This window comes from Nocardioides currus, assembly GCF_003057875.1.
GTDB lineage: Bacteria > Actinomycetota > Actinomycetes > Propionibacteriales > Nocardioidaceae > Nocardioides > Nocardioides currus.
Genome location: NZ_PYXZ01000003.1, coordinates 222,937 through 280,607 on the forward strand (window position 1 = coordinate 222,937; position 57,671 = coordinate 280,607).

Below are 57,671 nucleotides of genomic sequence, written 5' to 3' on the forward strand. Positions count from 1 at the left end.
GCCGCACCGACTCGATCGCGGTGGTCGTGCCCGAGCCGGACGACCGGGTCTTCTCCGACCCGTTCTTCGCGGGCACCCTGCGCGGCGTCACCCGCGTGCTGAGCGAGCGCGACATCCAGCTCGTGCTCCTGCTGGCGCGACCGGGGGCCTCGACGGCCCGCACCCTGCGCTACCTCACCAACCGCCACGTCGACGGCGCCCTCGTCGTCTCGCACCACCGCGACGACGGCCTCGCCGAGCACATGTCGCGCCTCGACCTGCCCTGCGTCTTCGGCGGCCGGCCGTGGTCGGCGGGCGACCGGGTGGCGTACGTCGACGTCGACAACACCGCCGGAGAGCGGATCGCCACCGAGGTGCTGGTCGAGCGCGGCTGCCGCCGGATCGGCACCATCGCCGGCCCCTCCGACATGACCGCCGCCGAGGACCGGCTCGCCGGCTGGCGCCAGGCCATGGCCGCGGCCGGCCTGGCCGACGACGCGGTCGAGCACGGGGACTTCACCGAGCTCGGCGGCCAGCGCGCCGCCGACGCACTGCTGGCCCGGCACCCCGACCTCGACGGCATCGTCGTCGCTTCCGACCTGATGGCCGCCGGTGCGCTCAAGGTGCTGGCCTCGCTCGGGCGCAGCGTCCCCGACGACGTCGCGGTCGTGGGCTACGACGACCTCGGGGTCGCCGAGCGCACGACGCCAGCGCTGACGACCGTGCGCCAGCCGGTCGAGGAGATGGCCGAGCGCGCGACCCGCCTGCTGCTCGAACAGGTCGACGGCCACAGCCCCAGCCACCCGATGCGGGTGATCATCCCGCCGACGCTGGTGACCCGCGACAGCGCCTGAGGTCACACTCCCACCGATTCACAGGAACACGCAGGCGCCCGCTACGGTTGTAGAAGTCGTCCCGGCCAGTCTTGCCCCGGGCGCAGCGGGACCAGCACCACCCGGACCCCGCTGACCTCGAATCCTTCGAGGCCATGCCGCGCACTGCTTCACCACGACCAGGCGCGATGTGTTGGCGAGACGCCAACGAAAAGGTTCCACATGTCTTTCGCCGACCTCGGCGTGCCCGCGACGCTCATCGACATCCTCGACAAGCAGGGCATCACCACCCCCACTCCCATCCAGGCCGCGACGCTGCCCGACAGCCTCGCCGGCCGCGACGTCCTCGGTCGGGGCCGCACCGGCTCCGGCAAGACGTACGCCTTCCTCCTCCCGCTCGTCGCGCGCCTCGACGCCGCCAAGCTGCCGGCGATGCCGCGCAAGCCGCGCGCGCTGATCCTGGCCCCGACCCGCGAGCTCGTCGGCCAGATCCACGCCGCCCTCAAGCCGATGGCCGACGCCACCGGCCTCTCGACCGTCGTCGTCTACGGCGGCGTCAGCCAGGGCCCGCAGGTCACCGCCCTCAAGAAGGGCGTCGACATCGTCATCGCCTGCCCGGGCCGCCTCGAGGACCTGATGCAGCAGAAGCACGCCGACCTGTCGGCCGTCGAGACCACGATCCTCGACGAGGCCGACCACATGGCCGACCTCGGCTTCCTGCCCGGCGTGCGCCGGATCATGGACAAGACGCCCCAGGACGGCCAGCGCCTGCTCTTCTCGGCGACGCTCGACAAGGCGATCGACGTCCTCGTCAAGCGGTTCCTGACCAACCCCGTCACCCACGAGGCCGACTCGGCCCAGTCGCCGGTCTCCACGATGGCCCACCACGTGCTGCACGTGAGCCGCGACCAGCGCGTGCCGATCCTGGTCGACCTGACCAGCGCCCCCGGCCGCACGGTCGTCTTCACCCGCACCAAGCACGGCGCCAAGGCGCTGGCCCGCCAGCTCAACAAGTCGGGTGTGCCCTCGGTCGACCTGCACGGCAACCTCAGCCAGAACGCGCGCACCCGCAACATGGAGATGTTCCACTCCGGCAAGGCCACCACCCTCGTCGCGACCGACATCGCCGCCCGCGGCATCCACGTCGACGACGTGGCCCTGGTGATCCACGCCGACCCGCCGACCGAGCACAAGGCCTACCTGCACCGCTCCGGCCGCACGGCTCGCGCCGGCGCGGAGGGCACCGTCATCACCCTGATGACCGACGAGCAGGTCCGCGACGTGCGCGACCTGACCCGGCTCGCGGGCATCAAGCCCACGACCACCCGGGTCCACGGCTCCGACCACCCGATGCTGGTCCAGCTCGCCCCCGGCGAGCGCAGCACCCCCGGTGGCCTCGTGCCCGACGTCGCCCCCTCCGGCGGCGGCGGTGGCAGGTCCACCGGCGCCAACGCCCAGCGCAAGCGGGCTCGCAGCCAGGGCCAGACCAACGGCCAGTCGCGCCGGGGCAACCCGACGAGCTACACCAGCGAGACCCCCAGCGGCGGTTCGACCGGCGGCGGCCAGCGTCGTCGCTCCGGCGGCGGCCAGGGTGCTCCCGCCGGTGGTCCCGGCGGTGGCGGCGGTCGTCGTCGCTCCGGTGGCGGTCGCGGTCGCTCGGGTGGCGCCGGCGCTGCCGGCGGTGCCGGTGGCGGCGGGCGGTCGCACTCCGCGGCCGGGTTCTCCTCCCGCTGACCCCTGCTCCTGACGCGTAGACGCGCGGACCTTGGTCGGATCCCGGCCCGCCCCCCGAGCGGGCGGTCGGGGTCGTCGTACGACCGACGTCCGCGCGTCTTCGCGCGCCACGGGAATGACTGCCGCTTTCATTTGGTTAAACCTTCAACTATTCTGAAGGCCAACGAAAGCGAGCAGCCATGTCCATCCCCGCGGTGCGCCTCAACCACGCCGTCCTCTTCGTCGCCGACCTCCAGCGCGCGGTCGACTTCTACACCTCCGCCTTCGACATGGAGGTCGCGGCGAGCGAGCCGCGCGCCAACGCCGCCTTCCTGCGGCTGACGCACGGCGACAACCACCACGACCTCGGCCTCTTCGGCATCGGCGCCGATCAGGTCAAGCGCCCCGGCATCGGGCTCTACCACCTCGCCTGGCAGGTCGACACGATCGAGCAGCTCGAGCAGGCGCGGCTCAGCCTCGCCGAGCACGACGCCTACACCGGCGAGTCCAGCCACGGCGCGACCAAGAGCATCTACGGCAAGGACCCCGACGGCAACGAGTTCGAGATCATGTGGATGCTGCCGCGCGAGGACTGGGGCCGCTTCGAGCACGAGGCCCCCGTCGAGCGGCTCGACCTCGCCACCGAGGTGAGCACCTGGTCCGGCGTCCGCACGGCCGGGACGATCGCCCGATGACCGACTTCGCGCCTCCCGTCGTCGCCTGGGCCGCGGGTCAGGACGACCCGACCGTCCCGCTGGTCGTCCTCCTGCACGGCCGCGGCTCCAGCGAGACCGACATCATCGGCCTCGCCGGGCACCTGCCGACCGGCCCGTCGTACGCCGCCGTGCGGGCGCCCATCGCGGAGGGCGGCGGCTACGCGTGGTTCGCCAACCGCGGCATCGGCCGCCCGGTCGCCGAGAGCCTGGCCGAGACCATGGCGTGGTTCCGCGCCTGGCTCGACGCGACCGCCGAGCCGGGCCGCCCGGTCGTGCTGGTCGGCTTCAGCGGTGGGGCCGCGTTCGCCGGCGGACTGGTGCTCAGCGAGCCCGACCGGTTCAGTGGTGCCGCGGTCCTCTACGGCACGCTGCCCTTCGAGGACGCCGGCGTCCCGGTCGACGCCGGACACCTCGCCGGGCTGCCGGTCTTCGTCGCCCAGGGCGACCAGGACCACGTGATCCCGGCCGAGCTCCTCGCCCGCACCTGGGACTACCTCCACGGCGACTCCGGTGCCACGGCCACCTCGCGGCGCGATCCGGGCGGCCACGGCCTGACGCAGGACACGGTCACCGCGCTGGCCGCGTGGCTGGTCGAGCGGATGCCGGGATGAGCCTCGACCCGCACGAGGCCGCCGCGCTCCTCGCCGCGGCGCGCCGCGAGCGCCGTACGCTCCCTCGCTTCAGCGACGAGCACGACGGCGTCGACGAGGCGTGGGGCTACGACGTCCAGGACCTCGACCGCGCTGCCCGCGTCGCCGCCGGCGAGTGGGTCGTCGGTGCGAAGCTCGGCCTCACCAGTGAGGCCAAGCAGCGGACCATGCACGTCCACCAGCCCATCGTCGGGTTCCTGACCGACGCGATGGCCGCTCCCGACCTCGGTGGGCTCGTGCAGCCGCGGGTCGAGCCCGAGGTGGCGTTCCGCCTGGGTGCCGACCTGGACCGCGCTCTCGGTCGCGGCGAGATCGCGAGCGTCCTGGACGGGGTCGCCGTGGCGCTGGAGGTCATCGACTCGCGCTGGACCGGCTACCACTTCCGGCTCGGCGACGTGCTCGCCGACAACACCAGCGCCGCGGGCTTCGTGGTCGGTGAGTGGCGCGGGGTCGACCTCGAGGGGCTGGCGAACCTGGCGGCGACCTTCGCCGTCGACGGCGAGGTGGTCTCGACGACCTCGCCCGCTGCGATCCTCGGTGACCCGTCGGAGGCCCTGGTGCACCTCTCCCGGCACCTCGAGGCCCGCGGCGAGACGCTGCCCGCCGGCTCGGTCGTGCTCGCCGGCGCGATGGCCGACGCCGTCCCGCTCACCGAGGGCCGCCGCTTCGAGGCGGTGGTCGAGGGGCTCGGCAGCGCCGTCCTGTCCACCCTCTGATCCTGCGATCCACCCTCGACCTAGGCTGATCGTCATGCGCAACTGGATCCAGCGATCGCTGTGGGACGTCGTCCCGCGCGACCAGCGCGACAGCGACGAGGCCTTCCGTCGCCGGCAGGTCGTGGCGGCCGTCGTGGTGCTGGTGGGCGCGGCCGTCCTCGGCTGGTCGCTGCGGCTCGAGCCCGGTGGCGACACCTTCTACGTCGCCGCGATCGTGCTCGCCGGGGTCTGGGCGGTCGGCGCGTTCCTCTCGGGCCGCCTGCACCTGGGACGCAGGGCCCGTGGCGCCGAGGTCTTCGTCCGTCCCGTCCTCGCGCCGATCCTGCTCGGGCTGCTGCTCGTCGGGATCTTCGTCCTCGGCGCCCTCGTCGTTCGCGAGATCCCGCCGCTGGCCGACTACGTCAGCTCCGTCCTGGCCTATGCCGACGAGGGCTCGCTGGCCCTGCTGGCGGCCATCACGTTCGTCAACGGCATCGCCGAGGAGCTGTTCTTCCGCGGTGCGATGTATGCCGCGATCCCCAAGCACCCGGTCGCGTGGACGACCCTGGCGTACGTCGTCGCGACCCTCGCCACCGGCAACGTGATGCTCGGGTTCGCCGCGATCCTGCTCGGTGCGGTGTGCGGCCTCGAGCGTCGGGCCAGCGGCGGCATCCTGGCGCCGATCCTGACGCACATCACCTGGTCGCTGTCGATGCTCTTCCTGCTACCCCTGCTCTTCTGAGCGCTCCCGGAGCGCCCGCTCCACGGACTCGCGGTAGGTCAGCGGCTCGCCCGGGACGATGTCGCGGATCGAGGTGTCGGTGACGATGACCTCGGTCGACATGGAGTCGATCAGGTTGCGGCCGGTCGTGACGTCGACGTCGGTCACCAGCGCCAGCCAACGCGAGGACAGGCCCGGCGTGAGCAGGGGGACGACGACGATGGGGAGCTTGCGGCCGTTCATCGCCAGCGCGACGCCTTGGAGCATCTCTCGGTAGGTGAGCTGGTCGGGGCCGCCGATCTCGAAGACCCGGTCGAGCGCCGCGTCCTGGTCGACGACGCCGGCGAGGTAGCGCACCACGTCGTCGATGGCGATCGGCTGGGTGCGGGTGCCGACCCACTTCGGCACCACCATCGCCGGCAGGTTCTTGACCAGTTGGCGGGTGAGCTCCCACGAGATGCCGCCGTGGCCGACGACGATCGCGGCTCGCAGGACCGTCACCGGCACGCCGTCGCTACCCAGCAGGCCCTCCACCTCGCGGCGGGAGCGCAGGTGCGCCGACAGGTCGCCGTCGTCCGCGCCGAGGCCGCCCATGTAGATGATCTGGCGGACGCCGGCGTCGGCGGCGGCCTTGCTGAAGTTGCGGGCCGCGTCCGCGTCCTTGCGCTCGAAGTCGGGGTCGTCGAGAGAGTGCACGAGGTAGATCGCGACGTCGACGCCCTCGAGCGCGCCCGCCAGGGAGTCCGGGTCGCCGACGTCGGCACCGACCGGCTCCCCCCGGCCTTCGTACTTCTCCGGGCTGCGCGTCATCGCCCGCACGGTGTGTCCGGCGTCGATCAGGGCGGGGACGAGTCGACGACCGATGAAGCCGGTCGCGCCCGTGACGAGGACGGTGGTCATGCGGGGTCCCCGCGGTGTTGTCCGGGGGAGCGAAGCGGAGGAGGAGAACATCGTGGGGTGCTCATGGGCTCACTCTGTCAGGCGCGCGAACTGCGGCGCTCGTAGGAGTCCGCGCTCTCGTCCATCGCCTGCTCGTAGGCGCTGACGAGGCCGGCGATGGTCAGCGGCTTGAGCCGGTGGACCAGGGCGCGCAGGTCCTCGACCGATCCGCCGCGGTCGCGCACGGCCGGCCACACGTGGGTGCGGACGATCTCCGAGAGCTCGTCGGCGACCTGCTGGCCGTGGCGGGCGTAGACCTCGGCCACGGCCTGCGCTGCGGCAGAGGGGACGCCGACGCCCAGCAGCCCGTCGTGGACGTCGACGTCGCGCTCGCCGGTGACGGGCGCGAGCAGCGAGAGGTGCAGGGCGATGTCGGCGGGCGTCGCGTCCTCGGGGATCCGGTCGAGGTAGCCCTTGATCGCGGACAGGGTGAAGCCGTGCTCCTGGAGCTCGCGGACCAGCTCGAGCCGGGCGACGTGGGTGGCGGTGTAGAAGCCCGAGCGGCCCTGGCGCAGCGGGGGAGGGACGAGGCCCTTGGAGGTGTAGAAGCGGATGTTGCGCACGCTGGTGCCGACGCGCTCGGTCAGCTCGTCGAGCGTGAGGAGGACGGACTCGTCGGTCATGCGGCGTACCCTCCCAGACTGGTCGTGCGTGACCCGGACCACACACCTAGCGATTGTGACAGTCATGGTGTCACAATCGGCGCATGGCAGAGGCATTCATCTACGACCACATCCGTACGCCGCGGGGCCGGGGCAAGGCCACCGGCTCGCTGCACGAGGTGAAGCCCGTCGACCTCGTCGTCGGCCTCCTCGACGAGGTGCGGACGCGCAACCCCGGGCTGGACCCGGCCCGGGTCGACGACGTGGTGCTCGGCGTGGTCTCCCCGATCGGCGACCAGGGCGGCGACATCGCCAAGACCGCGGCGCTGAAGGCGGGCTACCCCGAGACGGTTGCCGGCGTGCAGCTCAACCGCTTCTGCGCCTCCGGGCTCGAGGCCGTCAACCAGGCCGCCCAGCGCGTGGCCTCCGGCTGGGAGGACCTGATCCTCGCCGGCGGCGTCGAGTCGATGAGCCGCGTGGCCATGGGCAGCGACGGCGGCGCGTGGGCGATGGACCCGAAGACCGCGCTCGACACGCACTTCGTCCCGCAGGGCATCGGCGCCGACCTGATCGCCACGGTCGAGGGCTGGAACCGCGAGGACGTCGACACCTATGCCGCCGAGTCGCAGGCCCGCGCGGCCAAGGCGCAGGCCAACGGCTACTTCGACCACTCGATCGTCCCCGTCCGCGACCTCAACGGCCTCACCGTGCTGGACCGTGACGAGTTCATCCGCCCCGGCACCACGGCGGAGTCGCTCGCCGGCCTCAAGCCGTCCTTCGCCTTCCACGGAGACCTCGGCTTCGACGACGTCGCGCTGCAGAAGTACCACTGGATCGAGAAGATCGACCACGTCCACCACGCCGGCAACTCCTCCGGCATCGTCGACGGCGCGGCCGTGGTGGCGATCGGGTCCGAGCAGGTCGGCACCGACCTCGGCCTCACCCCGCGCGCCCGGATCCTGGCCACTGCCGTCAGCGGCGCCGACCCGACGATCATGCTCACCGGTCCCGCGCCGGCCGCCCGCAAGGCGCTCGCCAAGGCCGGCCTGTCGGTCGAGGACATCGACCTGTTCGAGATCAACGAGGCTTTCGCCGCGGTCGCCATGCGCTTCATGCGCGACCTCGACATCAGCCACGAGATCACCAACGTCAACGGCGGCGCCATCGCGATGGGCCACCCGCTCGGCGCCACCGGCGCGATGATCCTCGGCACCCTGGTCGACGAGCTCGAGCGGCGCGACCTGCGCCGCGGCCTCGCCACGCTCTGCGTCGGCGGCGGCATGGGCATCGCCACCATCGTCGAGCGCGTCTGACCCACCACCCCGTCCCATGGTGGCGGCAGATGACGCGTCGACGGCCTCGCCGTGCGCGAGGTGCCGCCACCCCGCCGCCGACCAGCCGCCGACCCGCCGACCCGCCGGCCCCGCCGCCGACCCGCCGCCCGCCGTGGCGGCAGATCGCAGCTGACACCCCGACTTCCGCGCAATGTGCCGCCACCCGGAGCGGCGCGAAGGAGAACAACCAGATGAGCACCACCGACACCCAGAGCGCGATCCGCTACGACCGCGACTCCGACGGCATCGTCACGCTGACCCTCGACGACCCGACCGCCAGCGCCAACACGATGAACGAGCTCTACGGGCGCAGCATGGAGGAGGCCGTCGGCCGCCTCGAGCAGGAGACCGACCTCGCCGGCGTGGTGATCACCTCCGCCAAGAAGACCTTCTTCGCCGGCGGCAACCTCACCGACCTGCTCTCCGTCGGACCCGACCAGGCCGAGGAGATCTTCGACGGCAGCCTGGTCCTCAAGGCGCAGCTGCGCCGGCTCGAGAAGCTCGGCGTGCCGACCGTCGCGGCGATCAACGGCGCGGCCCTCGGTGGTGGCCTCGAGATCGCGCTGGCCTTCAACCACCGCATCGCGGTCGAGGGGCGCTACGAGATCGGCCTGCCCGAGGTCACCCTCGGACTCCTGCCCGGGGGCGGCGGCGTCGCCCGCGTCACCCGCCTGCTCGGGGTCTCCTCGGCGCTGATGGACGTCCTCCTCCAGGGCCAGCGCTACAAGCCGACGGCCGCTCAGGCCAAGGGCCTCGTCCACGAGCTCGTCGGCACCCAGGAGGAGCTGCTGCCCGCCGCGAAGGCGTGGGTGCTGGCCAACCGCGACAACGAGGAGGCGAGCGTCCAGCCCTGGGACCGCAAGGGCTACCGGATGCCCGGCGGCACGCCGTCACACCCCTCGCTGGCCCAGATGCTGCCCGCCTTCCCGGCGGGCCTGCGCAAGCAGCTCAAGGGCGCGCACTTCCCGGCGCCCGAGGCGATCATGGCGGCGTCCGTCGAGGGCGCCCAGGTCGACTTCGACACCGCGTGCCGCATCGAGGCGCGCTACTTCGCCAAGCTGGTCACCGGCCAGAACGCCAAGAACATGATCCAGGCCTTCTTCTTCGATCTGCAGCAGATCAACTCGGGCGCCCTGCGTCCCGAGGGGGTGCCCACGTTCAAGCCCACGAAGGTCGCGGTGCTCGGCGCCGGGATGATGGGTGCGGGCATCGCCTACGTCTGTGCCCGCGCCGGCCTCGAGGTCGTGCTCAAGGACGTGGCGATCGAGTCGGCCGAGCGCGGCAAGGCCTACTCCGCGAAGCTCAACGAGAAGGCCGTCTCGCGCGGCAAGCTCACCCAGGAGAAGTCCGACGAGCTGCTCGCCCGCATCACCCCGACCGACGACGCGGCCGACACCGTGGGCTGCGACCTCGTGATCGAGGCCGTCTTCGAGGACCCGTCGCTCAAGGCGCAGGTCTTCGCCGAGATCGCCGAGCACGTCAACCCCGACGCGCTGCTGTGCTCCAACACCAGCACGCTGCCCATCACCGAGCTGGCGCAGGGCGTCGACCGCCCGACCGACTTCATCGGGCTGCACTTCTTCTCGCCCGTGGACAAGATGCCGCTGGTCGAGATCATCGCCGGCGAGCAGACCAGCGACACCGCGATCGCGCAGGCGATCGACGTCGTCCAGCTGATCAGGAAGACGCCGATCGTCGTCAACGACAGCCGCGGCTTCTACACCTCGCGCGTGATCGGCACCCAGATCAACGAGGGGCTCGCGATGCTCGGCGAGGGCGTCAACCCGGCCAGCTTGGACCGCGCCACCCAGATGGCGGGCTACCCGGTCGGGCCGCTGCAGATCACCGACGAGCTCAACATGGAGCTGATGGCCAAGATCCGCAAGGCCTCGAAGGACGCCGTGGAGCGCGACGGCGGGACCTGGCAGCCCCACGGTGCCGAGCAGGTCATCGACACGATGATCGGGCTCGGCCGCTCCAGCAAGCTGAAGGGCGCCGGGTTCTACGACTACGACGAGTCCGGCAAGCGCCTGGGCCTCTGGCCGGGCCTGGCCGAGCACTTCCCGCCGGCCGCCGAGCAGATCCCGCTCCAGGACATCCAGGACCGCCAGCTCGTGGTCGAGGCCATCGAGACGATCAAGTGCTTCGACGAGGGCGTCCTGCGCTCGTCGGCCGAGGCCAACATCGGCTCCATCTTCGGCATCGGGTTCCCGCCGGCGACCGGCGGCGCGATCCAGTACGTCAACGGCTTCGAGGGCGCAGCGGGTCGTGGCCCCGCCGGGTTCGTGGCCCGTGCCCGCGAGCTCGCCGCGGCGTACGGCGAGCGCTTCGAGCCGCCAGCCTCCGTGGTCGCCGTGGCCGAGGCCGGGGGGACGTACCCCGCCTGACCCGGTGCGCCGAGGGGCGGTCTCGCCATTCGCCCGCGCGAACGCCCGGTCTCGGGGACCATTGACCGGTGACCCCCGTGATCGACATCCGTGACCTCCACGTCCGCTTCGGCGAGGTGGAGGCCGTGGCCGGCATCGACCTCGCCGCCGACTCCGGGCGCGCGACCGCGCTCCTGGGTCGCAACGGCGCCGGCAAGTCGACGACGATGAAGGTGCTGGCGGGCGTCGTACCCCCCACCTCCGGCACCGTCCTCGTCGCCGGCACCGACGTCGCCGCCGACCCACTCGCGGTGAAGCGGACGGTCGGCTACTGCCCCGACGTCGGCGGGCTGGTGCCGCGTGCCACCCCGTGGGAGCACCTCCAGCTCACCGCCCGGCTGCGCCGGATGCCCGAGTGGGAGACGCGCGGTCGCGACCTGCTGGAGAGGTTCGGCCTCGGCGACGTCGCCCACCGCGTGGTCGGAGGGTTCAGCCACGGCATGAGCCGCCGGCTCAGCGTCGTGCTGGCCGCGCTGCACGAGCCGGCCGTCCTGCTCCTCGACGAGCCCTTCGACGGCGTCGACCCGATCGGCGTCGAGGCGACCCTCGAGGTGGTCGCCGACGCCCGCGCCCGCGGCGCCTGCATCCTGCTCTCCACGCACCTGCGCGACCTCGCCCTCGAGGCGTGTGCGTCCGCGATCGTGCTGCGCGGTGGCTCCAGCGTCGCCGAGATGGACGCCGTCGAGCTGACCAGCGAGACCTATCGTGCGCTCCTCGACTGAGACCTGGCGCGGGGCCGCCACCGACCTGCGGCACCTGATGGGGTTCCGCTCGCGGTCCGTACGCCGCCCGCGGGTCGCCGCAGTCTCGCTGGTCATGGTCGTCGCGATGACGGTGCTGATGGCCGTCGCGCCCGCCTGGCTCTCCGGCATCCCCGCCGATCGGCTGGACCTGGTCGAAGCCGCGCTGCCCGCGGCCCTGGCCGGCTTCCTGCTGCTCGGGATCGGCGCCTCGATGGGGGGTGGCGGCGGACGCGAGCTGCTGCCGCGCGAGCAGGCGGTCATCCACCCGATCGGGCCGCTCACCGAGCACCTCGGCGCGCTCGTCCTCGCCCCGCTCAACCTCGCCTGGCTGCTCCAGGCCTGGGCGCTGCTCGCCACCACGGCGCTGACCGTCGGTCCGCACGGCCTGCTGGGCGCGCAGGTCGTGGTGCTCCTCTGGGTCGTCCTCGCCACGGCTGCCGCGCAGGTCGTCGGCTGGAGCGTGGAGGGTGTCCGCCGGACCCGTCACGGTGTCGTCGTGATCCGCAGCGTCACCGGCGCCGCGGCGCTCGCGCTGCTCGCCGGCCAGGTCGCCGGACGCCTCGACGACTTGTCCGCAGCGCTCCCGACCGCCCGCCTCGCCGACTCGCTGGGCGGACCGCGCTGGCCGCTCGTGGCCGCCCTGCTGCTGGTGCTGGTCGTCGGCGCGGTCGCGGCCGGCGGCGTACCCGCTCGATGGGCCCTCGGCCTGCCGCCGCGCGAGGAGCTGCGGGTCGAGTCCGGCGTGCACGAGGCACGCCCCGCACCGACGCCGCGCCTCCTCGGCGCCGACCTCGCGCTGATGCGCCAGCTCGACCGCGGGTCGGTGTGGCGCTCGGTCGGCATGCGACGCGGCCTGATCGTGCTCGCCGCAGGACCGGCGCTCGTGGCCCTCGGTGCCGGGCTGTCCTGGGACACCGTCCTGATCCTGCCGGGGCTCGGCGCGAGCGGCGCCGCCCTGCTCTACGGCGTCAACGCGTGGTGCCTCGACGGCCGCGGGACGCTGTGGCGCGAGAGCCTGCCCGTCGCGCCGTCCGCCACCTTCGACGCGCGGACGCTGGTCACCGCCGAGTGCCTCGTCCTGGTGTCGGGCGTCCCGGTGCTCGCCGGCGCGATCCGCAACGGGCTGCCCGAGCGGCAGGTCGCGATCGCGCTGGTCGCCTGCTGGGTGGTCGTGGTCGTGCAGGTGCTGGCGATCGCCATGTCGTGGTCGGTGCGCCGTCCGTATGCCGTCGACCTCCGCTCGCCCCGCGCCACCCCGGCCCCGCACGCCGCGATGTTCGGCTATGCCCTGCGGCTCTCGCTGGTCACGACCGTGACCGGGATGCTCTTCGTCGGGGCCTCGTCGGTGCCGATCTGGTGGCTGCCGCCGGCCTTCGCCGCGCTGTTCCTGCTCCGGTCGGGCCTGCGCCTGCGACGGGCCCGCCGCCGCTGGCTCGACGCGCCCGCCCGGGCCGAGATCGCGCTGACCGTCTCGGCCGGCTGAGCGCCGTACGCCCGTCCCGAGCTGCTCCGCGCTGGGTAACGCCACGAAAACAGCACTCCCGCCCCCACTGATGGGGGCGGGAGTGCGTGTTTGGTGGCGTTACCGGGGGTCGGATCAGGCAGCGACCTGCTCGCCCTGGAGCGTGCGGTAGGCGTAGGCCTGCGCGATCACGACCACCGGGATCGCGACCAGGAGGCCGATGCCGCAGAGGATCGCGCCGACGAAGTACGCCGCCAGGCAGGCCAGGAAGAACACCAGCACGGTCCCGGCGTTGGCCATGACCAGCTTGGCGCTGGCCTGGATCGCCTGCACCGCCGGCAGGTCCTTGTCGATGATGAACTGCAGGGTGAACGCGGTCACGAACATGACCGCGAGGCCCGGAAGGATGCACAGCACGAGGCCGATGATCGTGGCGACCGCGAGGATCAGGGACGCGATCAGGACCTGCACCCAGTTGATGCCGTTGAACATCGTGCCGATGGAGAGCCGCTGGCCCTGGGTGATGTCGAGGGCGCCCTTGACGATGCCGGCCTGGATGGCGAGCTGCGCCAGGAAGCTCAGCACGCCGAAGAAGAGCGAGGCGACGATCGAGCCGCCGAGCATGCCGCCCGACGTGCTGGTCATGGTGCCGTCGTCGTTGAGCTCGATCGTGGTCTCGCCGCCACCGCCGACGATGTATTGCAGGACCTGGATCACCGCGACGACCGCGAACAGCACCAGCGCGGCGATGATCAGCGGGCCGAGGTTGGCCTGGAACTTCTTGAAGCCGTAGCTGAACGCGTCGCCGACGCTGAACGTGCTGACGCCGCCTGGCTGCTGGCCGTACGGCTGCTGCCCGTAGGGCGCCTGGCCGTAGGGCTGGCCGTAGCCGGGCTGGTTGCCCGGCTGGCTGCTCGCCGGGTCGCCGTAGTTGGGCGCGCCGGCGCCGGGCTGGCCGTAGTTGGGCTCGCTGGGCGGACCCGAGGGCGGCTGGCCGTAGGGGTCCTTCGGGGTCTCGTCGTCTGGGGTGTCGCCGTAGTTGGACATGCGTGCCTCGTCGTTCCCTCGTGTGGTCGTGCGGAGTCGTGGATCGGGCCGAGCCTAGTGGCGGTCAGGGCTTGGGCTGGTCGATGACGTAGGTGCCGATGACCTTGTCGGCGAAGGTCTGGCGGTTGGCGTCCCACAACGGCCAGAGGTAGCCGAGGTTGCACGGGATGCCGTCGAGGATGTGGGCGAGCTGGCGCACGAACGCCATGCCCGGCCCGATCGGCTGGCCGGTCTCGGCCTTGACCAGCTTGATGCCCATCACGCCCTTGCCGATGGTGTAGCCGGTGCGGCCCTGCTTGATGAAGAAGTTCCACACGAAGTAGGCGATGACCAGGATCACGCTGAGGAACATCAGGATCGCCACGATCGGGCCCGAGCCGCCCGTGGAGGTCACCTCGCCGGTGTAGGGGTCGGTCTCGGCGCTGGCGCCGGCGATGACGATGCCGATGATGCCGGGGATGTAGGCGATCAGGCCGCCGAGCGCGTCGATCAGGTAGGCGGCCACGCGCTTGCCCCAGTGGGCGAAGGTGACGCCCGGCGGGACGCCGGGGTTGCTGGGGTAGCCGTAGGACTGGGCGCCGTACGGGTTCTGCTGCTGCGCGTAGGGGTCGTTGGTCGGCTGGCCGGGCTGCTGGCCGTACGGGTCCTGGCCGGGCTGGCCTGACTGGCCGTACGGGTCGGTGGGCGGGTTGCCGTAGTTGGACATCAGTCGTGTTCCCCTCGTGAGTGCGCTCGGCGCGCAAGTTGTGCGGCAGCGTAGCGGCGCGCGCGGGCGTCCTGCCCCGCATCCGCGCCGCGAAACCCGGGTCTGGTCCGGGAGATCGCGCGATCGGCGGCTGTATACGCGGTATGCATACGTGGTATACATGTCCTCGCGCCGGTCACGGGGGCCGGCGAGACGAGGGATGGGACGGTGGGGCGCGATGTCGATCCGCCAGGCGCTGCTCGCGCTGCTGGAGCCGGGGCCGATGTACGGCTACCAGCTCCGCGCCGAGTTCGAGCAGCGCACCGGGGCCACCTGGCCGCTCAACGTCGGGCAGGTCTACACGACCCTCGCCCGGCTCGAGCGTGACGCACTGGTCGAGCACGTCGACGGCTCGGGGGCCGACGACGCGACCGACCAGTCGGGCCAGCACGGGCCGGCCGCCGCCCAGGTGATGTACCGCATCACCACCTCGGGTCGGGGCGAGGTGTCGGCGTGGTTCACCACGCCGGTGCCTCGCACCCAGCCACCCCGCGACGAGCTGGCGATCAAGCTCGCGATCGCGGTCACGCTCCCGGGCGTCGACGTCGCGTCGCTCATCCAGCAGCAGCGTACGGCGACGATGACCGCCCTCCAGGACTACACCCGCCTCAAGCGCTCGGGCCGCGCCTCGCGACCCGACCAGGCCGAGGACCTCGCGTGGTCGCTGGTCCTCGACTCCCTGGTCTTCGACGCCGAGGCCGAGATCCGCTGGCTCGACCACTGCGAGGCCCGACTGCGCCGCGCCGCCGTCGAGGGGCGGCTCCACACCCCGGCGCGACCCACCACCCCACTGACCCGGCCGCAGCCGGCCACCCACGAAGAGGAAGTCACCTCATGACCGCCGTGCTCCACCTCGACAACGTGACCCGCGTGCACGGCGACGGCGCCACCGAGGTGCACGCCCTGCGCGGCGTCAGCTTCACCGCGCGCGCCGGCGAGCTCGTCGCCGTGATGGGCCCGTCTGGCTCCGGCAAGTCGACCCTGCTCACCATCGCTGGCGGCCTCGACGAGCCGACCAGCGGCACCGTCAGCGTCGAGGGCACCGTCCTCGGCGGACTGGGCAACGCCGGACGGGCCCGCATGCGGCGTACGTCGATCGGCTACGTCTTCCAGGACTTCAACCTGATCCCCGCGCTGACCGCGGCCGAGAACGTCGCCCTCCCGCGCGAGCTCGACGGCGAGCGCAGTAGGGCCGCCCGTGCGCTCGCGCTCGCCGCCCTCGAGGAGGTCGGCATCGCCGGTCTCGCCGACCGCTTCCCCGACGAGATGTCGGGCGGGCAGCAGCAGCGGGTCGCGATCGCGCGCGCCATCGTCGGCGAGCGCCGCCTGATCCTGGCCGACGAGCCGACCGGCGCGCTCGACACCGACACCGGCGAGGAGATCCTGCGCCTGCTGCGCAGCCGCTGCGACGCGGGCGCGGCCGGGGTGCTGGTGACCCACGAAGCGCGGCACGCGGCGTGGGCCGACCGTGTCGTCTTCATCCGCGACGGCCTGGTCGTCGACGAGTCGGGCGCCGACTCGGCCGAGGAGCTGCTCGAGGTCAGCCCGTGACGGGGTGGCGCCCGGCCCTCCGGCTGGCCTGGCGCGACGCGCTCCGCTCACGCGGTCGCACCGCCCTCGTGGTGCTGATGATCACCCTGCCGGTGCTCGCGGTGACCGCCGCGGCGGTCATCTACGCCACCGCGCAGGTCACGGGCGGCGAGCGTGCGGACCGGGCGCTCGGTGCGGCCGACGCCCGCGTCGAGGCGGTCGGCAACACCGTGATCCAGCTGCCCGACCCGCGCGACGGGTGGGGCACGACCGGCAGCCTCGACCGGGTGGTCACGGAGGCCGACCTGACCGGCGTCCTCGGCGCCGACAGCCGGGTGCTCACGATCCGCGACGACGTCTACCTCCAGGTGCCGATGGGGGACCGCCGGATCTCCGTCGCGGCCACCGAGGTCGACCTGGGCGACCCGATGACCGAGGGGCTCTTCGACGTGGAGCAGGGCCGGCTCCCGACCGCCGCCGGCGAGGCCGTGGTCAACACCGGCTACGCCGAGCGTGGCGTGGCGATCGGCGAGGTGCTCGACCTGCAGGGGAGCGACGTCGAGGTCGTCGGGATCGGCCGCGACGCGACGTACCGCGACCAGCCGACCGTCATGGGGTTGCCCGGCGGGCTGGGCAGCAGCTTCGACGCGACGGCCGGCGACCCCGAGTGGCTGGTCGAGAGCGGCCCGGTGTCGTGGTCGCAGGTGCGCGAGCTGAACGACCTCGGCGCCGTCGTCACCTCGCGCGAGGTCCTGGCGGACCCGCCGGCCGTGCGTGAGCAGGCCGAGCAGATGGGCTACGACACCGGCCTGGGCGACTACATCGCCGTCGTGGCGCTGGTCGTCACCATGGCGCTCCTCGAGGTCATCCTGCTCGCCGGTCCGGCGTTCGCCGTCGGCGCCCGCCGCCAGTCGCGGGCGCTCGCCCTGATGGCGGCCTCCGGCGGGACGCCGCGCCAGGCACGCCGCGTCGTCCTCGCCTCCGGCGTGGTGCTCGGAGCGCTCGCTGCCGCGATCGGTGCGGTCCTCGGCGTGGTCGTCGGGCTCGCCCTGCTTCCGGTGGTGCAGCGCTTCAGCGGTGAGTGGTTCGGGCCGGTCGACATCACCTGGTGGGCGGTCGCCGTGGTCGCCGCGTGCGGCCTGCTGAGCGCGGTGCTGGCCGCCGTCGTCCCCGCCTGGATCGCCTCCCGTCAGGACGTCGTGGCGGTGCTCGCCGGGCGTCGCGGAGACCGGAAGCCGTCGGCGCGCACCCCACTCCTCGGCCTGGTGGTGCTCGGCTGCGGCGTGCTGCTGTCGGTCTACGGCGTCGTCGGCTCGGCCGGCAACGGGGAGTACGCCATCGCCGTCTCCGCCATCGTGTCCGTGCTCGGGATGATCATGGTCGTGCCGGTCGTGGTGGCCCTGATCGCCCGGCTCTCGCGCCGCTTCCCGCTGACGCTGCGCTACGCCGCGCGCGACGCAGCTCGCCACCGCACGCGCACCGTCCCCGCCGTGGCCGCGGTCGCCGCCACGGTGGCCGGCGTCGTCGCCCTCGGCATCGCCAACACCAGCGACGAGGCGGAGCGACGCTCGACCTACCGCCCCCAGCTCGAGATGGGGGCCGCGACCGTCACCGTCAGCGGCACCTCGGACATGGTCGGCGGCACCTATCGCGAGTATCCGCCAGACCAGGCGGTCTGGGAGCGCGTCGACAGGGCGATCGAGCAGGCGGTGCCGGGCGTCGAGCGGGAGACCGTCGACGGGATCGTCTACCAGACCGGCGACGGCGGCTCGCGCTTCTTCGACGTCCGCGGCGCGACGCGGGAGGACTGGGTGGCGCTGGAGACGACCGGTGGGTTCGCCGGCGCGGCCATGGTCAGCGACGGCGACCTGCCCGGGCAGCTCGCGCTCACCGACGAGCAGGCGCGGCAGGCGTCCGCCGCGCTGGCGGCAGGATCAGCGGTGGTGCTGGCGCAGGAGGGTACGGCGGACCGGATCGTCCTCCAGACCTACTCGCCCGACGACGACGCGGCCGAGCCGACGCGACTCGACTGGCCGGTCGAGACGGTGCAGGTCGACGGGCCCGTGGCCGTCTCGCTCGTGGTGCCGACGACGCTGGCCGAGGAGGCCGGGCTCGACGTGCAGACCGTCGGCGTCTACCTCCCCCCGAACGACCTGACCGCGGCCCAGGCCAAGGACCTCGAGGAGCGGGTGGCGGGGGTCAGCGAATCGGCGTACGCCTATGTCGAGCGCGGCTACCAGACCGACAACGCGATCATCATCCTGCTCGCGATCCTCTTCGGGCTCGGCGGCGTGCTGATGCTCGGCGGGACGCTGACCGCCACCTTCCTCGCGCTGTCCGACGCGCGTCCCGACCTCGCCACGCTGGCCGCCGTGGGGGCGTCGCCCCGATCGCGGCGCGGGGTCGCGGCGTCGTACGCCCTGGTCGTCGGCTTCGTCGGAGCCGTGCTCGGGACGGTGGTCGGGTTCATCCCGGGCGTCGCGATCACCTGGCCGCTGACGAGCGGGGTGACCTACGGGTCGGGCTCGTCGGAGGGCCCGGCCGGTCCCTTCCTCGACATCCCGTGGCTGCTGATCCTGGGCCTGGTCGTCGTGCTGCCGCTGCTCACCGCGCTGGTCGTCGGGCTCTTCGCGCGGGCACGGCTTCCGCTGGCGACGCGTCTCACCTGACAAAAAAGTCAGGCTTGACTGTTTGTTGTTTCGCGGCCACGATGGCCGCGTGACCACGACGCGCATCCCGCAGGAGGAACGGACCCGCGCCATGCGGTTGCGCCTGCTGGAGGCGACGGTCGAGTGCCTGGTCGAGCACGGCTACTCCGGGACCTCCACCACGATGGTCAGCCAGCGGGCCGGCGTCTCGCGGGGCGCGCAGCTGCACCACTTCCCGACCAAGAACGACCTGGTGGTCGCGGCCGTCGTGCACCTCACCGAGCTCCGGGGTGCGGAGCTGTCGGCGGGCGTGGCCCGGCTGCCCGACGGTGGCCGGCGCACCCGCGCCGTGCTGACGATGCTCGGCGACCACTTCAGCTCGCCGGTCTTCACCGCGGCGCTCGAGCTCTGGGTCGCCGCCCGCACCGACGAGGCGCTGCTCGCCGCGATGGGCCCCCTGGAGAAGCGCGTCGGGCGCGAGGTGCACCGGCTCACCGTCGCGGCGCTGGGCGCCGACGAGTCGCAGCCCGGCGTGCGCGAGCTGGTGCAGGGCACGCTCGACCTCGTCCGTGGCCTGGGGCTGGCCAACACGATCTCCGACGACGCCCGCCGGCGCCGCCGCATCCTCGACCACTGGGCCGACGTGCTCGACCGGGAGCTGGCTATGCCCCACGACGTTCTCGAACTCCCCCGCTCCGCTCCTCCGATCGACAACGCCGAGGGGACCCCGACATGACCGACGTCCTCACCACCGTCCTGCGCGACCTGACCGCCGAGGGTGACGCGCTCGAGGTCCTGGTCGCCGACCTGTCCCCGGAGGCCTGGCGCACGCCGACGCCTGCCGCGGGCTGGGACGTCGCCACACAGGTCGCCCACCTCGCCTGGACCGACGAGGTGGCGCTCAAGGCCGCCACCGACAAGGAGGCCTGGGACGCGGTCGTGCTGCTCGCCCTCGCGGCCCCGGAGACCTTCGTCGACGACCAGGCGCTCGCAGGCTCGACCGTGACGCCGGCCGAGCTCCTTGACCGGTGGCGGGCGGGTCGGGCCGCACTGAAGGAGGCGCTGGCCACGTACGACGGCGGCAAGATGCCGTGGTTCGGGCCGCCGATGTCGCCGACCTCGATGGCCACCGCGCGGCTGATGGAGACGTGGGCGCACAGCCTGGACGTGCACGAGGCGCTGGGCGTCACGCCGGAGCCGACCGGCCGGATCCGACACGTCGCGCACCTCGCCGTACGCACCCGGAACTTCGCGTTCCTGACCAACGACCTGACCCCGCCGGCCGGCGAGTTCCGGATCGACCTGGTCGCGCCGGACGGAGACGTGTGGACCTTCGGGCCCGAGGACGCACAGCAGACGGTGACCGGCTCGGCGCTCGACCTCTGCCTGCTCGCGACCCAGCGGGTGCACCGTGCCGACACCGACCTCGTCGCGACCGGGCCGGACGCGGACCGCTGGCTCGACATCGCGCAGTGCTTCGCCGGACCGCCCGGAGAAGGGCGGGCCGCGCGATGAGTTTCGAGGCTCGCTCCGCTCGCACCTCAACCACCGAAGTCGTGCGGATCGGCAACTGCTCCGGCTTCTACGGCGACCGGCTCAGCGCGATGCGCGAGCTGGTCGAGGGTGCCTCCGGGGACGGGCACGGCGTCGACGTCATCACCGGCGACTACCTCGCCGAGCTGACGATGCTGATCCTCGGGCGCGACCAGCTCAAGGACCCCTCGCTCGGCTACGCGCGCACCTTCGTCCGGCAGGTCGAGGACTGCCTGGGCCTGGCGCTCGAGCGCGGCGTGAAGATCGTCAGCGACGCGGGTGGGCTCAACCCGGCGGGCCTCGCCGAACGCCTCGGCGAGGTGGCGTCGGGCCTCGGGCTCGCGCCCCGCATCGCGCACGTGCGCGGCGACGACCTGCGACCGCTCGGGCTGTGGGAGGGGGCGCTGACGGCCAACGCCTACCTCGGCGGGTTCGGCATCGCGGCGGCGCTGACCGCGGGCGCCGACATCGTCGTCACCGGCCGCGTCACCGATGCGTCCCTGGTCGTCGGTGCCGCCGCGGCCCACCACGGCTGGACCCCCGACGACCTCGACGCGCTGGCCGGCGCCGTCGTCGCCGGCCACGTCATCGAGTGCGGGACGCAGGCCACGGGCGGCAACTTCAGCGGCTTCCTCGACCTGCCCGACCGCGACCGCCCCCTCGGCTTCCCCGTCGCCGAGGTCGCCGCCGACGGGTCGAGCGTGATCACCAAGCACGCCGGCACCGGTGGCGCGGTCACCGTCGACACCGTCACCGCCCAGCTCGTCTACGAGATCCAGTCGACCCGCTACCTCGGCCCCGACGTGACCACGCACCTCGACACCGTCTCGCTGGAGCAGGCCGGCCCCGACCGCGTCTCGATCACCGGCGTCCGCGGCGAGCGGCCGCCCGAGCAGCTGAAGGTCTGCGTCAACGAGCTCGGGGGCTACCGCAACAGCATCGAGCTCGTCCTGACCGGGCTCGACATCGAGGCCAAGGCCGCGTGGGTGCGCTCGCAGCTCGGCACCGCCCTCGCCGGGCGTCCGCCCGCCGAGGTCGTCTGGTCCACGCTGGCGATGCCGACCGCTGACGCCGACACCGAGGAGGGCGCGTCCGCGATCCTGCGGTGCACCGTCAAGGACGCCTCGCCCGACCCCGTCGGCCGGCCCTTCACCGCTGCTGCCGTCGAGCTCGCACTCGCGTCCTACCCCGGCTTCACGCTGACCGCGCCGCCCGGACCGCCGACGCCGTTCGGCGTCTATCGCGCGGAGTACGTCGATCGGTCGGCGCTCGAGCACACGGTCGTGCACGCCGACGGGACCGTCGAGGTGGTCGAGGACCCACCGACCGCCACGGTGCCGGCCGGCGCCGACACCGGCGTGCGCCCCTCGCCGTACCCAGCGAAGCAGGACGTGCTCACCCGGCGGCTGCCGCTCGGGACCTTCGTGCACGCGCGGTCCGGCGACAAGGGCGGCGACGCCAACATCGGGCTGTGGGTCGCCCACGACGGGCGCGACGACCTGCGTGCCGCGCGGGTCGAGTGGCTCAGCAAGCTCATCACCCCCCGGCGCGTGCGCGAGCTCGTCCCGGAGGCCGCCGACCTCGAGGTCGAGGTGTTCCTGCTGCCCAACCTCGGGGCGGTCAACGTGGTGGTCCACGGGCTGCTCGGCCGGGGCGTGGCCGCGTCGACGCGGTTCGACCCGCAGGCCAAGGGGCTCGGCGAGTGGGTCCGCTCGCGGCTCGTGTCGATCGAGGACGGGTTGCTGTGAGTGGTCTCGAGGCTCGCACCTCGACCACCGAGGAGAGGACGGCGCTGCGCGAGACCGCGCGCGAGTTCGTCCGCCGCGAGGTCGTGCCGCACCTCCAGGACTGGGAGGACGCGGGCTCGATCCCGCGCGAGCTGCACGCCGCCGCGGCCCGACAGGGGCTGCTCGGCGTCTCGTTCCCCGAGTCCGTCGGGGGCGAGGGCGGCGACCTCGCCGACTCGGTCGCGCTGCAGGAGGCGTGCTTCGAGGCCGGCGCGTCGAGCGGGCTGATGGCGGGGCTGTTCACGGGCGGCATAGCGCTGCCCCACATGGCGGCGTCGGGCAACGCCGACCTGGTGGACCGGTTCGTCCGGCCGACCCTGGCCGGCGAGGCGATCGGCGCGCTCGCGATCACCGAGCCCGGCGGCGGGTCCGACGTCGCGCGGATCACCACCCGCGCCGAGCGCGACGGCGACGTCTACGTCGTCAACGGCGCCAAGACCTTCATCACCTCCGGCGTCCGCGCCGACTTCGTCACCACCGCGGTCCGCACCGGCGGGCCGGGGCACGCGGGCATCAGCCTGCTCGTGGTCGAGAAGGGCACGCCCGGGTTCACCGTCGACCGCTCCCTGCGCAAGATGGGCTGGCACTGCAGCGACACGGCCGAGCTGTCGTACGTCGACGTGCGCGTCCCCGTCGCCAACCTGGTCGGGGCCGAGGGGTCGGGCTTCTACCAGATCGCCGAGCAGTTCGTGGTCGAGCGGATCGCCCTCGCGGTCCACGCCTACGGCATCGCCGCCCGGTCGTTGGCGCTCACGGCGGCGTACGCCAAGGAGCGGGAGACCTTCGGCCGCCCGCTCGTCGCCAACCAGGTGGTGCGGCACCAGCTCGTCGAGATGCACCGCCAGGTCGAGGTGGCGCGGGCCTACACGCACGCCGTCGTCGCGCGACACCTCGCGGGTGAGTCGGTGATCGCCGAGGCGGCGCTCGCCAAGCAGACCGCGGTCGACGCCGCGACGTACGTCTGCGACCGGGCCGTGCAGCTGCACGGCGGGACCGGATACATGCACGGGACCGAGGTCGAGCGGCACTACCGCGACGCCCGGATCCTGCCGATCGGAGGAGGAGCCACCGAGGTGCTCACGGACCTGGCCGCCACGTTGTTGGGATTTGCGTCATGAAGATGGGAGGCGAGGTGACCGTCTGGATGGACGCGCCACCGAGCGAGATCTGGGACCTCGTCAGCGACGTGACCCGGATCGGGGAGTTCTCGCCGGAGACCTTCGAGGCGAGGTGGACCCGAGGGTCGACCGGGCCCGAGGTCGGCGCCTTCTTCAAGGGCCACGTGAAGCGCAACGGCGTCGGCCCGACCTACTGGAGCCTGTGCCGCATCACGCGGTGCGAGCCCGAGAAGGTCTTCGAGTTCGCCGTCGGCACCGAGGAGATGAACGTCAACAACTGGGGCTACCGGCTCGAGGCCCGCGACGGGGGCACCGCCGTGACGGAGTACTTCCGGCTCGGCAGCAACCTCCCGACGCGGATCTACTGGCTGGCCCTCGGCTGGTCACGCGGGCGGACCAACCGCACCGGCATGCGGACGACGCTCGAGCGGATGAAGGCGGTGGTCGAGTCATGACGTCCCAGTCGCTCGGCAACCGGGAGGCGATGCTCGAGAAGATCGCCGACCTCGACGCGCAGCACGCGGTGGCGGTGGCCGGCGGCGGTGAGAAGTACGTCGATCGCCACCACGCCCGCGGCAAGCTCACCGCCCGCGAGCGGATCGAGCTGCTCGTCGACCCCGGCTCGGCCTTCCTCGAGCTGTCACCGCTCGCCGGCTGGGGCTCCGACTTCACCGTCGGCGCCTCGCTCGTGACCGGCATCGGCGTCGTCGAGGGTGTCGAGTGCCTGATCACGGCCAACGACCCCACCGTCAAGGGTGGCGCGTCGAACCCGTGGACGGTGAAGAAGGCGTTCCGGGCCGCCCAGGTCGCCGAGGAGAACGGCCTCCCCACGGTGTCGCTGGTCGAGTCCGGTGGCGCCGACCTGCCCACGCAGAAGGAGATCTTCATCCCGGGCGGCAAGCTCTTCCGCGACCTGACCCGGGCCTCCGCGCGCAAGCAGCCGACGATCGCGCTGGTCTTCGGCAACTCGACCGCGGGCGGCGCCTACGTCCCGGGCATGTCCGACTACACCGTCTTCGTGCGCGACGCGGCCAAGGTGTTCCTCGGCGGCCCGCCGCTGGTAAAGATGGCGACCGGCGAGGAGTCCGACGACGAGTCGCTCGGCGGCGCCGAGATGCACGCCCGCGTCTCGGGCCTCGCCGACTACCTCGCCGAGGACGAGCACGACGCGATCCGGATCGGGCGGCGGATCGTGGCGCGGCTCAACTGGCGCAAACACGGCGGGGGAAATGTGAACTTCCCGGGGTTTGCAAGCACCGCTAAGTCTGGGTTTCCCCGGCTAGCCGGGGAAACCGGAATGCGCCCCTTCGCCGAGCCCGAGGCCGACGTGGACGGCCTCCTCGACCTCATCCCGCAGGACCTCAAGGAGCCGTTCGACCCGCGCGAGGTGATCGCCCGGATCGTCGACGGCCGCTCGGCGCGCAACGGCGCGGTCCTCGACGAGTTCAAGCCGCTCTACGGCACCAGCCTCGTCACCGGCTGGGCGCAGCTGCACGGCCACCCGATCGGCATCCTGGCCAACGCGCAGGGCGTGCTCTTCAGCGAGGAGGCACAGAAGGCGACGCAGTTCATCCAGCTCGCCAACCAGTCCGACACGCCCCTGCTCTTCCTGCACAACACCACCGGCTACATGGTCGGCAAGGACTACGAGCAGGGCGGGATCATCAAGCACGGATCGCAGATGATCAACGCGGTCAGCAACTCGCGGGTCCCGCACCTCTCGGTGATCATGGGGGCGTCGTACGGCGCCGGCAACTACGGCATGAACGGGCGCGCCTTCGACCCGCGGTTCCTCTTCACGTGGCCCTCCGCGAAGTCGGCCGTCATGGGGCCCGCGCAGCTCGCCGGGGTGCTGTCGATCGTGGCGCGCGCGGCCGCCGAGGCGAAGGGGCGCGACTACGACGAGGCGGCCGACGCGGGGATGCGGGAGTTCATCGAGGCCTCCGTCGAGGAGCAGTCGCTGCCCTACTTCCTGTCCGGGATGCTCTACGACGACGGCGTGATCGACCCCCGCGACACCCGCACCGTGCTCGCCATCTGCCTGTCGGTGATCGCGAACCAACCGATCGTCGGCACCGACCGATTCGGGGTGTTCCGGACATGACCTCAACCCACGACGTTCTTCGTCCCCCGCTTCGCTCCTCCCGAACAACGCCGAGGGGACCCCGATGATCACGAGAGTCCTCGTCGCCAACCGCGGCGAGATCGCGCGCCGCGTGTTCGCCACCTGCCGCCGCCTCGGCATCGGATGCGTGGCTGTGCACTCCGACGCCGACGCCGGGTTGCCGTTCGTGGCGGAGGCGGACGTCGCCGTACGCCTCGAGGGGAACGCGCCCGCCGACACCTACCTCCGCGGCGACCTCGTGATCGAGGCCGCGAAGCGCAGCGGCGCCGACGCGATCCACCCGGGCTACGGCTTCCTGTCGGAGAACGCCGACTTCGCCCGCGCGGTCGAGGCTGCCGGGCTCATCTGGATCGGCCCCTCGCCCGAGTCGATCGAGGCGATGGGTTCCAAGATCGAGGCCAAGCGGCTGATGAAGGCCGCCGGCGTCCCGGTGCTCGAGGCCGCGGACGGCGAGCTCCCGGTGCTGATCAAGGCCAGCGCGGGCGGTGGCGGCCGCGGCATGCGGGTCGTGCGCCGCGCCGAGGACCTCGCTCCCGAGCGGGCCGCGGCCGAGGCGGAGGCCGCGAGCGCCTTCGGCGACGGCACGGTGTTCCTCGAGCCGTACGTCGAGCGCAGCCGCCACGTCGAGGTGCAGGTCGTCGGCAACGGGCGCGGGGACGTGCTGGTGCTCGGCGAGCGTGACTGCTCGGTGCAGCGCCGGCACCAGAAGGTGGTCGAGGAGGCGCCCGCCGCGGCCGTGCCGGGTGACGTCGTCGACGCGCTGCACGAGGCTGCCCGCCAGGCCGCCGCCGCGATCGACTACCGCGGCGCCGGGACGGTGGAGTTCCTCCACGACCCCGACACCCAGCGCTTCTTCTTCCTCGAGATGAACACGCGACTCCAGGTCGAGCACCCCGTCACCGAGCTCGTGTGGGGAGTCGACCTGGTCGAGCTGCAGATCGCCGTCGCCGAGGCCTGGGCGAGCGGTGCCGCCCTGGGGTTCTCGCGCGGTGACGGACAACCGCAGCGGCACGCGATCGAGGTGCGGCTCTATGCCGAGGACGCGGACTACACGCCGCAGAGCGGGCGGCTGCTCACGCTCGAGATCGACCACGACGTGGCGTTCGGGGTCGGTGCCGGCGGCGAGCGCGGCGTCCGGGTCGACTCCGGCTTCGCGTCGGGCACCGAGGTCGGGACGCACTACGACGCGATGCTCGCCAAGGTCATCGCCTGGGCGCCCAGCCGCGAGCAGGCGATCCGCCAGCTCGTCGCCGCCCTGCGCGGCGCCCGGATCCACGGGGTCGTGACCAACCGCGACCACCTCGTCGACATCCTCCGCTCGCCCGAGTTCGTGGCCGACGAGGTGACCACGTCGTGGCTCGAGTCCGCCTCGCTCGGACCTGAGTCCGCCGCGGACTCAGGTCCGAGCGGACGTGTCGAGGTCGTCGCCGGGGCGCTGATGCTGGCCGCGGACCACGCGGCGCGGCGCACGGTCCAGGGTGGCGTCCCCGCCGCCTGGCGCAACGTCACCAGCCAGCCGCAGCGCACCACCTTCGAGGGCCACGAGCCGGTCGAGTGGTGGGGCACCCGCGACGGCTTCGTGGTCGACGGGGTGACGGTCCTGGAGGTCAGCCCGACCCACGCCCGGCTGGAGGTCGACGGCGTCGTCACGCAGACGCGCGGGCAATGGTCCGACACCGCACCCGGCACCCCGCGCGAGCTGTGGGTCGACGGACCGGCACTGTCCGCGTGTCTGCGCGAGGTCCCACGGTTCACCGACCCCGCCGACGCGGTCGCGACGGGCAGCCTGCTCGCGCCGATGCCCGGCACGGTCGTCCGGGTCGCCGTCGCCGCCAGCGACGAGGTCGAGGCGGGGGCCGTCGTGCTCGTGCTGGAGGCCATGAAGATGCAGCACACCGTGACCGCGCCGCACGCCGGCACGGTCACCGAGATCAACGTCGAGCCCGGGGCGCAGGTTGCGTCCGGGGAAGTCCTGGCCGTCGTCACCGAGGGAGAGTCATGAACGAGCGAAGCGAGCGAATCATCCAGCACAGCGCGCGATGTGCCTCATGCGCGCACGGAGCGAAGCGAGTACGTGCATGAGCACGTTCACCGAGTCCGAGGAGCGGATCGAGCTCCGCAAGCAGGTCGCCAAGCTGGCCTCCAAGTACGGCCGCGACTGGTTCACCGAGAAGGCGCGCGCCGGCGAGAAGACCACCGAGCTGTGGCTCGAGATCGGCAAGGCGGGCTACCTCGGGATCAACATCGACGAGGAGTACGGCGGTGGCGGCGGCGGCATCGGCGACATCGCCGCGGTCTGCGAGGAGCTGGCCGCGCAGGGCTGTCCCCTGCTGATGATGGTCGTCAGCCCGGCGATCTGCGGGACCGTCATCGGTCGCTACGGCACGCCCGAGCAGAAGCAGCGCTGGCTGCCCGGGATCGCTGACGGCACCGCCACCATGGCCTTCGCGATCACCGAGCCCGACGCCGGCACCAACTCCCACAACATCACGACCACCGCCCGCCGCGACGGCGACGGCTGGGTGCTCAAGGGCCAGAAGATCTACATCTCCGGCGTCGACGAGGCCGAGAACGTGCTCGTCGTCGCCCGCGCGGAGGACGCGCGGACGGGCAAGCTCAAGCCGTGCCTGTTCGTGGTCCCGACCGACGCGGACGGCTTCGAGTTCACCGCGATCCCGATGGAGATCGTCAGCCCCGAGCAGCAGTTCCAGGTGTTCATCGACGACGTCCGCCTGCCCGCCGATGCGCTCGTCGGCGACGAGGACGGCGGCCTCGTCCAGCTCTTCGCCGGGCTCAACCCGGAACGCATCATGGCCGCGTCGTTCTCCACGGGGCTGGCCAGGTTCGCCCTCGAGCGCGCGGCGGCGTACGCCAAGGAGCGGTCGGTCTTCAAGGACCCCATCGGTGCCCACCAGGCCGTCGCCCACCCGCTCGCGCAGTCGCACATCGAGATCGAGCTGGCGCGGCTGATGACCCAGAAGGCGTCCGCGCTCTACGACGCGGGCGACGACATGGGTGCCGGCGAGGCGGCCAACATGGCGAAGTACGCCGCCGCCGAGGCGGCCTGCGACGCCGCGGACCGCGCCGTGCAGACCCACGGCGGCAACGGGATCACGCAGGAGTACGGCATGGCCGGACTGCTCGTCGCGACCCGCGCCGGCCGCATCGCGCCCGTGAGCCGGGAGATGATCCTCAACTTCGTCGCCATGCACTCGCTGGGGTTGCCGAAGTCCTACTGAGGGGCCGATCGAGGCACGTTCCGGTCACGGTGAGGCCACGAAGGCAACGTGTGGAAAAGAGATCTGTCAGGAACCGTTGACAGGAAGCCTTCCCGTCAACGGTAATCAGCGCAGTCATATTCGCCGGGGCGGCTCGTTGCTGCCCTTTCATCCACCGGAGATGTGTTGATCCGTCGATCCCTTGCCGCTGTCGCGGCAGCCACCTTGGTGGCCGGCATGGCGCAACCCGCCATGTCGGCCGAGACCAACCCAGCCGCGGCATCCGCGGACCCCTCGCTCGTGCAACGCATGAAGAGCGAGGCGGACGGAGCCGTCCAGCTCTCCACCGAAGGCGCCACGGGCCGGGTGGGCTTCGCCCGCACGGCCGGTGACCTGCTCCCGTCGGTGGACGCGGACTCCGCGCAGGGCGCTGCAGCCAAGGCCGGCGCCTACCTCGACCGCTACGCCGCGGCCTTCGGCGCCGCGCGTGCGGAGCTGAAGCAGTCCGAGGTCCGCAAGACCCTCAACGGCTGGACCGTCGAGTTCACCCAGAACTACCGCGGCGTCCCGGTGTTCGCCGCCGACCTCCGGGCCCACGTCGACGCGCAGGGGGACCTCACCGCGGTCAACGGCTTCGCGGTCCCCGGTCTCGACCTCGACGTCACGCCCGTCGTGTCGAAGGCCGACGCAGCGGCGCGCGCGCTCCGCATGGTCAAGGCCTCCCCTTCCGGCTCCCGTGGCAAGCAGGACACCACGGGGCTGAAGGTCGTGAGCAACGACCTCATGGTCTACCGGATGGGAGCGACCCGCGGCGTCGACGGCGCGTCGGTGCTCGCCTGGGTCCTCGAGGTGAGCAACCAGCGCACGGTCCGCGAGTCGGTGATCCTCGACGCACGCACCGGCAAGCCGGTCAACCGCTGGTCGATGATGGCCCACAACACCGACCGCGAGCTCTACGAGGAGGCCTACGACCCGGACAACCTCGTCTGGGCGGAGGGCGACCAGTTCCCCGGCGACCTCGACGAGGACCAGGCCAGCGAGGTGCTGGGCGCCGGTGAGACCTACTGGATGTTCATGAACACCTTCGGCCGGGACAGCTACGACGGCGAGGGCTCGACGATGCGGACGGTCAACAACGACCCGACCATCGACTGCCCCAACGCCAACTGGAACGGCACGACCACCAACTACTGCTCGGGCGTGAGCAGCGACGACACCGTGGCCCACGAGTGGGGGCACGCCTACACCGAGTACACCTCCGGCCTGATCTACCAGTGGCAGTCGGGCGCGATGAACGAGGCCTACTCCGACATCTGGGGCGAGACGGTCGACATGCTCAACGACCGGATGAACGCCGACGAGACCGAGAAGCGCCTCGAGGGCGACTGCTCCGTGCTCACGCCGGCCATCCTCGCCGTCGACATCACGGCTCCCGCCGACGTCGCCGGTCCGTGCCAGGCCGTCCCCGCCTCGGGTGGTCCGGCCTTCACCTCCGACGTGCTCACCCCGCAGGTCGTGGTCGGCCTCGACGAGGAGGACGCGGAGAACGACGACCTTCCGACCGACGGCTGCTCGCCGTTCACCAACGCCGCCGCGATCGACGGCAACTGGGTCTTCGTCGACGAGAACCTCAACACCGGCTGCGGCGCCAACAGCCTCGCCGCCTACTACGAGGGCGTGGCGGACAACGCCATCGCCGCGGGTGCCGAGGGCATCATCTTCGGCGGCGACCCGGCGTTCGCGCCGTGGGACATGCCGGGTGCGACGTTCACGATCCCGGCGATGCAGGTCGACGGTGACTCCGGCGCCCGTTTCCGGGCGGCCGGCACCAGCACGGTCCGCGTCTCCCAGAAGACGTCCCCGGCCGACCCGTCGGCCCGCTGGCTCTCGGGCGAGGAGGACCCCGCTTTCGGAGGGGCGATCCGCGACATGTGGAACCCCACGTGCTACGGCGACCCGGGCAAGGTCTCGGACGAGGAGTACCACTGCGAGACCACCGACAGCGGCGGGGTGCACACCAACTCCGGCGTCGTCAACCACGCGTACGCCCTCATGGTCGACGGCAGCACCTACAACGGTGTCACCGTGCCGGCGATCGGGCTCGACAAGGCCGCCAACATCTTCTGGCGCACCCAGAGCGAGTACCTCACCCCGACCTCCGACTTCGCCGACCTGGCGGACGGCCTCTCGGCCGCCTGCTCGGACCTGCGCGGTCAGGCCATCAACGCCGTGACGCTCGGCACCGGCCCGACGGGTGGGGGCGAGGCCCTGCCCGAGCGTGCCGACAAGATCACGGCTGCCGACTGTGCCGCCGTCGACTCGGCGGCCCGGGCCGTGGAGCTGAAGAGCGAGCCCGTGCAGTGCGAGTTCGGACCGCTGCTCGCCAAGAACACCCCGGCGATCTGTGGCGACGGCTTCGTGAGCGAGACGACCTGGAGCGAGGACTTCGAGGACGGCCTCGCCGGTTGGACCCAGGACGAGGAGCTCGTCTACGACGACACCACGGGCATCCCGTGGGCGGCCAGCACGTCCGCCCCGGGCGGCCACGCGGGCGGTGTCGCCTTCGCTGCCGACCCGACCACGGGCAGCTGCCAGGGCGACGCCGACGACATCTCCGGTCGCAACGGCCTGGTCAGCCCGGCCGTCACCTTCCCGACCGGGGAGGCCGCCAGGCTCTCGTTCGACCACTACGTGGCGACCGAGGTCGGCTGGGACGGCGGGAACGTCAAGGTCAGTGTCAACGGGGGCGACTTCGAGGTCATCCCGGCCTCGGCGTACGTCTTCAACGCTCCGGGTGCCGCCCTCGAGACGGTCGCGGACGGCAACACCAGCCCGCTCGCCGGCGAGGTCGCGTTCACCGGCACCGACGGCGGCGAGCCCACCGGCTCGTGGGGCACCTCGATCGTCGACCTCAGCGCCATCGCCGGCGCCGCGCCGGGCGACCAGCTGACGTTCCGGTTCGACATGGGCCGCGACGGCTGCAACGGCGTGGACGGCTGGTACGTCGACAACGTGACCGTCCAGATCTGCAAGGTCGCCACGACGCCGACCCCGACCCCGACGCCCACGTCGACCCCGACGCCGACGCCGACGCCGACGCCGACCACGACGCCGTCCCCGGTGGAGAAGGTGAAGACCACGATCGTGCTGAAGACCCCCAAGCGGGTCAAGATCCGGTCGGGTCGCGGCAGGGTCACCTTCGTGGTGACCAGCAAGGGCTCGACCCCCACGGGCGAGGTCGAGGTGACCATCAAGGGCGCCGGCAAGAAGAAGTCCGTGACCGTCGTCCTCGACGGGGCCGGCAAGGGCAAGGTCAAGCTGCCGAAGTTCAAGAAGACCGGCAAGGTCAAGGTCAAGGTGAGCTACGGCGGCGACGTCGCCAGCCTCTCCTCCTCGGAGGTGAAGCGGTTCCGGGTCGTCGACTGACCTGACCAGCAGCACTGCACCACGAGCGGGGGTCGGCCGATGGCCGGCCCCCGCTCGGCGTGCCCGGCATCACGCCGGCGTGATGTTGGCGTTGTGGCGGAAGAAGTTCGTCGGGTCGTACGCCGCCTTGAGCCGCCGCAGCCGGTCGAGCTGTGAAGCGGAGTAGGCCTGCGCGAGGCGCGAGGCGCCGTCGTCGGAGGTGAAGTTCACGTAGACCCCGCGACTGTGCGGCGCGAGGTCGTCGAAGAAGCCACGCACCCAGGCCCGGTGCCGGTCGGCCTCGCCCGACTGCTCGGGCAGCCACGAGCCGACGATGTTGATGTCGTGGGCGGCGGTGCGGTGCGGGAAGGCCGTCGCGTCCTCGGGCACCCGCGACATCGCCCCGCCGAAGCTGAAGATCGGGACCGACGAGAGCGGGGAGCTGATCGTCGCGAGGTGCTCGCAGATGATGGCGATGACGTCGTCGGTGAGCGGGCCGAGGCGGTGCGACTTCCAGTAGTAGTGGCGTCCGTGCGGCACCGCCGCGTCGAGCATCTTCTGGTGGGCGACGTACGGCTTCGTGGTGATCGCGTCGACCAGCGGGGTGCCGAGGGCACGCAGGGGCTTCAGGTGCTCCTCGCCGGCCTCGATGTCGCCGGCCCACGTCACGATCAGCCCGACGATCGGGGTGCCGTGCACCTCGGTCGGGAAGACGGGCAGCGGCGGCGCGAGCCGGAGGTTGGCCATCAGGCCGAGCTCGTCGGGCGCGTCGGCGATGAAGTCGCGCAGGAAGGCGAGGACGGCCGGGGCCTGCGCGGCGGGCCAGGCGATCAGGCCGGCGAGGATGCTCGGCCCGAGCGGCTGGAGGTCGAACTCGAAGCTGGTCACCACCCCGAAGTTGCCTCCGCCGCCGCGCAGCCCCCAGAAGAGGTCGGAGTTCTGGTCGGCGCTCGCCACGACGTGCTCCCCGTCGGCGGTGACGACGTCGCATGCGCGCAGGGCGTCGATGGAGAGGCCCTGCTTGCGCATCAGGTGGCCGATCCCCCCGCCGAGGGTGAGCCCGGCGATCCCGGTGTGGCTGACGAAGCCGCCGGTCGCGGCCAGCCCGAAGGCCTGGGCCTCGCGGTCCACGTCGGCCTGGAGGGCGCCGCCCCCGGCCCTGATGGTGCGCGCGACCGGGTCGACGCGGGTGCCGGTCATCGCCGACAGGTCGATGACGATGCCGTCGTCGACCACGGCGTGCCCGGCCACGGCGTGGCCGCCCCCGCGGACGGAGGCGGGCAGGTCGTGCTCGCGGGCGAAGCGGATCGCGGCCGCGACGTCGGCGGCACCGCGGGCCCGCGCGACGAGGAGCGGGTGGCGCTGGATCTCCCCGTTCCAGACCTGCCGTGCGTCGTCGTACGCCGGGTGGTCGCGGCCGATGAGGTCGCCGCTGAAGTGCGGCGCGAGCGCCTCGACGCTGGGGGCGGTGGCAGTGGTGGTCATGGTGTCCTCCCTGGGTGTGGCCTTCAGGGTCGGCCCGGCCCGATCGGCGCTGCCAGTACCGAACCTGTACTGGTACAGAACCCATAGCGGTCCTACCGTCGGAGGATGACGACGACCTACGGCCAGTTCTGTCCGGTGGCGATGGCCTCCGAGGTGCTCACCGAGCGCTGGACGCCGCTCGTCGTGCGCGAGCTCCTGTGCGGCAGCACCCGCTTCAACGACCTGCGCCGCGGCGTACCCCTCATGTCACCGGCCCTGCTGTCGAAGCGGCTCAAGACCCTCGAGCGGGTCGGCGTCGTCGAGCACCGCGACGGGGAGTACCTCCTGACGCCTGCCGGCCAGGAGCTGCGGGGCGTGGTCGAGGCGCTCGGGGTCTGGGGCCAGCGGTGGGCGCGTGGCGACGTGGTCGCCAAGAAGTACGACGCCTCGCTGCTGATGTGGGACATCCACCGCAACGTCGACGTCGCCGCCCTGCCGACCGAGCGGATCGTGGTGCACTTCCACCTGCAGGGCTCCAGCGACCGCAAGAGCCACTTCTGGCTGGTGCTGCAGTCGCCGACGGTCGACCTGTGCCTCACCGACCCCGGCCACGACGTCGACGTCGAGGTCGCCGGTCACATCGCCACGATGGTCGACTACTGGATGGGGCGCGCCGACTTCATGACGGCCGTGAAGGCCGGCGAGCTGTCCGTCGCCGGTCCGCGCCCGCTCGTGCGTGCGCTGCCGACGTGGTTCACCCGGAGCCTGTTCGCCCCGGTGCCGCTGCCGGCGTGAGGCCTCAGCGCCCGTAGCGCTACCGGACGGTCCGGTGGTGTTCGGCGCACTGCGCCCACCCGACTGTCCGGTAGCGCGGCCGCCCTGTCGGTCGGCCCTCCTAGGCTGTCGCGCATGGCCCCGAAGGACCGACCGCTGGTGCCCGAGGAGTGGGTGCGGCGGCTGAGCGCGATCCTGTGCGCGCTGCCCGAGTGTGCGGAGGAGCCGGCCTGGGTCGGCACCCGGTGGCGGGTCGGGCAGGCCACCATCGCGCACGTCTTCGGTGGCGAGGACCAGCTGTTCCGGATCACGTTCCGCGCCGAGCCCGACGAGGTGATGGCCTTCGAGCACCTCGGCGACCCCTACTTCCGTTCCGGCTGGGGCGCCAACGTCGTCGGGATGCTGCTCGACGGCGACACCGACTGGGTCGAGCTCGGCGAGCTGCTCACCGACTCCTACTGCCTCCAGGCCCCGGCCCGGCTGGTGCAGCACGTCGAGCGCCCGGCCTGACCGGCCGGCGCTCCTGACGGTCAGGCGTTCGGCTGGCTGACCCGCACGTGGTTCCCGAAGGGGTCGCGGATGCCGAAGTCGGTGCCGTAGGGCTGCTCGACCGGCTCCTGGGTCACCTCGACGCCGGCGTCGACGAGGGCGGCGTACGTCGCGTGCACGTCGTCGCTCTGGAGGAACAGCCCGCCGAGCGCGCCCTTGGTGACGAGCTCGCGGACCTGGGCGGCGGTCGCCTCGTCGTGCTGCGGGCCGCCGACGAGCTCGAGGAGCAGGGACGTGTCCTGGCCAGGCACGCCGATGGTCAACCAGCGCATGAACCCGAGGTCGATGTCGTCGCGCACCTCGAACCCGAGGTGGGAGGTGTAGAAGTCGAGTGCCTCGTCCTGGTCGAGGACGGGCACGCTGCGGATGTGCAGGGAGGTGATGTGGTTGCTGTTGTCGTTGGTCATGACGAGGACGCTAGGCGGGCGAGGGGTCGGGTCGCTTCTCCGAAACCGCTGTCCGTGGGGCGCCCTCGCGCGGACGGGTCCACGCGGCGATGAAGCACGACGGCACGTGCACCGGCTCGTGCCTGGTCCGGAACTCGCTCGGTGAGCAGCCGACGACCGTGCTGAAGGTCCGGCTGAACGTCCCCAGGCTGGCGAACCCCACGTCCCACGCGATGTCGGTGACGGGCCGGTCGGTCTGGCGGAGCAGCGTCATGGCCCGCTCGACGCGTCGACGCTGGAGGTAGCGGTGCGGCGTCTCGCCGTACACCTCCTTGAAGACGCGGCCGAACTGCGAGGCGCTGAGGTGCGCGATGCGGGCCAGGGTGGGCAGGTCGAGGGGCTCGGCGTAGCGCCGGTCCATCTCGTCGCGGGCACGCAGCATCCGGCGGTTCACGTCCTCCTGCGGGGTCAGCGCCACGCGGTCACGGTAACGGTCCGGGCACGGGGTCGGTGGTGGGCTGGTGGGGCTTGGTCGGGCGGCGCATGCTGGAGGGGTGATCAAGCTCGTCATCCTGCTCGCCGTCGCCACCGTCGGCTTCATGGTGTGGTGCCTGGTCGAGGCGATCTCGGCCGACGGCTCCCGCACCCGCAACCTGTCGAAGGCCGTGTGGATCCCGGTCATCCTCCTCCTGCCGCTGGTCGGCGCCCTCGCCTGGGTGTTCGCCGGCCGCCCGCAGGCCGTCGCGGCGACGGCCGCCGGCCGGCCACCGCAGGACCTGACCCGCCGCTCCGACCCGACCAACCCGGCCGAGGAGGCCGCCGACTTCTCCGACCGGGCGCGCCGACGCGTCGAGGAGCAGCGACGCCGCTACGAGCAGCAGAAGAAGAACAAGGACCAGGAGACGCCCGAGGTCGAGTGAGACCTCACCGCAGCGGGACGAAGCGGTAGCGCCCGTGCTCGGTCACGACCCGGCCCGGGTGGGTGACCCGCAGCATCGTCCCGGCGACGGGGATGACGAGGACGCCGTCGTCGCCGAGCTGGTCGACCAGCTCGTCGGGCAGCTCGGCCGGCTCCGCCGAGACCAGGATCCGGTCGTACGGCGCTCGCCCCGGCACCCCCAGCACGCCGGCGTCCGCCTGGGTGATCGAGGCCCACGGCTGGTCGGTCGCGTCGAGGTTGGTGCGGCCGAAGGCGACCAGCTCCGGCTCGAGCTCGACCCCGACGACCTCGCCGGTCGGCCCGACGAGGTGCGCGAGCAGGGCCGTGGTCCAGCCCGACCCGGCGCCGACGTCGAGCACACGCTGGCCGGGGTGCACGTCCAGCAGGCGCAGCATGTCGTCGACCGTGCGCGGCTGCGAGTTCGTCTGCCCGGCGGCGATGCGCAGCGGGCCGTCGTACGCCGCGCGTGAGCGTGCGCCCGCGGGCAGGAACCCCGCCCGCGGGTGGGCGGCGAAGGCGGCCTCGACGGCGTCCATGCGGCTGAGTCTGCCGCTCCGGCAAGGTACGGGGGCGGCCACCTCCAGGGAGAGGTGGCCGCCCCGACCCCGGGGAGGTCGGAAAGAGGTCTGGTGGGGGGTCAGCCCTTCGCGGGCTTGGCGGGCTTGGCGGGCTTGGCCGGCTTGGCCGGCTTGGCCGGGTGGCTGGGCTTCGCCGGGTGGGTCTTCTCCGGCTTGGGCGCCTTGGTGGGCTTGGCGGGATGGGTCGGCTTGGCCGGGTGGCTGGGCTTCGCCGGGTGGGTCTTCTCCGGCTTGGGGGCCTTGGTCGGCTTGGGGGCCTTGGTCGGCTTGACCTCCGGCTCACCGATCAGGGCGACGCAGTAGGTGGCCATGTTCTCCTTGCCGCCGGCGGCGGTCGCCAGTGCGGTGAAGGCGGCGCTGTCGAGCGCCTTTCCGTGCAGGGACTTGTCGTGGGCCCGGAAGGCGTTGCACAGGCCGACGAGGTTGGGCGAGGGCGCGTTCGTCGACGACGGCTTCGCCGGCTTGGGGGCCTTGGTCTTCTTCGGCTTCTTCGTCGGCGTCGGCGTCGCCGTGCTCGTGGTGGTCGGCGTCGCCGTCGTGGTGGGGGCGGTGGTCGACGGCGTGGTGGTGGCGCGGTTCTTGGCGACCGACGACGTGGCCTGGTCCGACGCCTGGTCGGGCAGGGTCGGGAGCTTGCCGGTGGCGGCGAGGGCGAAGCCGCCCGAGGTCAGGGCGACGATCGTGCCGGTCGCGATCAGGGCCTTGGCTGCGGCGCTGCGTGCGGTGGTCATCTCACTCCTGCGGTCGGGTGCGGTGGTGAGACGGGCGGCGTGGAAAGCCGCCACGGCCGCGTCCTCGCGGGCCAGCTCGCCGGGGCGGGTCGGCGCGCGCAGCGCATCGAGCACCGGACCGACCGTGGGGTCGGCAGGGGCCGAGGCGTCCAGGAGGCGCTCGGTCCGGCGTCGGGTGAAGCGGTGGCGGTTGCTCATCTCGTGCCCTCAGCGTCGGGAGCCGGCGAAGTGTTGCGGGTCGGTGCCGATTTCTTCACGGCCTCGCGATCCAGCTTCCGGGCGAGGGCGCGCAGCCCGCGGTGGCTCGCGCTGCGCACGGCGCCGGGTCGCTTGCCGAGGATGCGCGCGGTCGTCGGCGCGTCGAACCCGAACATCGTCCGCAGCACGATGGCCTCGGCCTGGTCGGGCGGGAGGGACGCGACCAGCTCGAGCGCGGCCTCGGTGCTGAGCGTGCCGATCACCGCAGCCTCGACATCGATGTCGGCGGGGCGGTCGAGGGCCTCGAGGAGCTCGCTGTCGGCGCGCGGCTGGCGGGGACGCCGCCGCAGGTGGTCGAGGGCCCGGTGTCGTCCGATGGTCGTCACCCAGCCGCGGAACCCGTCGGCGTCGCCGGTGAACCGTCCGAGGTCGCGGAAGGCCTGTGCCCACGTCTCGCTGGCGACGTCCTCCGCGTCGTGCGGCCCGACGAGCACCGTCAGGTAGCGCAGCAGGCGCGGCTGGACGTCGCGGTAGACGGCCCGCATCGCCGACTCGTCGCCGGCGAGCATCTGCTCGACGTGCGGGTCGAGCGGGTCGGAGGCGTCGGGCACGACGCAGGTGTCTACCTCACTCCTGCGCCTCGCGCCAGCGTCAGGCCCGCGGCGGGCGTGGGAAGAAGAGCGGCACGCGGGCGGCGTACGCGTCCCAGCCCTCGCGCTGCGACATCGTCTTCTCGAGGAGCTTGGCGCCGGTGACGTTGCGGATGAAGTACGTCATCGCGACGGGTGCGAAGACCGTCGCCAGGCCCTGGACCCAGCCGAGGGACACCGCGCCGGCGAGCCAGAGGCCCCACCACACGCAGGCGTCACCGAAGTAGTTGGGGTGTCGGGTCCAGCCCCACAGTCCGGTGTCGAGGATCGTCGGCCGGGACTCCTTCGGCTGCGCCTTGTAGGCCGCGAGCTGCCGGTCCCCGACGACCTCGAAGAAGAGCCCGATCGCCCAGACGACGACACCGACACACACGACCGGCCACCAGCGGACGTCGTACGCCGCCGCGACCTGCAGCGGCGCCGAGATGATGAACGCGACCACGGCCTGGGTGAGGAAGACGCGCCCCAGCACCTTCGCCGCGCCGGCGTGCCAGCCCGGTCCGCCGAGCATCTTCTCGTAGCGCGGGTCCTCGCCGGCGCCGTGCGATCGGCGCAGGATGTGCCAGGCGAGGCGACCGCCCCAGATGGTGACGAGCAGCGCGAGCATCCACGAGTGCTGGTCCGGCCACACCAGAGCCAGCACCAGGGCAATCACGACGAACGAGGAGCCCCAGGCGACGTCGACCACGGCCACCCGGTCGACCCGCTTGCTGATCGCGGCCGTCGTGCCCATCACGGCGAGCGCCGCCGCGAGGGCGACGACGATCGCACTCAGCACGTGCGCCTCACCATCCGCGGACGGCCGGCAGGGTGTGGGCAGCGCCCGGGCGCACCATCAGGATCTGGTCGACCCCCATGCGGCCGTCGCGGAACGCCATCGAGCCGCCGACGAGGTAGAGCCGCCACACGCGCACGACCTCCTCGCCGACCAGCTCGGTCAGCCTCGGCACGTTGGCCTCGAAGCGCTCCAGCCAGCCGGCGACGGTCAGCACGTAGTGCTCGCGCAGGGCGTGCACGTCGCGCACCTCCAGACCCCCGTGCTCGAGGTGCGCGACGGTCTCACCGACGGGACGCATGTGCATGTCCGGTGCGATGAAGGACTCGATGAACGGACCGCCGCCGGGGTGGCGTCCGCCGAGCTTGCCCGAGCGGGACATCTGCTGGACCAGCACGCGACCGCCCGGCTTGACCGAGCGACGCAGCACCTCGACGTACGTCGGGTAGTTGGCCTCGCCGACGTGCTCGCCCATCTCCAGGGAGCCGACGGCGTCGAAGTGGTCGCGCTCGGGGACGTCGCGGTAGTCCTGGAGCCGGATCTCGACCCGGTCGCCGAGACCGCGCTCGGCGATGCGGGCGTCGATGAACTTCTTCTGCTCGGCCGCGATCGTGACGCCGGTGACCTGGGCACCGAAGTGCTCGGCGGCGTGCAGCGACAGCGAGCCCCAGCCACAGCCGACGTCCAGCATCCTCGAGCCCCGCTCGAGGCCGAGCTTGCGGCACACCAGGTCGAGCTTGGCGCGCTGGGCGTCCTCGAGCGAGGTCTCCGGGCTCTCGTGGTAGCCGCAGGAGTAGGCCATCGCCGGGTCGAGGATCAGCGAGTAGAACTCGTTGCTCAGGTCGTAGTGGTGGCTGATCGCGCGGCGGTCGCGGATGGCGCTGTGCAGGCGACCCTTGACGCGCGCCTGGCTGGCGGGCAGCTGCGGCGGCAGGCCGAGCACGCCCAGGCCGGCCGCGGCGCGCAGGGCCTGGACCAGGGCGGCCGGCGAGCGGCGTACACCCTCGAGGCCGCGCTCCTGGCCGACGGCGAAGGCGTGGGTGAGGGCCGAGTCGAGGTCCCAGCCGTCCTGCTCGGGCACGTCGAGGTCACCGGTGACGTAGGCCTGCGCGGCGCCGAGCTCGCCCGGGTGCCACAGCAGCCGGCGCAGCGCGTCGGGGCTGCGGAGCACGACCAGGGGGCCGTCCTCCGGACCGGCGACCGAGCCGTCCCAGACCTGCAGGCGCACCGGCAGGTCGCCACCGATGAAGGGACGCGCGGCCTCGGCCAGCCGTTGCGCGAGGCCGGTGGCGGTCAGGGTGGGGCGCTCGGTGGTGGCGGTCATGAGGCGTCCTTGGTGAAGGTCAGCTGCTCGACGTTGATGTAGCCCGCGGCGAAGCCGGCGCGGGAGTACTCGAGGTAGAAGTGCCACATCCGCATGAACAGGTCGTCGAAGCCGAGGGCGATGACGGCGTCACGCTGCGCGAGGAACCGCTCGTCCCACCGGCGCAGGGTCTCGGCGTAGTGGCTGCCGAACTCCAGCAGCCCGGTGCGACGCAGCGCGGTCTGCTCGGAGGTGATCTCGTCGATGACCTGCACGCTGGGCAGGAAGCCGCCGGGGAAGACGTACTTGTTGATCCACGTCTGGGTGCCCGCGGTGGCCAGCATCCGGTCGTGCGGCATGGTGATCGCCTGGATCGCCAGCCGGCCACCGGGCGCGAGGGTGTGGTCGATGGTCTGGAAGTAGGTGCCCCAGAACTCGTGGCCCACGGCCTCGATCATCTCGACGCTCACGACCGCGTCGTACGCCGCCGTGAACTGCGGCTCGGCCAGCGCGCGGTAGTCGCGGAGCTCGATGCGGACCCGGTCGGCGAAGCCGGCCTCGGCGACCCGCTGCTCGGCGAGCTCGAGCTGCTCCACCGACAGGGTGACCGAGTGGACGCTCGCGCCGCGACGGGCGGCGCGGATCGCGAGCTCGCCCCAGCCGGTGCCGATCTCGAGCACGCGGGTGCCCTCGGTGACGCCGGCCTCGTCGAGCAGTCGCTCGATCTTGCGGCCCTGCGCCTCGGCGAAGTCGGGGGTGTGCGCGGCGCCGACCGTGACGTCGGTGCCCTCGGGCGGGGTGGCCAGCAGGGTGCCGGTCGCGTGGTCCGCACTGGTGAACGAGGTGTCGAACAGGGCCGACGAGTAGCTGAGGGTGTCGTCGAGGAACAGCGCGAACAGCTCGTTGGACAGGTCGTAGTGGTGCGAGATGTTGGCCTGGCTGTTGTCCTCGGTGCTCCGCTGGTGCCCGGGGGTGCGGTGCGTGACGAATGCGCGGGCCCGCTGCAGCGGCTCGGGGATGAGCGTGGCGATGCGTGCCGCCGGGACGGTGAGGAACTCGGCCAGGTCGTCGGTGTCCCAGGCCCCGCTGAGGTAGGCCTCGCCGAAGCCGATCAGGCCGTCGCGGCCGAGGCGGGCGTAGAACTCGTCGGGGCGGTGGATGACCATGCGAGGGCCGCCGCGCCCGAAGGTGCGTCCGACGCCGCGGTCGTTGGGTGCCTCCTCGACGAGGACGTCGAGCCGGCGGACGGCAGCCGTGAACAGCCGGCGCGCGACCACGGCCGAGACGGCGGTGCGCGGACCGGTGCGGACGGGCTCGAGGGCGGGCAGCCGCGAGGTGCCGTGCTCGGAGGCGGGGACGCCGGCGGGGACCCGGACGCGTCCGTGGTGGCGGGGCGCGGCGGTGCCGGGCTGGTCGCTGGGGTGCGTGCTGGGCTGGTGGTCGAGACTGGTCATCGGACACCTTCCTGGTGGTGGGCCGGTCGGGGGCGGACCGGGAGTCGGCGGGCCCACAGCCAGATGCCGTGGGCGCGGATCAGGGCACTGCTGCGCAGGGCGGCACCGGCGGTGCGCCAGCCGCGGGCCTCGACGCCGCTCTCGCGCTCGCCGGTGACGGTGGCGCTGAACGGTCGGCCGTCGGCGGTGTGCAGGGTGACGGCGACGGCGAGCCGGTCGTCGGGGATCGGGACGGCGAGCTCGTAGTGGCCGTCCACGCCGTGGAAGGGCGAGACGTACATCGCCTTGTCCGTGCGGGCGCGGCCCTGCTCGTCGGGGTGGACGAGGTAGGCATGGCGATCGCCGTACGTGTTGTGGACCTCGACGACCGTGGCGGCCGGGGCCCCCGAGGCGTCGAAGCACCAGAAGACCGAGATCGGGTTGAAGCAGTAGCCCAGGGAACGCGGGTTGGCGGCCATCACGATCCGGCCGCCGTCGAGCTCGACATCGTGAAGGGCGAGGAACTCCTCGACGTTGGCCCGGATCGTGGTGTCGGGGCGGCCGAGGTGGTCGCGCGCCTCGAAGCGGGCGACTGCGCCGTGGTCGGGGAGGTCGTCGAGGTCGACGAGCCACAGGTGCGAGGAGTGCTCGAAGCTGCGCTCGAACGGGGTGCGCCGGGTGTGGCGGATCGTCGTTCGGAAGATGCCCGGCTCGACCCGGGCGGCCGCCGACGGGGTCGACGCGGGCCAGGTCAGCCCGAGCCGGGTGGCGGCGGCCAGGCCCGAGCGTGCGCCGTCCTCGTGGAAGCCCCAGCCGTGGTAGGCCCCGGCGAAGGCGACGCGGTCGGTGTCGATCGAGGGCAGCCGGCGCTGGGCGGCGACGGAGGCGGGGGTGTAGAGCGGGTGCTCGTACTCCATCCGGTCGATCACGCTCGCCGGGTCCACGAGGTCCTCGCCACCGAGGGTCACGAGGTAGTGGGTGTCGGTGGGCAGCCGCTGCAGCCGGGTCAGGTCGTAGGTGACGGTGACCTGGCCGGTCGGCGTCGCCGGGCGCTGGAAGTTCCAGCTCGACCGGGCGTTGGTGGCGTGCGGCAGCAGCGAGGTGTCGGTGTGGAGCAGGGCGGTGTTGGCGGAGTAGGGCAGGGCGCCCAGCACCTCGGCCTGCTCGGTCGTCGGCGACTCGAGCATGGTCAGCGCGTGCGAGGGATGGGTGGCGACGACGACCGCGTCGAACGCGTGGACCTCGCCGTTGCCGTCGGTCACCTCGACCCGGTCGGAGAGCTCGCGCACCGAGGTGACCTTGGTGCCGGTGCGCACCGACTGGAGCTCGGCGGCGACGGCGGCGACGTACGTCCCCGAACCGCCGGTGACCGTGCGCCACTGCGGGGAGCCGAAGACGCCGAGCATCCCGTGGTGCTCGAGGAACGTGAAGAGGTAGCGCGCGGGGTAGTCGAGCGAGGTCTCGGGGTCGCAGGACCACACGGCCGCCACGAGGGGCTCCATGAAGTGGCGCACGAAGTGGTCGGAGAAGCCGCCGTCGGCGAGGAACTCGCGCAACGTCTGGTCGGCGTCGACGTCGTAGTCGTCACCCACGTGCCCGCCGGCGGACAGGACCGCCCGCGCGCGCCGGTGGAAGCGCGGGATCGCGGCCAGCATCCGCCAGTGGTCGGCCGACCGCAACGACGAGCGGGTCGGGAACAGACCCGTGGCGCCGAGGGCTCCGGCGTACTCGACGCCGGACCCCTGGTCGGACACCGACAGCGACATCTCCGAGGGCTGCGTCGCGATCCCCAGCTCGGCGAAGAGCCGCAGCAGCGTGGGGTAGGTGCGCCGGTTGTGCACGATGAAGCCGGTGTCGATGCGGAGCTCGCCGTCGGGGGAGTCGACGACGTGCGTGTCGGCGTGCCCGCCGAGGCGGTCGTCGGCCTCGAACAACGTCACGTGGGCGGTGCGCGAGGCGACGTACGCCGCGGTGAGGCCCGCGACACCGGAGCCGACGACCCCGATGCGACGTGGCGTGGAGGTCACGTCGCCTGCGAGAAGTCGAAGAGGGCGACCGGTGGCAGGTTGGGCGTCTGCGAGCCGCCGGCCGGCTCGACCGTCACCCCGGCGGCCGACGCCGTCGCGGCGTCACCCTCCAGGACGATCTCCTGGTTGCCGCCGCCCTCCATCAGCCCGGCCGAGACCAGCTCGCCGTGCTGCTGCAGCCAGAGCTGGTATACCTGACCGCTCGGCGCGTCCGACATGTCGACCGTCTTGATGACGGCCTTGTGGAGCGCCTTGGAACGGGTGACGGTGGCCTGTCCGGCGTCGCCCAGGTCGACGCTGACCGACTGGGCGTCGGGAGCGCGGAGCACCTGCTCGGCGGCGGTCAGTGACCCCTGGTCGGTCTTGTCGACCGTCGAGGACCACGGCTGCCAGGCCGCAAGACCCACGCCGACGACGGCGAGGACGGCCGCGGCGACCAGAAGGGGAAACCAGGCGGCTCGCCGTGCCGGAACGACGACCGGCGGCAGCGGGCGGATCTGGGAGATCCCGGTCAGGACGGAGTCGCGCAGCGATGCGGGCGGGGCGATGGCCACGGACTCCGACAGGAGCGCGGTGGTCTCGCGCAGGCTGGCGACCTCGAGGCGGCAGTCCTCGCACTCGGCGAGGTGACGTTCGAAGGCCGCCCGCTCGATGTCGTCGACAGCGTCCAGGGCGTAGGCGCCCGAGAGCTTGTGAATGTCACTCATGACCCAACTCCCATCGCGTCGCGCAACCGGATGAGTCCGTCCCGGATGCGGGTCTTGGCCGTGCCGACTGGAACGTCAAGCATCGTTGCCACTTGTGTATGTGTGTAGCCACCGAAGAAGGCGAGCTCGACGGCCTCGCGCTGCACCTCGGTGAGCCCCGCGACCGCGACACGCACTCGCTGGGCTTCCAGCGAGGCGTGGGCGGCCTCGAGGGTCGTGTCGTGCTCTGTCTGACGGGTCTCGCGGTGGTACGTCTCGTCGCGCGCCGTGGCCGACTCGGCCGAGCGGACCCGGTCGACGGCCTTGCGGTGCACGATCGTCAGGAGCCAGCCGATTGCGGTTCCCCGAGCGGGATCGAAGCGGCTGCTCGTGCGCCAGGTGTCGAGGTAGGCCTCCTGGACGACCTCTTCTGCGTGTGCGGGATTGCGCACCACGCGCAGCGCCAGGCCGTAGGCCCGGGCCGACGTGGCGTCGTACAGCTCGGCGAAGGCGGCTTCGTCGCCGCGGCTCGAGCGCTGCATCAGCGATGCGAGCCTCGCGGCCGTGTCGACCCCGGACGGGGTGGCCTCGGAGGAGGCCACCCCGTCGGGAACGGGCTTCAGGTGATCCACGTCAGTGATCCTTGCCGATGTGTCGGAGATCCGACAATCACATCTGGGGCATCATGACGGTGTCGATGACGTACACCTTGGCGTTGGCCGTGGTGATGTTGCCGCAGATGATGTTGGCCTTCTCCTCGGAGTCGGCGGTGAACATGTCACCCGAGCCCTCGACGGTCAGCTCGTCCTTGTTGAGCGTGTCGAAGGTGCCGGCCAGGTTGTCCGGCGTCAGGGTCTCGCCCACGACGTGGTGCGTGAGGATCGCGGTCAGCGTCTTCTTGTCCGCGAGGACCTTCTTGAGGGTCTTCGGCGGGATCTTGGCGAAGGCGTCGTCGGTGGGCGCGAAGACGGTGATGCCCTCGGCCGAGTTGAGCGTGTCGACGAGACCGGCCTCGGTCACCGCGGCGACCAGGGTCTTGAGGAGCGGGTTGCCGGAGGCGGCGGTGGCGACGGGCTCGGTGGCCATGCCCTCGAACGAGCCCGGGTCGGACGGGTCGGTCGGGATGGCGGCGCAGCCGTCACCGAAGGTGCCGTCAGCGGCGGCGGCGTCGGCCGACTCCGACTCGGTCGGGGTCTCGGAGGCGGACTCCGAGGGGGTCTCGCTGGCGCTGGAGCTGGTGTCGTCGGAAGCGGTGTCGCCACCGTCGTCGCCGCCACAGGCAGCCATGCCCAGGGAGAGGGTCAGCGCCATCGTGGCGAGGCCGGTCTTGCGAGCGATGCGGTTCATGGAACTGCCTTTCGTGAGGGTCTCCGGCGCCGGTGGCGCCGGAAGTCTTTCCGGAATGTGTTCGGTGCCTCGGACGAGGCGGATTGGTGCTGGGTGCAAAACGTTCAGCCGACGTTGACGGCGATCTCCTGGATGCCGCTGGAGCCCTCGGGGAACGGGCGCATGCGGACGGCGGTCTGCACCTCGCCGGCCTTGTTGGTGGCCCGGGAGGCGAGGAAGTGCTGGCCGGGCTCGGCGTCCCACTCGAGGAACCACTGCCGCCAGTAGTCGTTGCCCGCGTCGGGCCCCATCTGCGCGACCTGCCAGTCACCGCCGTCGATGCGGACCTCGACCTTCTCGATGCCCACGCCCTGCGCCCAGGCGACGCCGCCGATGAACGTGCGGCCCTGGTCGTTGTCCGAGAGGGGCTTGGGGGTGTCGATGCGGCTCGAGATCTTGATCGGGGCGTCCGTGGCCCACTCGCGCTCGGTCCAGTAGGCCTGCTCCGCGTCGTACGTCGTGAGCGTCATCTTGGTAATCCACTTGCAGGCGCTGACGAACCCGTAGAGCCCGGGCACGACCATGCGCACCGGGAACCCGTGCTCGCGCGGCAGCGGCTGGCCGTTCATCCCGAAGACGATCATCGCGTCGCGACCGTCCGTGGCCACGCTGAGCGGCGTCGAGATGGTCATGCCGTCGACGTCGGTGGAGAAGATCTGGTCGGCCTTGGTGTTCTTGATGCCGGCCTTGTCGAGCACGTCGGTGAGGCGGACGCCGAGCCAGGTGGCCGCGCCGATGTAGGGCCCGCCCACGTCGTTGGAGACGCAGGTCAGGGTGATGTCGCGCTCGATCACGTCCATCTCGAACAGGTCGTCGAGGGTGAGCGTGACCTCCTGGTCGACGTCGCCGTCGATGGTCAGCTTCCAGGTGTCGGCGTCGACGATCGGCAGCGAGAGCCGGGTGTCGACGCGGTAGAAGTCGGCGTTGGGGGTCTTGAACGGCGAGATGCCGGCGACCTTCTGGTCCAGGCTCATCGGCAGCGGCTTGGCCGGGTCGGTCGCGGTCGGGAGGGTGATGTCGGTGCCCTTGAGGCGGTACGCCGAGATGAACCGTCCCGCGCTGCCGAACGCCGCCGCGGCCACCGCCACGGCGCCGGCCGCGACGAGCACGCCGCGTCGGCTCGGGCCGTCGACGTCCTCGTCGGCCTGCGCCTTCTCCATCCGGACCAGCCACGTCAGGGCGAGGACCCCGACGACGGCGGCGACCACGCTGGGCAGCAGGTCGAGCGGGCCGGCGCCCGGCCGGACCATCGCTAGGACCCCGGCCAGGCCGGCCAGTCCCACGATCATCAGCAGGCCGGCCGTGAGCCAGCGGGCCGCGACGATGCCGGCGACGGCGGCGAGCACGAGGACACCGACCATGACGGAGCCGATCAGGATCGGCTTGTCGTTGGTGCCGAAGTTCCTGATCGCCCACTCCTTGACCGGGGTGGGGGTGAGGTCGATGACCGTCGAGCCGACGGCCAGCACGGGCGAGGCGGCCGGGACCGTCAGCGCCGCGACGAGGTGGGCGGCCGCGACACCGGCGAGGGTGGCGAGGACGCCGAACAGGGCGTTGAGAAGTCGTGTCAGCACGCGTGGTGTTCGGTGCGGAGGGGCTGACGGATTGTCGTCGCGGCGGCCAGCCGTTGCTTGTCAGCGCTTCGCGAGACCCACTAGGTTCCGCTCGACCCTCGACCGAGGGCGTTCCTAGTGCGGAGGACACACAGTGAAGCGCAAGATCTCGATCCTTCTCGGGGCACTTCTGTCCAGCTTTGTCATCGTCAGTGTTCCCAGCGGCCCGGCCTCGGCCGCCACCTGCAGCGAGAGCATCTCGGAGGACGGCCAGCGCTACACCGCGCTGTGCTCGTCCGGGCCGTTGGTCAGGTACCGCGCCTACGTGATCTGCACCAACGACACGTCCAGGTTCGGCCCCGCTCGCTACTACGGCACCGGCGTCCCGTCCGTCACCGAGTGCACGGGCACCTCGAGGATCAAGTACAGCGGCATCCAGGCCCTGCAGTTCTGAGTCCTGCTCGGCATCCTGTCTCCCGTCGCCCTCCGGTGAACCAGGTCGGCGCTTGAGGCAGGATGCCGGCATGGAGCTCGTCCACTATGCCGTCGACGGCGCCGTCGCGACCATCACCCTCGACTCGCCGCACAACCGCAACGCGCTCTCCAGGCAGCTCGTCACCGAGCTGTTCGAGCACCTGCGTGCCGCTGAGGGCGACGACGCCGTGCGTGTCGTGCTGATCGCCTCGGCCGGCACGGTCTTCTGCTCCGGCGCCGACCTCTCCGAGGCGACCGCCGACGGCATGGAGGAGGGCGCCAGGCGGATCGTCGAGCTGCAGCGGCTGATCGTGTCGATGGACAAGCCGGTCGTGGTGCGAGCCTTCGGCGCCGTGCGCGCCGGCGGGATCGGCATCGTGGCCGCGGCCGACGTCGTGGTGGCCAACGAGGCTGCGACGTTCGCCCTGACCGAGGTGAAGCTCGGGCTCGCGGCGGCGATCATCAGCCTCACCGTCCACCACCGGATGAACCCCCGCGCCGCCTCGCTGACCACCCTCGGCGGCGAGGTCTTCTCCGGCGCCGACGCAGCGGCGTACGGACTGGTGACCACGGCCGTGCCCGACGACGCCCTCGACGAGCGGGTCGCCGCGGTCTGTGCGTCGCTGGCCACCGGCGCCCCGCAGGGCCTGCGCGAGTCGAAGCGGATCCTCAACGCCGACCTCGTCGCGCGCATCGACGAGCGCGGTGCCGAGCTGGCCGCCCTCTCCGCGACGCTCTTCGCCTCCGACGCCGCCCGCGAGGCGATGACGGCGTTCCTCAGCCGCACGAAGTAGCCGGGTCGATCGAGAAATCTGCGACCGCCGATGCGAGTCGGTAGTCTGGATCTTCTGCCGTCTTGGGGACGGCGAGGTCCGTTCGTGCAGGCAGTGCGTTGACATGGGGGAGTGCCCGGGTGAGTGATCAGCTCGTGGAGCGGGAGATCGCGGTCGAGCAGGAGTACGTCGACAAGGTCTACCTCCAGCTCGAGGCCAGCGCGCTCAACGCCGCCCAGCTCAGCAAGGAGGGCCACGAGCGCGGCAAGCTCGGCCACGAGGGCGGTCTCGTCGAGCGTGACGCGATGGTCTTCCAGGCCGCCAAGCGGATCGCCCAGCTCGACGCGGCGCACGAGGGTCTGGTCTTCGGCCGTCTCGACCTGACCCACGACATCGACACCGAGCCGCGCTACATCGGCCGCATCGGCCTGCGTGACGCCAACCGCGACACTCTGCTGATCGACTGGAGGGCCCCCGCCGCGTCGGTGTTCTACCAGGCCACCGCCGCCGAGCCGCAGGGCGTGATCCGTCGCCGCGTGCTGAGCGCCGACCGGCGCCGGGTGGTCGGCGTCGAGGACGAGCTGCTCGACCCCGAGGCCGAGACCGACCTCCCGATCATCGGCGAGGGCGCGCTGATGGCGCAGCTGAGCCGCGCGCGTGATCGCAGCATGCACTCGATCGTCGCGACCATCCAGGCCGAGCAGGACAAGGCGATCCGCGCGCCGGGCAAGGGTGTCGTCTCGATCTCCGGTGGCCCCGGCACCGGCAAGACCGTCGTCGCGCTCCACCGTGCGGCGTACCTCCTCTACTCCGACCGCCGTCGCTACGAGTCCGGCGGCGTGCTCGTCGTCGGCCCGAGCGGCGTCTTCATGCGCTACATCGAGCGCGTGCTCCCCAGCCTCGGCGAGACCGCGGTCGCGCTGCGCAGCCTCGGCGAGGTCGTCGACGGGCTGCGGGCGACGCGTCACGACGAGCCGTCGGTCGCCGACGTCAAGGGCTCGGGCCGGATGGCCGAGGTGCTGCGACGCGCGGCTCGCCAGCAGGCGCCGGGCAGCGACGCCGAGTTCGACCTGTTCTGGCGCGACGACCGGCTCAAGCTGGACCGCGGGACGCTCGGACGTGTACGCCGCCAGCTCATGTCGCAGGGTCGCCGCAACCGGCAGCTGCCGCGCGTGGCCAACGCCCTGCTCGACGCGCTGTGGCGCCAGGTCCGGGGTGAGCGTGGACGCGAGCAGGGCCGGGAGTACTTCAACTCCGAGGTGCTCTCCGACCAGCGCTTCGTGGAGTTCGCCACCTCGTGGTGGCCGCCGCTCGACGCGCCGACCGTGCTCTCGTGGCTGCAGGACGCGGAGTTCCTGCGCCGGGTCGCCGACGGGATCCTGACGCCCGAGGAGCAGCGCCTGCTCACCAAGTCCTGGAGCGGCGCCGACATCTCCGTCGAGGACGTGCCGCTGATCGACGAGCTGCGCTACGCGCTCGGCGACGTGCCCCTGCGCACCGACGCCGACCACGACCGCGACGACACCCTCACCGCCATCGAGGGCGGCATCGACCTGCAGGAGCTCACCACCGCCGCCGACCGGGAGTACGCGCCGGCCGGCCGCTCGTGGGCGCCGCCGACGCACCGCATCGAGGACGACGGCTTCGCGCACGTCCTGATCGACGAGGCGCAGGACCTCACACCGATGCAGTGGCGGATGGTCGGGCGTCGCGGGCGCACCGCGAGCTGGACCATCGTCGGCGACCTCGCTCAGTCCTCGTGGCCGATCCCGGAGGAGTCGGCCGCGGCCCGGGCGGAGGCGCTGGAGGGCAAGCAGACCCACGAGTTCCACCTCTCGACCAACTACCGCAACTCCGCCGAGATCTACGAGTTCGCCGCTGCCTACGCCCAGCGGGTGGGGCTCGACGCCGACCTGCCCGACGCCGTGCGCCGCACCGGCACCCCGCCGAAGGAGGTGAGCGCCGCCGACCTCGAGACCACGGTCCGCGAGGAGGTGCTCGCCATCGCCGGCCAGGTCTCCGGGACCGTCGGCGTCGTCGTCCCGGTCGCCCGCCGCTCCGAGGTGAACGGCTGGCTGGCCTCGTGGTCCGAGCTCGCCGAGGACGCTCGCGGTGCCCGGGCCGCGGTCGACTCCTCGGTCACGCCGAGCGGCGAGGACCGCGTGGTCGTGCTGACCGGCGTGGACACCAAGGGCCTGGAGTTCGACGGCATCGTCGTCGTTCGCCCCCAGGAGATCGAGGACGAGTCGGCGACCGGCCGGGCTACCCTCTACGTCGTGCTCACGCGTGCCACGCAGCTGCTGACGGCGATCAGCTGACGTGAGCACGATCCTCGGGGACCAGGGGCACCGGGCCAACAACTTCGACGCGCTGCGCCTCGTCGGTGCGCTGATGGTGATGTTCGCCCACGCCTACGCCCTCATGGTGCGGCCGCAGGACATCCCGATCGTCCTCGGCTACCCGCTCCAGACGCTCGGCGTGGTGATCTTCTTCGCCATCTCCGGCTACCTCATCACCGCGAGCTTCGACCGCAACCGCAACCCGATCACCTACCTGCTGGCGCGGTCGCTGCGGATCTTCCCGGCCCTGGTCGTCGTGGTGCTGCTGAGCGCCTACGTCCTCGGCCCGATGGTGACCGTGCTGACCCGCGAGGAGTACTTCGCCCAGCCGCTGACGGACCAGTACGTCGTCAACAACATCCGCCTCTTCGCGCAGTTCGTGCTGCCGGGCGTGTGGGACGACCTGCCCTACCCGTCGGCCGTCAACGGATCGCTGTGGACGCTGTTCGTCGAGTTCCTCTGCTACCTCGCGGCGCCGCTGGCGTTCCTGTTCCCGCGGCTGCTGCGGCCCTTCGCCGCCATCGTCGCGGTGTTCGTGATCATCCACTACGCCGAGGCGCCGATCGAGGAGTCGCCGATCTTCTGGGCGGTGCGGCTGCGCGACGCCGCCGGGCTGTGGGTCTTCTTCGCGGGCGGTGCCTTCATCCGGTTCGCGCTGCAGGCCTGGCCGTGGTTCAAGCTGCGCGGCGACGTCGCCGTCGTGATGGTCTCGGCGCAGACCGTGATCGCCTGGTCCTTCCCGGACTACGCCCTCGAGACCGCGTGGCTGACGCTGCCCTACGCCGTCCTCACCATCGGGCTCGCGCGCACGCCGTACGTCTCCCGCACCGCGCGCTTCGGTGACTTCTCCTACGGCCTCTACCTCTACGCCTTCCCGGTGCAGCAGCTGGTGATCGACCAGTGGGGCGTCCACGGCGCGGTCCGCAACTTCCTGACGGTCCTGGGCATCACGCTGGTCCTGGCGATCGCCTCCTGGCACCTCGTCGAGCGGCCGTCGCTGGCGCTCAAGGACAAGATCCTGCACCGCCGGGTCCGCCCGGGGTCGGCCGAGCCGACTGCCCCCGCGGCCGATCGCGAGCCCGAGTCCGCGTCGGCCTGAGCCTTGTGCGCCACGCCGCCTCGGGCGTACGGCGACCGGAGGGCGGGCACGGCACCGGCCGGGGCCCCGGGCGCCCGTAGGGTGCGGGCATGACTGCCGCCGCCGACGTCCGCGCCCTCCTGGAGCAGGTCCAGGGGCAGGAGGCGTGGGCGGTGATCCGTCGCAAGGCGGCCCCGACTGCGGGCATCATCGGCGGCACGCGCAGCGAGGTCGACTCGATCCTCGACATCCCGCTCGAGGACGGCGTCCCGGAGCCGGGGCGCAGCGCCGACCGGCTGGTCGCGGTGCCCTTCCGCCAGATCGCCGAGCGCGGCTTCGACGTGATCGACGACGGCACCCCGCTCGTGGTCGTCGACATCACCCAGGAGCACGAAGTAGCGGTCGACGACCTCATCGAGGCGCTGCCCGACGTGCCGGTCGAGTTCTCCGAGCGCGGCGGCTTCGAGACCGCGGACGACGACTACGCCACGATCGTCGAGCGGATCATCACCGACGAGATCGGGCAGGGCGAGGGCGCCAACCTCGTCATCGGGCGCCACTACCGCGCGGTCGTCGCCGACTGGGACGTGGAGAAGGCGCTTACGGTGTTCAGACGGCTGCTCGTGCGCGAGCGCGGCGCCTACTGGACCTTCATCTTCTTCACCGGCGACCGGTTCCTGATCGGCGCGAGCCCGGAGCGGCACGTGTCGGTCAAGGGCGGGGACGTGCGGATGAACCCGATCTCGGGGACGTTCCGCGTGGGTCCGGGTGGAGGGGACCCCGAGGAGCTGAAGGAGCGGCTGCTCGAGTTCCTCGCCGACGAGAAGGAGATCTTCGAGCTCTTCATGGTGGTCGACGAGGAGCTCAAGATGATGTGCGACCTGTGCCACGAGGGCGGGCAGGTGCTGGGGCCGTTCCTCAAGCCGATGACGCACCTCGTCCACACGGAGTACCTCCTCGCCGGTCGCAGCGAGCGCGACCCGCGCGAGATCCTGCGCGACACGATGTTCGCCGCCACCGTCACCGGCGCGCCCGTCGAGAACGCCTGCCGGCTGATCAGCGACTACGAGACCGAGGGCCGGGGCTACTACGGCTCCGCGCTCGCGCTCTTCGGCCGTGACCGGCAGGGCCACCACACGATGGACAGCCCCATCCTGATCCGCACCGCCGACGTCTCGCCCGACGGCCACCTCAAGGTGACGGCCGGTGCCACGCTGGTGCGCGACAGCGACGCGGCGTACGAGGTGGCGGAGACCCACGCGAAGGCAGGCGGCATCCTCAGCGCGTTCGGCCTGGTGCCGGTCGCGACCATGGACAGCGACGCCGTCGCCGCGCTCGCCCGCGACGAGGACGTGCTGCTGGCGCTGGGCACCCGCAACCAGCGGCTCAGCCGGTTCTGGCTGACCGACCAGGAGGGGGCGCCGCCGGACCCGACGCTCAAGGGCAAGCGTGCGGTCATCCTGCACGGCGAGGACGACTTCGTGAACATGCTGCGCCACGTGCTCGGCGTCTTCGGCATGAGCTCGAGCGTCGTGCGCCACGAGGACTACGCGGCGGGTGCGTTCGACGGGGCCGACCTCGTCATCGTCGGTCCGGGTCCGGGCGACCCGCGCGAGGGCGAGCACCCCAAGATCGCCGCCTTCCGCACCGCCGTCGACGACCTGCTGGCCGGCGAGCAGCCGTTCCTCGCGGTCTGCCTGGGCCACCAGACGCTGTGCGACCGGCTCGGGATCCCGCTCGCCTTCAAGGACATCGTCTTCCAGGGCACCCAGTCGCCGGTGTCGTTCCGCGGGCGCACCGAGCGGGTCGGGTTCTACAACACCTTCGTCGGCCGGGTCGAGGACCCGTCGGCGCTGCCCGCGGGCGTGAGCGTCGAGCGCGACGAGGCGAGCGGTGACGTGCACGCCGTGTCGGGACCACACTTCCGTGGCATCCAGTTCCACGCCGAGTCGATCCTGACCGAGCACGGCTACGACCTGATCCACGACCTGGTGAGCGACCTCGCGGGCCAATCTCGACTGGATCGATAGACAATGAGCTAGGGTGTGCCGGCAACGGAAAGGCACGCCCGTGCGTCAGTGTTCATGACGCCACATCTCTGGACGGGGGAGTCCTTGCTCTTCGTACGACGAACGGTCGCGCTCGCGTGCCTGCTCGCGCTCAGCGCGTGCGGAGTCACCGCGGGCACAGGGGGTGGACCGGTGTCCACCGGTGCGGGTGACGGTCCGGCGATCAAGCCCGCCGAGGCGGCCCGGCTCCAGGTGGCCGGCGCCAACGCCGACCCGCTGCCGGCGACGCGCGCGGACCAGCGGCCCAACATCGTGCTCGTGGTGATGGACGACTTCTCCCTCGACCTGGTCAAGACCCTCCGCTCGGCCCGCGACATGCGCCGCCGCGGCGCGGACTACTCCCACGCCTTCGTCGTCGACTCGCTGTGCTGCGTCTCGCGCTCGAGCATCTTCACCGGGCAGTACCCCCACCAGACCGGCGTGCGCACCAACACCTCCGGCACCGCGAGCGGGATGCCGCTCGGCGGCTGGTCGGCCTTCGAGAGCAACGGCAATCCCGAGCGCTCCTTCAACGTCGCCCTCCAGCAGTCGGGCTACACGACGGGCTTCATCGGCAAGTACCTCAACGAGTACGAGTGGGTGCCCGGTCGCGCACTGCCGCCCGCCCCTCCCGGCTGGTCGGAGTTCAACGTCGTCTTCGGCTCGGCGTACGACGGCTGGGACTTCGCCTCCACCCGGCTCGCCAGCGGACGGTTGCAGGTCCAGATGCACGACGCACCGCCGCTGACCGCGCCGATGAAGGAGCGGGACAAGGCCTACGCGGGTCGCGTGATCCAGGACCAGGCGCTGCGCTTCATCAAGCGCCACCAGGCCGGCGACGCGCCGTACTTCCTGGAAGTCGCGGCGTACGCGCCGCACAACCGCACCCAGCCTCAGCCCTACTACCCCGGCGACCCGGTCTTCCCGCCCGCGTTCCGGGACCGTCCGCACGACGGCAAGCCCGGCAACTGCGGACGCGTCGCCTGCACCGACCTGACGACCAAGGACCTGCCCGGCTTCGGCGACAAGCGCCGCGACAACCACCCGCTGACGGCGCAGGGCGAGCCGGCCAAGCACTGGAACACCCGCCGCAACCCGTTCCGCACCGCGGTCAGCGTGGGCGACCTGCGCAACCGCGCGATGATGGCGCAGTCGGTCGACCGCACGGTCCGCAAGATCCTGCGCAAGGTCGACGACAACACCTACGTCGTCTTCACCTCCGACAACGGCTTCCACCTCGGCCAGAACGGCCTCGGCCGCGGCAAGGGCACGGCCTACGACACCGACGTGCACGTGCCGCTCTTCGTCGTCGGCCCCGGCGTCGTGAAGGGCAAGCGCGCCGAGCTGACCTCCAACATCGACCTCGCGCCGACCTTCGAGGAGCTCGCCGGCCTGACGCCGCAGCCCTACCGCTTCGGCGCCTCGCTGGTCCCGACGTTCGGCGACCCGGCCGTGGTGCGGCGCAACTACGTGTTCATGGAGCACACCGCGCAGGCGCTGACGAAGAAGGACCCCGACTCGGCCCTCACCGGCGACGAGCTCGACCGCATCCCGTCCTACGTCGCCGTGCGGAGCGCCACCGGACTGCTGATCCGCTACGACTTCGACAACGCGCCGACCCGCGCCGACTACGGCTACGAGTTCTACTCCTACCGGAACCGAGCTTGGGAGAAGACCAACTCGTTCGCCCAGCCGCGCTACGCCGCCGAGGTCGCGACCCTGCGCCAGAAGCTCAGCGACTTCGACCTGTGCTCGGCGCAGGCGGGTGCGGCGCCGGTGCCGGACACCTGCCGCGCGCTGACCCGGTAGCCGTCCGACCCACTAGCGTTCGGTCTGTGCCGCCGGACGTGATCGTGGTCGACCACCACGACTCCTACACCTGGAACCTGGTGCACCTCGTCGCGCAGGTGACCGGCGAGCTGCCGACGGTGGTGCAGCACGACGCTGTCTCGGCCGAGGAGGTGCTCGCGCACTCGCACGTGGTGCTCTCGCCGGGCCCCGGCCACCCGGGCGCCCCGGCGGACTTCGCGGTCGGGCGCGAGGTGCTGCTCGACGCCTCCCGTCCGGTCCTGGGTGTCTGCCTGGGGATGCAGGGCCTCGTGGCGGCGTACGGCGGTGTCGTCGACCGCGTCGAGCCGGCCCACGGTGACGTCGCCCTCGTCCGCCACGACGGACGCGGAGTCTTCGCCGGGCTGCCGCAGGACTTCGAGGCGGTCCGCTACCACTCGCTCGCCGCCGTCGAGCTGCCGTCGTCGCTGGTCGCAACCGCGTGGTCGGGCGACGGCGTCGTGATGGGGGTGCGGCACGCGTCGCTGCCGCTCGAGGGCGTGCAGTTCCACCCCGAGTCGATCCTGTCGTCGTACGGCGCCGAGCTGATCGCGAACTTCCTGCGATGAGGGACGACCCGATCGAGTTCTTCCGGACCGTCGCCGCCGAGCACCGCCGCTGCTTCTGGCTCGACGGCGGCGGCGCGCGCGAGTGGTCGGGCCGGCGCTCGCTGATCGGGTGGCTCGACGACGACGACGTCTCGCTGACCTACGACGCGGGTCGTCGCGAGGTCACGCGGCACGAGGCAGGTCGCGCCGAGGTGGTCGGCGACGACGTCTTCACGGTGCTCGAGGACGCGATGGCGCCGGGCGAGCAGTGGTTCGGCTACCTCGGCTACGCCTGCCAGCCCGACCTGCCCGCGCGCCCCGACCCCGCGCTGCCCGACGCGGTGTGGATGCGGGCGCGGCACGTGCGGATCTTCGAGCACGGGGTCGCTGCCCCTTCGGTTTCCCCGGCTAGCCGGGGAAACCTGAACTTCGGGGGGCATGCAAACCCCCCGAAGTTCGCAACTCACTCGGGAAGTCCGGTCCCCGACGAGTACGCCGCTGCGTTCGCCGAGGTCCAGGAGCAGCTGCGCGCCGGCAACTCCTACGAGGTCAACCTCACCTACCGGCTGCTGCAGGAGGGGGTCCTCGACCCGGCCGCGGCGTACCTGCGACTGCGCGAGCTCAACCCCGCGCCGTACGCCGGTTTCCTCCAGCACGACGTCGAGGACCACCGCGCCTGGCTGCTCTCCTCCAGCCCGGAGCGGTACGCGCTCGTCACGCCCGACCGGACCCTGCAGACCAAGCCGATCAAGGGCACCTCCCCGCGCGGCGCGACCCCGGGCGAGGACGAGGCGCTGCGGGCGCACCTGGCCGAGGACGTCAAGACGCGCGCCGAGAACCTGATGATCGTCGACCTGCTGCGCAACGACCTCTCGATGGTGTGCGAGGTCGGGTCGGTCGAGGTGCCGGCGCTGATGCAGGTGGAGAGCTACGAGTCCGTCCACCAGCTCGTCTCGACCGTCAGCGGCGTTCTCCGCGACGACGTGTCGACGATGACCGCGCTCCGAGCGCTGTTCCCTGCCGGGTCGATGACCGGGGCTCCCAAGCTGCGCACGATGGAGATCATCGACGAGGTCGAGGCGAGCCCGCGCGGGGTCTACGCCGGCGCGTTCGGTTGGATCAGCGGTGACGGCCCGGCCGACCTCGGCGTGGTGATCCGCTCGCTGATGACCGCCGGGGACG

At 72.1% G+C, this 57,671-nt stretch carries 51 protein-coding genes (2 of these 51 only partly in view); 33 read left to right on the plus strand and 18 right to left on the minus strand.

What is annotated here, in order from left to right; all coding sequences use genetic code 11:
• From C7S10_RS09885 to C7S10_RS09910, 6 genes are all read left to right on the plus strand, one after another.
• Positions 1-833 carry the 3' portion of a LacI family DNA-binding transcriptional regulator gene (locus C7S10_RS09885; protein ID WP_108344380.1) on the plus strand. Its footprint begins 202 nt before the window's first position, so the window shows 833 of its 1,035 coding nt (coding positions 203-1,035); its start codon lies beyond the left edge, outside the window; the stop codon is at positions 831-833.
• Between the two features lie 201 nt (positions 834-1,034).
• Positions 1,035-2,546 (plus strand): DEAD/DEAH box helicase, encoded by a 1,512-nt coding sequence (locus C7S10_RS09890; RefSeq protein WP_108344262.1) that lies wholly within the window; start codon positions 1,035-1,037, stop codon positions 2,544-2,546.
• 179 nt (positions 2,547-2,725) lie between these two features.
• Positions 2,726-3,220 carry a VOC family protein gene (locus C7S10_RS09895; protein WP_108344263.1) on the plus strand — a complete coding sequence of 165 codons (495 nt, stop codon included), beginning with the start codon at positions 2,726-2,728 and terminating at the stop codon, positions 3,218-3,220.
• Positions 3,217-3,852 carry an alpha/beta hydrolase gene (locus C7S10_RS09900; protein ID WP_108344264.1) on the plus strand — a complete coding sequence of 212 codons (636 nt, stop codon included), beginning with the start codon at positions 3,217-3,219 and terminating at the stop codon, positions 3,850-3,852. The genes C7S10_RS09895 and C7S10_RS09900 overlap by 4 nt, the downstream gene beginning before the upstream one ends.
• Complete coding sequence (locus tag C7S10_RS09905; RefSeq protein ID WP_108344265.1) at positions 3,849-4,607, plus strand: 2-keto-4-pentenoate hydratase; 759 nt, start codon at positions 3,849-3,851, stop codon at positions 4,605-4,607. Before C7S10_RS09900 ends, C7S10_RS09905 begins: the two co-directional genes overlap by 4 nt.
• Before the next feature lie 34 nt (positions 4,608-4,641).
• On the plus strand, positions 4,642-5,328 hold the full coding sequence (locus tag C7S10_RS09910; RefSeq protein ID WP_108344266.1) for a CPBP family intramembrane glutamic endopeptidase: 687 nt from the start codon (positions 4,642-4,644) through the stop codon (positions 5,326-5,328).
• On the opposite strand, the gene C7S10_RS09915 is transcribed toward C7S10_RS09910, so the two are convergent.
• Both C7S10_RS09915 and C7S10_RS09920 read right to left on the minus strand, forming a co-directional pair.
• Positions 5,311-6,207: an NAD(P)H-binding protein gene (locus C7S10_RS09915; RefSeq protein WP_108344267.1), complete on the minus strand. Its 897-nt coding sequence runs from the start codon at positions 6,205-6,207 to the stop codon at positions 5,311-5,313. The genes C7S10_RS09910 and C7S10_RS09915 overlap by 18 nt on opposite strands.
• A 77-nt stretch (positions 6,208-6,284) precedes the next feature.
• Positions 6,285-6,869: a MerR family transcriptional regulator gene (locus tag C7S10_RS09920; RefSeq protein WP_108344268.1), complete on the minus strand. Its 585-nt coding sequence runs from the start codon at positions 6,867-6,869 to the stop codon at positions 6,285-6,287.
• 83 nt (positions 6,870-6,952) lie between these two features.
• Here C7S10_RS09920 and C7S10_RS09925 point away from each other — a divergent pair, with 83 nt between their 5' ends.
• The 4 genes from C7S10_RS09925 (at position 6,953) to C7S10_RS09940 (ending at position 12,834) form a co-directional block, all read left to right on the plus strand.
• The gene (locus C7S10_RS09925) at positions 6,953-8,161 is read left to right on the plus strand and encodes an acetyl-CoA C-acetyltransferase (RefSeq protein ID WP_108344269.1); all 1,209 of its coding nucleotides are present in this window, start codon (positions 6,953-6,955) and stop codon (positions 8,159-8,161) included.
• Between the two features lie 212 nt (positions 8,162-8,373).
• Positions 8,374-10,569: a 3-hydroxyacyl-CoA dehydrogenase NAD-binding domain-containing protein gene (locus C7S10_RS09930; protein ID WP_108344270.1), complete on the plus strand. Its 2,196-nt coding sequence runs from the start codon at positions 8,374-8,376 to the stop codon at positions 10,567-10,569.
• 68 nt (positions 10,570-10,637) lie between these two features.
• Entirely contained in the window at positions 10,638-11,330 is a 693-nt protein-coding gene (locus tag C7S10_RS09935) for an ABC transporter ATP-binding protein (protein WP_108344271.1), read from the plus strand.
• The gene (locus C7S10_RS09940) at positions 11,314-12,834 is read left to right on the plus strand and encodes a hypothetical protein (protein WP_108344272.1); all 1,521 of its coding nucleotides are present in this window, start codon (positions 11,314-11,316) and stop codon (positions 12,832-12,834) included. Before C7S10_RS09935 ends, C7S10_RS09940 begins: the two co-directional genes overlap by 17 nt.
• A 114-nt stretch (positions 12,835-12,948) precedes the next feature.
• Here C7S10_RS09940 and C7S10_RS09945 read toward each other — a convergent pair whose 3' ends face one another.
• Both C7S10_RS09945 and C7S10_RS09950 read right to left on the minus strand, forming a co-directional pair.
• Positions 12,949-13,860, minus strand: coding sequence for a DUF2189 domain-containing protein (locus C7S10_RS09945; RefSeq protein WP_108344273.1), 912 nt, complete (start codon positions 13,858-13,860; stop codon positions 12,949-12,951).
• A gap of 64 nt (positions 13,861-13,924) precedes the next feature.
• Positions 13,925-14,566, minus strand: a complete 642-nt coding sequence (locus C7S10_RS09950; RefSeq protein ID WP_108344274.1) for an RDD family protein — start codon at positions 14,564-14,566, stop codon at positions 13,925-13,927.
• 217 nt (positions 14,567-14,783) lie between these two features.
• Here C7S10_RS09950 and C7S10_RS09955 point away from each other — a divergent pair, with 217 nt between their 5' ends.
• The 12 genes from C7S10_RS09955 (at position 14,784) to C7S10_RS22990 (ending at position 31,990) form a co-directional block, all read left to right on the plus strand.
• Positions 14,784-15,443: a PadR family transcriptional regulator gene (locus tag C7S10_RS09955; protein WP_108344381.1), complete on the plus strand. Its 660-nt coding sequence runs from the start codon at positions 14,784-14,786 to the stop codon at positions 15,441-15,443.
• Positions 15,440-16,156, plus strand: coding sequence for an ABC transporter ATP-binding protein (locus C7S10_RS09960; protein ID WP_108344275.1), 717 nt, complete (start codon positions 15,440-15,442; stop codon positions 16,154-16,156). The genes C7S10_RS09955 and C7S10_RS09960 overlap by 4 nt, the downstream gene beginning before the upstream one ends.
• Positions 16,153-18,804 carry an FtsX-like permease family protein gene (locus C7S10_RS09965; protein WP_108344276.1) on the plus strand — a complete coding sequence of 884 codons (2,652 nt, stop codon included), beginning with the start codon at positions 16,153-16,155 and terminating at the stop codon, positions 18,802-18,804. Before C7S10_RS09960 ends, C7S10_RS09965 begins: the two co-directional genes overlap by 4 nt.
• Positions 18,805-18,853: 49 nt before the next feature.
• Entirely contained in the window at positions 18,854-19,519 is a 666-nt protein-coding gene (locus C7S10_RS09970; protein WP_341476744.1) for a TetR/AcrR family transcriptional regulator, read from the plus strand.
• On the plus strand, positions 19,516-20,298 hold the full coding sequence (locus C7S10_RS09975; protein WP_108344277.1) for a TIGR03084 family metal-binding protein: 783 nt from the start codon (positions 19,516-19,518) through the stop codon (positions 20,296-20,298). The genes C7S10_RS09970 and C7S10_RS09975 overlap by 4 nt, the downstream gene beginning before the upstream one ends.
• Entirely contained in the window at positions 20,295-22,064 is a 1,770-nt protein-coding gene (locus tag C7S10_RS09980; RefSeq protein WP_108344278.1) for an acyclic terpene utilization AtuA family protein, read from the plus strand. The genes C7S10_RS09975 and C7S10_RS09980 overlap by 4 nt, the downstream gene beginning before the upstream one ends.
• Positions 22,061-23,221 carry an acyl-CoA dehydrogenase family protein gene (locus C7S10_RS09985; RefSeq protein WP_108344279.1) on the plus strand — a complete coding sequence of 387 codons (1,161 nt, stop codon included), beginning with the start codon at positions 22,061-22,063 and terminating at the stop codon, positions 23,219-23,221. Before C7S10_RS09980 ends, C7S10_RS09985 begins: the two co-directional genes overlap by 4 nt.
• Positions 23,218-23,676, plus strand: a complete 459-nt coding sequence (locus tag C7S10_RS09990) for an SRPBCC family protein (RefSeq protein ID WP_207769320.1) — start codon at positions 23,218-23,220, stop codon at positions 23,674-23,676. The genes C7S10_RS09985 and C7S10_RS09990 overlap by 4 nt, the downstream gene beginning before the upstream one ends.
• Complete coding sequence (locus tag C7S10_RS09995; protein WP_108344280.1) at positions 23,673-25,325, plus strand: acyl-CoA carboxylase subunit beta; 1,653 nt, start codon at positions 23,673-23,675, stop codon at positions 25,323-25,325. The genes C7S10_RS09990 and C7S10_RS09995 overlap by 4 nt, the downstream gene beginning before the upstream one ends.
• A gap of 64 nt (positions 25,326-25,389) precedes the next feature.
• Positions 25,390-27,348, plus strand: a complete 1,959-nt coding sequence (locus C7S10_RS10000) for an acetyl/propionyl/methylcrotonyl-CoA carboxylase subunit alpha (protein ID WP_108344281.1) — start codon at positions 25,390-25,392, stop codon at positions 27,346-27,348.
• Between the two features lie 76 nt (positions 27,349-27,424).
• Entirely contained in the window at positions 27,425-28,585 is a 1,161-nt protein-coding gene (locus tag C7S10_RS10005; RefSeq protein WP_108344282.1) for an acyl-CoA dehydrogenase family protein, read from the plus strand.
• 216 nt (positions 28,586-28,801) lie between these two features.
• The gene (locus C7S10_RS22990; protein ID WP_133176479.1) at positions 28,802-31,990 is read left to right on the plus strand and encodes a M4 family metallopeptidase; all 3,189 of its coding nucleotides are present in this window, start codon (positions 28,802-28,804) and stop codon (positions 31,988-31,990) included.
• A 69-nt stretch (positions 31,991-32,059) separates the two neighbouring features.
• Here C7S10_RS22990 and C7S10_RS10015 read toward each other — a convergent pair whose 3' ends face one another.
• The gene (locus tag C7S10_RS10015; protein WP_108344284.1) at positions 32,060-33,454 is read right to left on the minus strand and encodes an FAD-binding oxidoreductase; all 1,395 of its coding nucleotides are present in this window, start codon (positions 33,452-33,454) and stop codon (positions 32,060-32,062) included.
• A 105-nt stretch (positions 33,455-33,559) separates the two neighbouring features.
• Here C7S10_RS10015 and C7S10_RS10020 point away from each other — a divergent pair, with 105 nt between their 5' ends.
• Both C7S10_RS10020 and C7S10_RS10025 read left to right on the plus strand, forming a co-directional pair.
• On the plus strand, positions 33,560-34,228 hold the full coding sequence (locus tag C7S10_RS10020; RefSeq protein ID WP_108344285.1) for a winged helix-turn-helix transcriptional regulator: 669 nt from the start codon (positions 33,560-33,562) through the stop codon (positions 34,226-34,228).
• A gap of 114 nt (positions 34,229-34,342) precedes the next feature.
• Positions 34,343-34,717: an MmcQ/YjbR family DNA-binding protein gene (locus C7S10_RS10025; protein ID WP_108344286.1), complete on the plus strand. Its 375-nt coding sequence runs from the start codon at positions 34,343-34,345 to the stop codon at positions 34,715-34,717.
• A 20-nt stretch (positions 34,718-34,737) separates the two neighbouring features.
• Here the strand turns inward: C7S10_RS10025 and C7S10_RS10030 are convergent, their stop codons facing one another.
• The gene (locus C7S10_RS10030) at positions 34,738-35,163 is read right to left on the minus strand and encodes a VOC family protein (RefSeq protein ID WP_108344287.1); all 426 of its coding nucleotides are present in this window, start codon (positions 35,161-35,163) and stop codon (positions 34,738-34,740) included.
• Between the two features lie 10 nt (positions 35,164-35,173).
• Positions 35,174-35,620: a helix-turn-helix domain-containing protein gene (locus tag C7S10_RS10035; RefSeq protein WP_243395299.1), complete on the minus strand. Its 447-nt coding sequence runs from the start codon at positions 35,618-35,620 to the stop codon at positions 35,174-35,176.
• Positions 35,621-35,696: 76 nt separating this feature from the next.
• Here C7S10_RS10035 and C7S10_RS10040 point away from each other — a divergent pair, with 76 nt between their 5' ends.
• Entirely contained in the window at positions 35,697-36,062 is a 366-nt protein-coding gene (locus C7S10_RS10040; protein ID WP_108344289.1) for a PLD nuclease N-terminal domain-containing protein, read from the plus strand.
• 4 nt (positions 36,063-36,066) lie between these two features.
• On the opposite strand, the gene C7S10_RS10045 is transcribed toward C7S10_RS10040, so the two are convergent.
• The 11 genes from C7S10_RS10045 to C7S10_RS10095 form a co-directional block, all read right to left on the minus strand.
• A complete protein-coding gene (locus C7S10_RS10045) occupies positions 36,067-36,618 on the minus strand; it encodes a protein-L-isoaspartate O-methyltransferase family protein (RefSeq protein WP_108344290.1) in 552 nt (183 codons plus the stop codon).
• 101 nt (positions 36,619-36,719) lie between these two features.
• Positions 36,720-37,589, minus strand: coding sequence for a hypothetical protein (locus tag C7S10_RS22030; protein ID WP_133176480.1), 870 nt, complete (start codon positions 37,587-37,589; stop codon positions 36,720-36,722).
• Positions 37,586-38,200, minus strand: coding sequence for an RNA polymerase sigma factor (locus C7S10_RS10055; RefSeq protein WP_207769321.1), 615 nt, complete (start codon positions 38,198-38,200; stop codon positions 37,586-37,588). The genes C7S10_RS22030 and C7S10_RS10055 overlap by 4 nt, the downstream gene beginning before the upstream one ends.
• Before the next feature lie 40 nt (positions 38,201-38,240).
• Complete coding sequence (locus tag C7S10_RS10060; protein WP_243395300.1) at positions 38,241-39,017, minus strand: DUF1295 domain-containing protein; 777 nt, start codon at positions 39,015-39,017, stop codon at positions 38,241-38,243.
• Positions 39,018-39,024: 7 nt separating this feature from the next.
• Complete coding sequence (locus C7S10_RS10065; RefSeq protein ID WP_207769322.1) at positions 39,025-40,338, minus strand: SAM-dependent methyltransferase; 1,314 nt, start codon at positions 40,336-40,338, stop codon at positions 39,025-39,027.
• Entirely contained in the window at positions 40,335-41,771 is a 1,437-nt protein-coding gene (locus tag C7S10_RS10070) for an SAM-dependent methyltransferase (protein ID WP_108344292.1), read from the minus strand. The genes C7S10_RS10065 and C7S10_RS10070 overlap by 4 nt, the downstream gene beginning before the upstream one ends.
• Entirely contained in the window at positions 41,768-43,777 is a 2,010-nt protein-coding gene (locus C7S10_RS10075; RefSeq protein WP_108344293.1) for an FAD-dependent oxidoreductase, read from the minus strand. Before C7S10_RS10075 ends, C7S10_RS10070 begins: the two co-directional genes overlap by 4 nt.
• Positions 43,774-44,484 (minus strand): anti-sigma factor, encoded by a 711-nt coding sequence (locus C7S10_RS10080; protein ID WP_108344294.1) that lies wholly within the window; start codon positions 44,482-44,484, stop codon positions 43,774-43,776. The genes C7S10_RS10075 and C7S10_RS10080 overlap by 4 nt, the downstream gene beginning before the upstream one ends.
• Entirely contained in the window at positions 44,481-45,095 is a 615-nt protein-coding gene (gene sigK / locus C7S10_RS10085; protein WP_108344295.1) for an ECF RNA polymerase sigma factor SigK, read from the minus strand. Before sigK ends, C7S10_RS10080 begins: the two co-directional genes overlap by 4 nt.
• A gap of 37 nt (positions 45,096-45,132) precedes the next feature.
• Entirely contained in the window at positions 45,133-45,810 is a 678-nt protein-coding gene (locus C7S10_RS10090) for a fasciclin domain-containing protein (RefSeq protein ID WP_108344296.1), read from the minus strand.
• A gap of 104 nt (positions 45,811-45,914) precedes the next feature.
• On the minus strand, positions 45,915-47,423 hold the full coding sequence (locus tag C7S10_RS10095; RefSeq protein ID WP_108344297.1) for a molybdopterin-dependent oxidoreductase: 1,509 nt from the start codon (positions 47,421-47,423) through the stop codon (positions 45,915-45,917).
• A gap of 133 nt (positions 47,424-47,556) precedes the next feature.
• Between C7S10_RS10095 and C7S10_RS10100 the strand changes: the two genes are divergently transcribed.
• From C7S10_RS10100 to C7S10_RS10135, 8 genes are all read left to right on the plus strand, one after another.
• Positions 47,557-47,856 (plus strand): hypothetical protein, encoded by a 300-nt coding sequence (locus C7S10_RS10100; protein ID WP_108344298.1) that lies wholly within the window; start codon positions 47,557-47,559, stop codon positions 47,854-47,856.
• 70 nt (positions 47,857-47,926) lie between these two features.
• Positions 47,927-48,670: an enoyl-CoA hydratase-related protein gene (locus C7S10_RS10105; RefSeq protein WP_108344299.1), complete on the plus strand. Its 744-nt coding sequence runs from the start codon at positions 47,927-47,929 to the stop codon at positions 48,668-48,670.
• A 119-nt stretch (positions 48,671-48,789) separates the two neighbouring features.
• Positions 48,790-50,967 carry a HelD family protein gene (locus C7S10_RS10110; RefSeq protein WP_108344300.1) on the plus strand — a complete coding sequence of 726 codons (2,178 nt, stop codon included), beginning with the start codon at positions 48,790-48,792 and terminating at the stop codon, positions 50,965-50,967.
• Position 50,968: 1 nt separating this feature from the next.
• A complete protein-coding gene (locus C7S10_RS10115; RefSeq protein WP_108344301.1) occupies positions 50,969-52,087 on the plus strand; it encodes an acyltransferase family protein in 1,119 nt (372 codons plus the stop codon).
• 89 nt (positions 52,088-52,176) lie between these two features.
• A complete protein-coding gene (locus C7S10_RS10120; protein ID WP_108344302.1) occupies positions 52,177-54,096 on the plus strand; it encodes an anthranilate synthase family protein in 1,920 nt (639 codons plus the stop codon).
• Between the two features lie 171 nt (positions 54,097-54,267).
• Entirely contained in the window at positions 54,268-55,923 is a 1,656-nt protein-coding gene (locus C7S10_RS10125) for a sulfatase-like hydrolase/transferase (RefSeq protein WP_165807105.1), read from the plus strand.
• Between the two features lie 26 nt (positions 55,924-55,949).
• Positions 55,950-56,510, plus strand: a complete 561-nt coding sequence (locus tag C7S10_RS10130) for an anthranilate synthase component II (RefSeq protein ID WP_108344304.1) — start codon at positions 55,950-55,952, stop codon at positions 56,508-56,510.
• A protein-coding gene (locus tag C7S10_RS10135) for an anthranilate synthase component I family protein (protein ID WP_108344305.1) crosses the window boundary here: on the plus strand, positions 56,507-57,671 show its 5' portion. Its footprint extends 122 nt past the window's final position; the window shows 1,165 of its 1,287 coding nt (coding positions 1-1,165); its start codon is at positions 56,507-56,509; its stop codon lies beyond the right edge, outside the window. The genes C7S10_RS10130 and C7S10_RS10135 overlap by 4 nt, the downstream gene beginning before the upstream one ends.

Excerpts from the sequence above, each read along its gene's own strand:
- C7S10_RS09895 (WP_108344263.1), top strand. The coding sequence starts at position 2,726 with ATGTCCATCCCCGCGGTGCGCCTCAACCACGCCGTCCTCTTCGTCGCC.
- C7S10_RS09920 (WP_108344268.1), bottom strand. The coding sequence starts at position 6,869 with ATGACCGACGAGTCCGTCCTCCTCACGCTCGACGAGCTGACCGAGCGC.
- C7S10_RS10000 (WP_108344281.1), top strand. The coding sequence starts at position 25,390 with ATGATCACGAGAGTCCTCGTCGCCAACCGCGGCGAGATCGCGCGCCGC.
- C7S10_RS10020 (WP_108344285.1), top strand. The coding sequence starts at position 33,560 with ATGACGACGACCTACGGCCAGTTCTGTCCGGTGGCGATGGCCTCCGAG.
- C7S10_RS10030 (WP_108344287.1), bottom strand. The coding sequence starts at position 35,163 with ATGACCAACGACAACAGCAACCACATCACCTCCCTGCACATCCGCAGC.
- C7S10_RS22030 (WP_133176480.1), bottom strand. The coding sequence starts at position 37,589 with ATGAGCAACCGCCACCGCTTCACCCGACGCCGGACCGAGCGCCTCCTG.
- C7S10_RS10090 (WP_108344296.1), bottom strand. The coding sequence starts at position 45,810 with ATGAACCGCATCGCTCGCAAGACCGGCCTCGCCACGATGGCGCTGACC.
- C7S10_RS10070 (WP_108344292.1), bottom strand. The coding sequence starts at position 41,771 with ATGACCAGTCTCGACCACCAGCCCAGCACGCACCCCAGCGACCAGCCC.
- C7S10_RS09890 (WP_108344262.1), top strand. The coding sequence starts at position 1,035 with ATGTCTTTCGCCGACCTCGGCGTGCCCGCGACGCTCATCGACATCCTC.
- C7S10_RS09975 (WP_108344277.1), top strand. The coding sequence starts at position 19,516 with ATGACCGACGTCCTCACCACCGTCCTGCGCGACCTGACCGCCGAGGGT.
- C7S10_RS09995 (WP_108344280.1), top strand. The coding sequence starts at position 23,673 with ATGACGTCCCAGTCGCTCGGCAACCGGGAGGCGATGCTCGAGAAGATC.
- C7S10_RS09960 (WP_108344275.1), top strand. The coding sequence starts at position 15,440 with ATGACCGCCGTGCTCCACCTCGACAACGTGACCCGCGTGCACGGCGAC.
- C7S10_RS10120 (WP_108344302.1), top strand. The coding sequence starts at position 52,177 with ATGACTGCCGCCGCCGACGTCCGCGCCCTCCTGGAGCAGGTCCAGGGG.
- C7S10_RS10015 (WP_108344284.1), bottom strand. The coding sequence starts at position 33,454 with ATGACCACCACTGCCACCGCCCCCAGCGTCGAGGCGCTCGCGCCGCAC.
- C7S10_RS22990 (WP_133176479.1), top strand. The coding sequence starts at position 28,802 with ATGGCGCAACCCGCCATGTCGGCCGAGACCAACCCAGCCGCGGCATCC.
- C7S10_RS09955 (WP_108344381.1), top strand. The coding sequence starts at position 14,784 with ATGTCGATCCGCCAGGCGCTGCTCGCGCTGCTGGAGCCGGGGCCGATG.
- C7S10_RS09915 (WP_108344267.1), bottom strand. The coding sequence starts at position 6,207 with ATGACCACCGTCCTCGTCACGGGCGCGACCGGCTTCATCGGTCGTCGA.
- C7S10_RS10045 (WP_108344290.1), bottom strand. The coding sequence starts at position 36,618 with ATGGACGCCGTCGAGGCCGCCTTCGCCGCCCACCCGCGGGCGGGGTTC.
- C7S10_RS09950 (WP_108344274.1), bottom strand. The coding sequence starts at position 14,566 with ATGTCCAACTACGGCAACCCGCCCACCGACCCGTACGGCCAGTCAGGC.
- C7S10_RS09945 (WP_108344273.1), bottom strand. The coding sequence starts at position 13,860 with ATGTCCAACTACGGCGACACCCCAGACGACGAGACCCCGAAGGACCCC.
- C7S10_RS09900 (WP_108344264.1), top strand. The coding sequence starts at position 3,217 with ATGACCGACTTCGCGCCTCCCGTCGTCGCCTGGGCCGCGGGTCAGGAC.
- C7S10_RS09905 (WP_108344265.1), top strand. The coding sequence starts at position 3,849 with ATGAGCCTCGACCCGCACGAGGCCGCCGCGCTCCTCGCCGCGGCGCGC.
- C7S10_RS09990 (WP_207769320.1), top strand. The coding sequence starts at position 23,218 with ATGAAGATGGGAGGCGAGGTGACCGTCTGGATGGACGCGCCACCGAGC.
- C7S10_RS10005 (WP_108344282.1), top strand. The coding sequence starts at position 27,425 with ATGAGCACGTTCACCGAGTCCGAGGAGCGGATCGAGCTCCGCAAGCAG.
- C7S10_RS09910 (WP_108344266.1), top strand. The coding sequence starts at position 4,642 with ATGCGCAACTGGATCCAGCGATCGCTGTGGGACGTCGTCCCGCGCGAC.
- C7S10_RS10105 (WP_108344299.1), top strand. The coding sequence starts at position 47,927 with ATGGAGCTCGTCCACTATGCCGTCGACGGCGCCGTCGCGACCATCACC.
- C7S10_RS09925 (WP_108344269.1), top strand. The coding sequence starts at position 6,953 with ATGGCAGAGGCATTCATCTACGACCACATCCGTACGCCGCGGGGCCGG.
- C7S10_RS10065 (WP_207769322.1), bottom strand. The coding sequence starts at position 40,338 with ATGACCGCCACCACCGAGCGCCCCACCCTGACCGCCACCGGCCTCGCG.
- C7S10_RS10080 (WP_108344294.1), bottom strand. The coding sequence starts at position 44,484 with ATGAGTGACATTCACAAGCTCTCGGGCGCCTACGCCCTGGACGCTGTC.
- C7S10_RS09980 (WP_108344278.1), top strand. The coding sequence starts at position 20,295 with ATGAGTTTCGAGGCTCGCTCCGCTCGCACCTCAACCACCGAAGTCGTG.
- C7S10_RS09930 (WP_108344270.1), top strand. The coding sequence starts at position 8,374 with ATGAGCACCACCGACACCCAGAGCGCGATCCGCTACGACCGCGACTCC.
- C7S10_RS10025 (WP_108344286.1), top strand. The coding sequence starts at position 34,343 with ATGGCCCCGAAGGACCGACCGCTGGTGCCCGAGGAGTGGGTGCGGCGG.